At 66.0% G+C, this 56050-nt stretch carries 52 protein-coding genes (1 of these 52 cut by a window edge); 24 read left to right on the forward strand and 28 right to left on the reverse strand.

What is annotated here, in order from left to right; all coding sequences use genetic code 11:
• From AB1824_00005 to mtnP, 7 genes are all read right to left on the reverse strand, one after another.
• The coding region (locus AB1824_00005) for an FG-GAP-like repeat-containing protein (GenBank protein ID MEW5763330.1) at positions 1-6186 on the reverse strand (6186 nt) is incomplete at its 3' end.
• Positions 6187-6290: 104 nt separating this feature from the next.
• Positions 6291-8048: a response regulator gene (locus AB1824_00010; GenBank protein MEW5763331.1), complete on the reverse strand. Its 1758-nt coding sequence runs from the start codon at positions 8046-8048 to the stop codon at positions 6291-6293.
• A complete protein-coding gene (locus tag AB1824_00015) occupies positions 8045-9142 on the reverse strand; it encodes a transglutaminase domain-containing protein (GenBank protein ID MEW5763332.1) in 1098 nt (365 codons plus the stop codon). The genes AB1824_00010 and AB1824_00015 overlap by 4 nt, the downstream gene beginning before the upstream one ends.
• Entirely contained in the window at positions 9117-9521 is a 405-nt protein-coding gene (nusB, locus tag AB1824_00020) for a transcription antitermination factor NusB (protein MEW5763333.1), read from the reverse strand. Before nusB ends, AB1824_00015 begins: the two co-directional genes overlap by 26 nt.
• Positions 9521-9985: a 6,7-dimethyl-8-ribityllumazine synthase gene (gene ribE / locus AB1824_00025; GenBank protein MEW5763334.1), complete on the reverse strand. Its 465-nt coding sequence runs from the start codon at positions 9983-9985 to the stop codon at positions 9521-9523. Before ribE ends, nusB begins: the two co-directional genes overlap by 1 nt.
• Positions 9986-10151: 166 nt before the next feature.
• Positions 10152-11063 carry a PfkB family carbohydrate kinase gene (locus AB1824_00030; protein ID MEW5763335.1) on the reverse strand — a complete coding sequence of 304 codons (912 nt, stop codon included), beginning with the start codon at positions 11061-11063 and terminating at the stop codon, positions 10152-10154.
• Complete coding sequence (gene mtnP, locus AB1824_00035) at positions 11060-11944, reverse strand: S-methyl-5'-thioadenosine phosphorylase (GenBank protein ID MEW5763336.1); 885 nt, start codon at positions 11942-11944, stop codon at positions 11060-11062. The genes AB1824_00030 and mtnP overlap by 4 nt, the downstream gene beginning before the upstream one ends.
• A gap of 249 nt (positions 11945-12193) precedes the next feature.
• Between mtnP and AB1824_00040 the strand changes: the two genes are divergently transcribed.
• Positions 12194-14122: an aconitate hydratase gene (locus AB1824_00040; GenBank protein MEW5763337.1), complete on the forward strand. Its 1929-nt coding sequence runs from the start codon at positions 12194-12196 to the stop codon at positions 14120-14122.
• A gap of 164 nt (positions 14123-14286) precedes the next feature.
• Positions 14287-14940: a response regulator gene (locus AB1824_00045; GenBank protein MEW5763338.1), complete on the forward strand. Its 654-nt coding sequence runs from the start codon at positions 14287-14289 to the stop codon at positions 14938-14940.
• Between the two features lie 114 nt (positions 14941-15054).
• Here AB1824_00045 and AB1824_00050 read toward each other — a convergent pair whose 3' ends face one another.
• From AB1824_00050 to AB1824_00060, 3 genes are all read right to left on the reverse strand, one after another.
• Positions 15055-15930: a DMT family transporter gene (locus AB1824_00050; GenBank protein ID MEW5763339.1), complete on the reverse strand. Its 876-nt coding sequence runs from the start codon at positions 15928-15930 to the stop codon at positions 15055-15057.
• Positions 15931-16105: 175 nt separating this feature from the next.
• Positions 16106-17308, reverse strand: coding sequence for an ornithine--oxo-acid transaminase (rocD, locus tag AB1824_00055; GenBank protein ID MEW5763340.1), 1203 nt, complete (start codon positions 17306-17308; stop codon positions 16106-16108).
• 135 nt (positions 17309-17443) lie between these two features.
• Complete coding sequence (locus AB1824_00060) at positions 17444-18427, reverse strand: DUF523 and DUF1722 domain-containing protein (protein ID MEW5763341.1); 984 nt, start codon at positions 18425-18427, stop codon at positions 17444-17446.
• Between the two features lie 244 nt (positions 18428-18671).
• Here AB1824_00060 and AB1824_00065 point away from each other — a divergent pair, with 244 nt between their 5' ends.
• From AB1824_00065 to corA, 4 genes are all read left to right on the forward strand, one after another.
• Complete coding sequence (locus AB1824_00065) at positions 18672-18977, forward strand: hypothetical protein (GenBank protein ID MEW5763342.1); 306 nt, start codon at positions 18672-18674, stop codon at positions 18975-18977.
• A 79-nt stretch (positions 18978-19056) separates the two neighbouring features.
• A complete protein-coding gene (gene hemF / locus AB1824_00070; protein ID MEW5763343.1) occupies positions 19057-19962 on the forward strand; it encodes an oxygen-dependent coproporphyrinogen oxidase in 906 nt (301 codons plus the stop codon).
• Between the two features lie 21 nt (positions 19963-19983).
• Entirely contained in the window at positions 19984-21351 is a 1368-nt protein-coding gene (locus AB1824_00075; GenBank protein ID MEW5763344.1) for a TIGR01777 family oxidoreductase, read from the forward strand.
• Between the two features lie 104 nt (positions 21352-21455).
• A complete protein-coding gene (gene corA / locus AB1824_00080) occupies positions 21456-22610 on the forward strand; it encodes a magnesium/cobalt transporter CorA (protein ID MEW5763345.1) in 1155 nt (384 codons plus the stop codon).
• Between the two features lie 90 nt (positions 22611-22700).
• Here corA and ddlA read toward each other — a convergent pair whose 3' ends face one another.
• Positions 22701-23807 (reverse strand): D-alanine--D-alanine ligase, encoded by a 1107-nt coding sequence (gene ddlA, locus AB1824_00085; protein ID MEW5763346.1) that lies wholly within the window; start codon positions 23805-23807, stop codon positions 22701-22703.
• A 166-nt stretch (positions 23808-23973) separates the two neighbouring features.
• On the opposite strand from ddlA, the gene AB1824_00090 reads away from it, so the two are divergent.
• The gene (locus AB1824_00090) at positions 23974-25617 is read left to right on the forward strand and encodes an aspartyl protease family protein (protein MEW5763347.1); all 1644 of its coding nucleotides are present in this window, start codon (positions 23974-23976) and stop codon (positions 25615-25617) included.
• Positions 25618-25644: 27 nt separating this feature from the next.
• On the opposite strand, the gene AB1824_00095 is transcribed toward AB1824_00090, so the two are convergent.
• Positions 25645-26409: an SDR family oxidoreductase gene (locus tag AB1824_00095; protein MEW5763348.1), complete on the reverse strand. Its 765-nt coding sequence runs from the start codon at positions 26407-26409 to the stop codon at positions 25645-25647.
• Positions 26410-26569: 160 nt separating this feature from the next.
• Here AB1824_00095 and AB1824_00100 point away from each other — a divergent pair, with 160 nt between their 5' ends.
• From AB1824_00100 to AB1824_00130, 7 genes are all read left to right on the forward strand, one after another.
• Positions 26570-27229: a cytidylate kinase-like family protein gene (locus tag AB1824_00100; GenBank protein MEW5763349.1), complete on the forward strand. Its 660-nt coding sequence runs from the start codon at positions 26570-26572 to the stop codon at positions 27227-27229.
• Between the two features lie 68 nt (positions 27230-27297).
• Positions 27298-28086, forward strand: coding sequence for an SDR family oxidoreductase (locus tag AB1824_00105; protein ID MEW5763350.1), 789 nt, complete (start codon positions 27298-27300; stop codon positions 28084-28086).
• Positions 28087-28101: 15 nt separating this feature from the next.
• Positions 28102-28755 carry an O-methyltransferase gene (locus AB1824_00110; GenBank protein ID MEW5763351.1) on the forward strand — a complete coding sequence of 218 codons (654 nt, stop codon included), beginning with the start codon at positions 28102-28104 and terminating at the stop codon, positions 28753-28755.
• 24 nt (positions 28756-28779) lie between these two features.
• Complete coding sequence (locus AB1824_00115) at positions 28780-30228, forward strand: pyridoxal-dependent decarboxylase (protein ID MEW5763352.1); 1449 nt, start codon at positions 28780-28782, stop codon at positions 30226-30228.
• 102 nt (positions 30229-30330) lie between these two features.
• Positions 30331-30951, forward strand: a complete 621-nt coding sequence (locus tag AB1824_00120) for a response regulator (GenBank protein ID MEW5763353.1) — start codon at positions 30331-30333, stop codon at positions 30949-30951.
• A gap of 91 nt (positions 30952-31042) precedes the next feature.
• Positions 31043-32032 carry a bifunctional oligoribonuclease/PAP phosphatase NrnA gene (locus AB1824_00125; protein MEW5763354.1) on the forward strand — a complete coding sequence of 330 codons (990 nt, stop codon included), beginning with the start codon at positions 31043-31045 and terminating at the stop codon, positions 32030-32032.
• Entirely contained in the window at positions 32029-32652 is a 624-nt protein-coding gene (locus tag AB1824_00130; GenBank protein MEW5763355.1) for a hypothetical protein, read from the forward strand. The genes AB1824_00125 and AB1824_00130 overlap by 4 nt, the downstream gene beginning before the upstream one ends.
• A 1181-nt stretch (positions 32653-33833) precedes the next feature.
• Here AB1824_00130 and AB1824_00135 read toward each other — a convergent pair.
• The 11 genes from AB1824_00135 to AB1824_00185 all read right to left on the reverse strand — a co-directional run bounded on the left by AB1824_00135 (position 33834) and on the right by AB1824_00185 (position 41119).
• Positions 33834-34061: a hypothetical protein gene (locus AB1824_00135; protein MEW5763356.1), complete on the reverse strand. Its 228-nt coding sequence runs from the start codon at positions 34059-34061 to the stop codon at positions 33834-33836.
• A gap of 171 nt (positions 34062-34232) precedes the next feature.
• Positions 34233-34451: a zinc ribbon domain-containing protein gene (locus AB1824_00140; protein ID MEW5763357.1), complete on the reverse strand. Its 219-nt coding sequence runs from the start codon at positions 34449-34451 to the stop codon at positions 34233-34235.
• Positions 34452-34485: 34 nt separating this feature from the next.
• The gene (trxA, locus tag AB1824_00145; GenBank protein MEW5763358.1) at positions 34486-34812 is read right to left on the reverse strand and encodes a thioredoxin; all 327 of its coding nucleotides are present in this window, start codon (positions 34810-34812) and stop codon (positions 34486-34488) included.
• A gap of 150 nt (positions 34813-34962) precedes the next feature.
• Positions 34963-35148 carry a DUF2892 domain-containing protein gene (locus AB1824_00150; protein MEW5763359.1) on the reverse strand — a complete coding sequence of 62 codons (186 nt, stop codon included), beginning with the start codon at positions 35146-35148 and terminating at the stop codon, positions 34963-34965.
• A gap of 59 nt (positions 35149-35207) precedes the next feature.
• Positions 35208-36434 carry a cysteine desulfurase gene (locus AB1824_00155; protein MEW5763360.1) on the reverse strand — a complete coding sequence of 409 codons (1227 nt, stop codon included), beginning with the start codon at positions 36432-36434 and terminating at the stop codon, positions 35208-35210.
• Between the two features lie 32 nt (positions 36435-36466).
• Positions 36467-36784: a Rieske 2Fe-2S domain-containing protein gene (locus AB1824_00160; GenBank protein MEW5763361.1), complete on the reverse strand. Its 318-nt coding sequence runs from the start codon at positions 36782-36784 to the stop codon at positions 36467-36469.
• 54 nt (positions 36785-36838) lie between these two features.
• Positions 36839-37270 carry a Fe-S cluster assembly sulfur transfer protein SufU gene (gene sufU, locus AB1824_00165; GenBank protein ID MEW5763362.1) on the reverse strand — a complete coding sequence of 144 codons (432 nt, stop codon included), beginning with the start codon at positions 37268-37270 and terminating at the stop codon, positions 36839-36841.
• Positions 37267-38457: a SufD family Fe-S cluster assembly protein gene (locus tag AB1824_00170; protein MEW5763363.1), complete on the reverse strand. Its 1191-nt coding sequence runs from the start codon at positions 38455-38457 to the stop codon at positions 37267-37269. Before AB1824_00170 ends, sufU begins: the two co-directional genes overlap by 4 nt.
• On the reverse strand, positions 38454-39860 hold the full coding sequence (gene sufB, locus AB1824_00175; protein ID MEW5763364.1) for a Fe-S cluster assembly protein SufB: 1407 nt from the start codon (positions 39858-39860) through the stop codon (positions 38454-38456). The genes AB1824_00170 and sufB overlap by 4 nt, the downstream gene beginning before the upstream one ends.
• A 22-nt stretch (positions 39861-39882) precedes the next feature.
• A complete protein-coding gene (gene sufC / locus AB1824_00180; GenBank protein ID MEW5763365.1) occupies positions 39883-40671 on the reverse strand; it encodes a Fe-S cluster assembly ATPase SufC in 789 nt (262 codons plus the stop codon).
• On the reverse strand, positions 40652-41119 hold the full coding sequence (locus AB1824_00185) for an Rrf2 family transcriptional regulator (protein MEW5763366.1): 468 nt from the start codon (positions 41117-41119) through the stop codon (positions 40652-40654). The genes sufC and AB1824_00185 overlap by 20 nt, the downstream gene beginning before the upstream one ends.
• Positions 41120-41262: 143 nt before the next feature.
• Here AB1824_00185 and AB1824_00190 point away from each other — a divergent pair, with 143 nt between their 5' ends.
• On the forward strand, positions 41263-42828 hold the full coding sequence (locus AB1824_00190; GenBank protein MEW5763367.1) for a ChaN family lipoprotein: 1566 nt from the start codon (positions 41263-41265) through the stop codon (positions 42826-42828).
• On the opposite strand, the gene AB1824_00195 is transcribed toward AB1824_00190, so the two are convergent.
• From AB1824_00195 to AB1824_00205, 3 genes are read right to left on the reverse strand one after another with little or no spacing between them, the layout of a single operon-like run.
• Positions 42809-43816, reverse strand: a complete 1008-nt coding sequence (locus AB1824_00195) for a GTPase domain-containing protein (protein MEW5763368.1) — start codon at positions 43814-43816, stop codon at positions 42809-42811. The genes AB1824_00190 and AB1824_00195 overlap by 20 nt on opposite strands.
• A 21-nt stretch (positions 43817-43837) precedes the next feature.
• Positions 43838-44185, reverse strand: coding sequence for an STAS domain-containing protein (locus tag AB1824_00200; protein MEW5763369.1), 348 nt, complete (start codon positions 44183-44185; stop codon positions 43838-43840).
• A complete protein-coding gene (locus AB1824_00205; GenBank protein MEW5763370.1) occupies positions 44182-44898 on the reverse strand; it encodes a hypothetical protein in 717 nt (238 codons plus the stop codon). Before AB1824_00205 ends, AB1824_00200 begins: the two co-directional genes overlap by 4 nt.
• A 105-nt stretch (positions 44899-45003) precedes the next feature.
• On the opposite strand from AB1824_00205, the gene hflX reads away from it, so the two are divergent.
• The 8 genes from hflX (at position 45004) to AB1824_00245 (ending at position 52606) form a co-directional block, all read left to right on the forward strand.
• Complete coding sequence (gene hflX / locus AB1824_00210) at positions 45004-46263, forward strand: GTPase HflX (protein MEW5763371.1); 1260 nt, start codon at positions 45004-45006, stop codon at positions 46261-46263.
• A gap of 89 nt (positions 46264-46352) precedes the next feature.
• Complete coding sequence (locus tag AB1824_00215) at positions 46353-46970, forward strand: DUF47 domain-containing protein (GenBank protein ID MEW5763372.1); 618 nt, start codon at positions 46353-46355, stop codon at positions 46968-46970.
• The gene (locus AB1824_00220) at positions 46963-47958 is read left to right on the forward strand and encodes an inorganic phosphate transporter (GenBank protein ID MEW5763373.1); all 996 of its coding nucleotides are present in this window, start codon (positions 46963-46965) and stop codon (positions 47956-47958) included. Before AB1824_00215 ends, AB1824_00220 begins: the two co-directional genes overlap by 8 nt.
• A gap of 170 nt (positions 47959-48128) precedes the next feature.
• Positions 48129-48797 carry a phosphoribosylglycinamide formyltransferase gene (purN, locus tag AB1824_00225; GenBank protein ID MEW5763374.1) on the forward strand — a complete coding sequence of 223 codons (669 nt, stop codon included), beginning with the start codon at positions 48129-48131 and terminating at the stop codon, positions 48795-48797.
• Positions 48794-50020: a tyrosine--tRNA ligase gene (gene tyrS, locus AB1824_00230; GenBank protein MEW5763375.1), complete on the forward strand. Its 1227-nt coding sequence runs from the start codon at positions 48794-48796 to the stop codon at positions 50018-50020. The genes purN and tyrS overlap by 4 nt, the downstream gene beginning before the upstream one ends.
• A gap of 9 nt (positions 50021-50029) precedes the next feature.
• Positions 50030-50314 (forward strand): twin-arginine translocase TatA/TatE family subunit, encoded by a 285-nt coding sequence (gene tatA, locus AB1824_00235; GenBank protein ID MEW5763376.1) that lies wholly within the window; start codon positions 50030-50032, stop codon positions 50312-50314.
• A 314-nt stretch (positions 50315-50628) separates the two neighbouring features.
• The gene (locus tag AB1824_00240) at positions 50629-51603 is read left to right on the forward strand and encodes a zinc-binding dehydrogenase (protein ID MEW5763377.1); all 975 of its coding nucleotides are present in this window, start codon (positions 50629-50631) and stop codon (positions 51601-51603) included.
• A gap of 4 nt (positions 51604-51607) precedes the next feature.
• Positions 51608-52606, forward strand: a complete 999-nt coding sequence (locus AB1824_00245) for a beta-galactosidase (GenBank protein MEW5763378.1) — start codon at positions 51608-51610, stop codon at positions 52604-52606.
• Between the two features lie 33 nt (positions 52607-52639).
• Here AB1824_00245 and AB1824_00250 read toward each other — a convergent pair whose 3' ends face one another.
• A complete protein-coding gene (locus tag AB1824_00250; GenBank protein ID MEW5763379.1) occupies positions 52640-54184 on the reverse strand; it encodes a DUF4013 domain-containing protein in 1545 nt (514 codons plus the stop codon).
• 145 nt (positions 54185-54329) lie between these two features.
• Here AB1824_00250 and AB1824_00255 point away from each other — a divergent pair, with 145 nt between their 5' ends.
• A complete protein-coding gene (locus AB1824_00255) occupies positions 54330-55481 on the forward strand; it encodes a DUF1207 domain-containing protein (protein MEW5763380.1) in 1152 nt (383 codons plus the stop codon).
• Here the strand turns inward: AB1824_00255 and AB1824_00260 are convergent.
• Positions 55475-56050 carry the 3' portion of a dienelactone hydrolase family protein gene (locus AB1824_00260; GenBank protein ID MEW5763381.1) on the reverse strand. Its footprint extends 207 nt past the window's final position, so only the last 576 of its 783 coding nucleotides appear in the window; its start codon lies beyond the right edge, outside the window; it ends in the stop codon at positions 55475-55477. The genes AB1824_00255 and AB1824_00260 overlap by 7 nt on opposite strands.

A 56050-nucleotide genomic window follows, 5' to 3' on the forward strand; every position in this document is an offset into this window, starting at 1 on the left:
CGGATGGACGGGATCCGACAGGTCCAGGATGCGCAGCCCTCCATTCGCGTCGGCGAGGTAGGCGCGACCGGCGTCCAGCGCCACCATGCGCGCGCCTCCGGGCGTGTCCAGGCGGAAGACCTCGTGCGGGTCGGCCGGGTCGGAGACGTCCAGGACCACGAGGCCGTAGGTGTTGGCGCAGAAGTAGGCGAGGGTGCCTGACACGGCGCAGGAGAACCCGAAACGGTCCGTGTACGACCCGAGGAGGACGGGCGTCGCGGAAGTGCTCACGTCCACAAGGTGGAGGCCCCCGTATCGCTCGGATACGAAGGCCGTGTTCCCCGAGACCGTCACCGAGCGGAGGGACCCCCCGGGCCTTGACCAGAGTCCGAGTTGGACGGGCGCGGAGGGGTCCGAAACGTCCATGACCGCGAGGCCTTCAGAATACCTGGCCACGTAGGCGAGGCTCCCGTTGGTGTGCAGAGAGAGCGTGGACTCCTCCGAATCGTCCCGGTAGCCCAGTTCCCCCATGGCGGCGGGAGCGGACACGTCGAGAATCCGGAGCCCCCCGAAATCGTCGCCCACGAAGGCCCGGCTCCCATCGAGCCAGACATGCATGGCGACGCCGGGCGTGTCGATCTGCCCCAGGAGCGCGGGCGCCGAGGGGATGGTGACGTCCAGGGCCTTGATGCCGCCGGGACCGTCGCACAGGAAGGCCGTGGCTCCTGAAAGAACGACCCATTCGGTGTAGTTGGGCGTCACGTAGGAGCCCACTTCCACGGGAAGGGCCGGATTGGCGAGGCTGAAGACCCTCATCCCGTTGGTGGCATCGGCCACGTACAGGTATTCGCCCGATCGGGCCACGCTTTCGGGCCAATCCCCGAGATCCACGGCGGTGAGGAGCACGGGGACGGCGGGATTCGTCACGTTCATCACGACCAGCCCGTCGTAGGCGTCCACCACATAGGCGTACTTGGTGAAGGCCTTCTCATACAAAGTGAGGTCCCTGGCGTGCGAGGTGGCGAGGGTCCCGATGATGGAAGGCGAGGTGAGGGGGGAGAGGCTGACGACCCGCAGGCCCGAGGTCTGGTCCGCCGCGTAGAGCAGGCCCCCGTAGAACTCCATCCCGCCTCGAAGGCCCGCGAAGCCGCCCAGGGTTGAGACCTCGGAGGGAGTCTCCGGGTCGGCAAGGTCGTAGATCGTGAGCGTTCCGTTGGTCAGGGGAGCGAAGAGATACCCTTCCGCCACGAGCAACTCTCCTTCGTCCACTGGCGCGGGGAGGGGGAGTTCCCGGACGACGGAAGGATGGGCGGGATCGGAAACCTCCAGCACCGTCAAGTAAAGGCCGTTCCCATAATAGGCGTACGCACCGTAGACCACCGAGGAACGGACCATACCATACGGCTTCTCGGGCCAGCGCCCCACCCGGGTCAAGCACCCCGTGGTGAAGCTCCGGGGTCCGTCCGAGGAGAGAACCGCGCCGCAGGGCGTTCGGGCCTCCACGTCCCAGTAGTAGGTGGCTCCCGGCGTCAGCCCCTCGACCGAGGTTTCCGTCGCAGTCAGCCCAGAGGTGTGAAGGGGAGGCGGGCTGGTCGTGCCCAGGCGGAGATCGTAGGACGTGGCGCCGTCGCTTGGCGTCCAGTAAAAGGCCGCGCTCGTGGAGAGGCTAGCGGAGGCGTCCGGCGGGTGGAGGACGGTGAAGGCGCCCGGAGTGGGATCGCAGATCGTTGTGGAAGCGTCGGCGGAGTTGTTGGCCGCCGAAGGGTCGAACACCGAGCCCGACACCTCCGCGTGGGCGGCCGCCGTCCCCGGAGGCCCCACGGTGAAGGCCGCGGAAAGCGAATCCGTGGCGCCCGAGGCCATGGCGCCCACGGACGCCGTCAAGGTCAGGGTTCCCGCGTCCCAGGACCAGCGTGGGTCGCTGGATCCGGGGAGGAAAGTCAGGGTGGTCCCCACGGGCGAGAAGGTCTCCGTGACCGTTGCTGAGGAGGTGTCGGGGCCTCCATTGGACAGGGAGAGGGTGTAGGTCAGGGTGGTGTTCTCGGGAACGGGGTCGGGAGCATCGGTGAAGGCGGTGATGGCGAGGTCCGCGATCGGCGAAACGGTAGTCGTGGCGGAGGCCGAGTCGTTTCCCGAATCGGGATCGGTGGTGGAGGAGGAGACGGAGGCGTCGGCCTCGAGGGAGCCGGTCCCGGAAACGGTGAAGACCGCGTCGAGGGAGGTGGAGACCCCATCGGCCAGGGTTCCCAGGTCGGCGGTGAGGGTCATGGTCCCCGCATCCCAGGCCCACCGCGCGTCGCTCGAGCCAGGGACGAAGGCGACGGAGACCCCGGCGGGCGCCAGGACGAGGGAGACGATGGCGCCCTCGGCCTCATCGGGCCCGTCATTCTCGATGGTCAGGCCGTATGTGAGGTCCTGCAGGTTGTTCACGGGATCGGGAGAATCGGTGAAGGAGGCGATTCGAAGGTCCGCTTCGGCGTGAAGGCGCAGGTCCATCTCGGGCCAGCCGTTGATGGGGGGGCTGAACCAGCGTCCAGAGCCTTGGTAGGGAAGGGTCACCGGATCGAAGAGGAGCCGCGCCCGCCAGTGGTACCCGCCGGCGTCATCCAGACCGGTGATCGCGTTCTGAAGAGCCGCGCCCGAGAGGGACGAGTCGGCCCAGGCAGAAACCTGGAGCCCCGTCCCGTCGAAGGCCGCGCCGAAGGGCTTGACCTCCGTCTGAAGGCGGAGGTTGCCGCGCCCGAAGGGGGAGCGGCCCAGGGCCGCGATCCGGAAGCCGTCCCGGTCGTCGGAGAGGCCCAAGGGACCGATGGGGGCCGAATCGTCAAGGCGTCTCTGCCCGGGGGTCAGGGCAAGGCCTCCTCCCCCTCCGCCGCCGTAGAAGAAGGCCACTCGGCCTTCGTCCGATTCCCCGTTGTCGTACCCTTGGGCGCAGATCAGGAGGTCCGCTCTGCCGTCTCCGTCCACGTCCCCGGCGGAGGAAGCCGCCAGCCCGAAGAACTCGCCGGCCTGGATGCCCTCCCACGTGGTGGCGGAGGGCGTGGAGGGACCGGTGACGGAGCCATAGAAAGCCCACGCCTTGCCGCAATTGGCCCCGGCGGAGCCGTCGAAGGCGAGTGCACCGGCGGCGAAGTCGGAAAAGCCGTCGCCATTCCAGTCTCCCCCGCCTGAAAGGCCGTACCCGAACTGGGCGTCGGCCTGATCGGATTCGGCGGCCCAAGACGGCGTGGCGGCCAGGCCCGACGCCGAGCCCTGGAAGAGGCACACCCGCCCCTCGTGGATTTGACCGGAAGAGTGATTCGGGGCCCCCACGAGGAGGTCCGAGTAGCCGTCTCCGTTCACATCTCCAGCGCCCGCCGCGCGCCATCCGAAGCGTTCGGACTCGCCGTCGCTCGCGGCGGACCAGTCGAAGTTGGCGGGCGTGCCGGCATCACCGAGGCCCGAGGTGGAGCCGTACCAGACGAAGACGCGCCCCCGGTCGCCGTTGTAGGCGTATTCGGCCACAAACACGTCCGAGAATCCGTCGCCGTTCACGTCCCCCGCGGAACCCACTGAGTTTCCGAACCACGCCTCGGCCTGGTCGCTGGCGGCCGTCCAATCGGGAGAGGCGGCCAATCCGGCGGGCGACCCGTGAAACAGGTAGGCGCGTCCCGGGCAATGGCAGTCCCATAGAGTGGGCGCTCCCAGGAGGACGTCGGCGTAGCCGTCGCCGTTGACGTCTCCGGCGGAGGCCACGGGATTGCCCATCGTCCGGTAAGCGAGATTCGATTCGAAGGCCCAGTCCGGGGATCCTCCCAGACCCGATGGGGAACCCAGGAACAGGAGCGCGCGCCCCTCGCGGGTCTGGCCGTTGCTGTACCCCGCCTCCCCGATGAGGACGTCGGCGTAGCCGTCGCCGTTGACGTCTCCGGCTCCCGCCGCCGAGACGCCGAGCCAGCCATCCGGCTGGGTGCCTTCCAGGGTCCAATCGGGCGTGGCGTCGGGGCCCCCGGCGCTTCCGAAGAAGAGCTCGACCTTCCCCGCATTGGCGCCTCCTGCGGTGTCGAAGCCGTTGGAGCCTAGGAGGAAATCATCGAAGCCGTCGCCATTCACGTCGCCGGCGGAGGCGAGGGAGGTGCCCCAGTAGGCATTCGCCTGGTTCCCCTCCGTGGACCAGGAGGAGGCGGCGCCAAGGCCGTCGGGGCCCCCGTGGAAGACGTAGGCGCGTCCCTCGTCCGCCTGGCCATTGTCGTAGAGCATGGCGCCCGCGATGATATCCGCGTAGCCGTCGCCGTTCACGTCGCCTGCGGTGGCCACGGGGAAGCCCAGGCAGGCCGTGTTCTGGTCGCTCTCCGCGGTCCAGGACGCCGTGGCGGCGGGACCGCCGGACCCGCCCAGGTAAACGAAGAGTCGTCCTTCGCGGAACTGCCCGTTGGTGAAATACATAGATCCGATCAGGAGGTCGGCGTAGGTGTCTCCGTTCACGTCTCCTGCGGAGGAAACGGAGAAGCCGTAGCGGGCGTCCGCTTGGTCGGCCTGGCCGGTCCACGCCGGGGAGGCCGAAGGTCCCGAAGATCCGCCCAGGTACACGAAGGCGGCCCCTTCGTTGGATTGACCGAGGTCATAGTTGGGCGCGCCGACGACCACGTCGGCGTAACCGTCTCCGTTCACGTCTCCGGCCGTGCCGACGGAAATGCCAAATCCCGCAGACGCTTGGCCCGATGTGGCGCTCAGGGCGGGTGGGGTGAGGAGGCCCGACGCGGACCCGAGAAACACGAAGGCACCCCCATCGTCTCCAAAGGCGCCGTCGTACCCGTCGGCGCCCACGATGACGTCCGCGTATCCGTCGCCGTTCACGTCCCCGGCCGTCCCCGCGCTGGTTCCGAATCGGGCGTAGGCTTGATTGGCTTGAAGAGAGGCGGCGTAACCCGTGCTCAAGCCCGCCGGCGATCCGTGAAAAACGAAAACCACACCTTCGTCGGTTTCCCCGTCGTCGTAGTAATAGGCGCCGGATAGAACGTCCGAATACCCGTCGCCGTTCACGTCCCCGGCCGTCCCGGCGGACATGCCCAGCTGGGCCCCGGCCTGGCCGCCCTCGACCGTCCAGTCGGGCGTGGCGGACAAGCCGCCAGGGCCGCCGTGGTACACGAAGGCCGCGCCCTCCAGGGATTCTCCGTTCGTGTAACCGGACGCGCCGATGATCACGTCCGAGAAACCGTCGCCGTTCACGTCCCCGGCCGTTCCCACGACGCGCCCGAAGGAGGCATTGGCCATGTCGGACTCCGCCGTCCAGGCAGGGGACGTGGCGAGCCCCGAGGCGCTCCCGTAATACACGTACGCGCGGCCCTCGCCGGACTGCCCGTTGTCGTACCCCGGAGCCCCCACGATGACGTCCGAGTAGCCGTCGCCGTTCACGTCCCCGGCCGTCCCGGCGCCGTAGCCGAAATTGGCGTCGGCTTGATCGGCCTCGCCGGTCCAGGAGGCGGCGGTGGCCAGCGCTTCCACGGTGACGGGCCAGGCAGGGGCTTCTCCGAAGGCGACGAAGAGCCGCGAGTCGTGGCCCTTCGTTCCGACGAGTCGGACGGAAAGGCTCCGGCCCGCGGCATCGGCGGCCCTCAGCTCGCCCAACCGAAGGACGGCCGGACCGCCTCCCGGGGCACGAAAGTCAATGGCTCGTCCGTCGGAGGCGAGGGAGGGCAAAAGGCCGTCCACGCGCCGCAGAAGGGGGACCCTGGCTTCCTGCCCGTGGCCTTCCTGCGCAGAGAGGGTCCACCTGAAAAGGAGGCCCCGCGGGGAGTTCTCCACGCTCAGAACCAGCCCTGGTCGCTCAAACAGCGCAACCGCGCCGTCAACGCGGGGAAGGGGAGGGTTTGCCGCATCGGCCCCGGGAAGGCGAAGGCCCAGCTTCCAGGAGGGTTCGGAGGGTCGGCGGGGGATGATCCAGATCCCTTCCGGCACGAAGCAGGTCCGGAAGCCTTGCGCCCGATTGGGCGCCTGAAAGGCCTCCGGAATGCCGTTCAGGGAAGTCCTGGTTTGCCAGGAGATCTCGTACTCCGACGCCTCGAGCTGGCGCTGGACCGTTTCGAGCCATCCCTCTGGGGCGGGCGGCGGATCGGCGGCCTTCAGCGAAGCCGAGCCGGCCAGCCAGAGCGCCGTGGAGGCCGCGACGAGACCAAATAGGGAAGGCCACCGATGCCGCCCGAGGGCGGTTAAACGCCTTTCTGACATGGGATTCCCCCTCCCGCTGTTCAGACCGGACAAGCCAATGGAGCGTCCCGGTCAGTTTATGGCGGCCCTTCCTGCAAATCAAGGACGCCTCGGAGGAGGTAGGGTCAGTCGCCGATTTCCCGGGGGATGCTGCGCTTGAGGTTCATGATCTGCATTTCGAGGAGGGCCTTCTCCATGGCCAGGCCAGCCTGGGCCATGAAGATCTCCATGCCCGTCAAGTCGGGCAGTTCCTCGCCTCCCCGTCCGTTGTCGCCGTAGAGGAGCGCGATCACTCGCCCACGGCTCACCATGGGTATGGCCGCCAGACGGGACGGCTCGATGGCGCCGATGGCGGCGGTGAAATCGCGGTCCAAGGTCGAGAGGTCCTCCCGGGTCTTCAGGACCGTGAGGCGGTCCGTGACGGCTCCGTCCAGGAAGGATCCGGCACCGGAGGGAATCTTCAGGCGCCGCACCTTGGCCATCATGAGTTCGGGATCCCCCGTCTCGCCGAACCCCCCGAGGCCGATGTAGGCCTCCCTCCGGACCAGGAAGAGGATGGCGCGATCGAAATACTCGGCGGCCAGACGAAGGACAAGGAGCGAGATCTCGCTGGATTCTTTGGGACTGGCGAGTTCGCCCATGAGGCCCTTCAGGAGGGAGAGCTGGTCGCGGATCCGGTCCCCGGGGGCCGGGGACTCGGCGCCCAGGTCGTGGAGGAAGGTCACCACCTCTTCTTCCACGGGAGGAACGAGGCGGTCCACCTCGTCACAGAAGGTCTTGGCGAAGGATTCGATGGACTTTTCGAACTCGTCCACCCGGAGGCGGGCCAGCCCAGGCTTCTCGAGGATGGCGGAGGCTCCATGGCGACGGGCCATTCCCAGGAGCGCGTCGTCGCTCAGGTCCGTCATCAGGAGAACCTTCACCTGCGGAAAGCTCTGGACCGACTCTTGAAGGACTTCGAGGCCGCCCAGGTATCCTTCGCCGCTCCGGGTGGACATGAGCAGGTCCACCAGGGAGACGAAGGGACGCTTCTCCGCGAGGAGCCTCCTGCACGCCGCGGAATAATCCTCGAAGCTGGCCGCCGTCGCCACGTCCTCAAAGTGCTCGATGAGGCGCTTCTTGAGGAGGTGGCGGAAGGTGGACTCGTCGGCGCAAAGCAAGACCGTGAGCCGGTTTCGTGGAGGGGACACCCGGAGGGTCCGCGGCGGCGCAGGTGCCTGGTCCGAGGGGGACCGAGGGGGCTCCTTCGTGTCCTCCAACACGGGGGGAGCCGGAGCAGGCGCGGGGGGCTTCGGCCGCGGCGGGGTGGGGGGAAGGACCTCGGGGACGGACACCGGAGCGGGGGGAGGCGAGGGCGGCCTCGGAGGGACAGCCACGTCGGCCAGGGCGGAATCCGCCAGCGTCTGGGTCAGAAGCACCTGTGGAGACAGCGCTCTGGCAAGGGGGCAGAAGGGTGGAGGGGCCTCCCCGCCCACGGGGTCTTCGCTCTCCGTCAAGAAGAAGGCGAACTCGCCGCGGGTCTGTTGTGTGAGGAACTTGAGCCGGCGCGCCAGTTCCAGCCTCCGCGCCTGTTCTACGAGTTGGGGGTTGAGAGCGCCCGTGTCGAGGAGGCGCTGGAGGACCCTCGAAGGATCCCCGGCGGCGCGTCGGCGGGCCTCGGCGATCTCGCCCGCTTCCACCAGCCCCGTGGACTCAAAATAGCCGAGGAAGTTGCGTTCCTCGAAATCTCCAACAATATCGGCCAGGTTTCCCTGATGAAAATAGACGTACGACACGCCCGACTTCGGGATCGTCAGCCGAAGGACGCCCGTGCGGCGGGACACGTTGACGATCTGGAGGATGTCCAGAAGTGAGAGGTCTTCCAGGCTTCCGCCCAAGCTCATGGCGTGCTCCGCTTCCCTGGCTCTCCCAGGCTTTGACTATAGAGGACCAGGAACCGCTTGTCCATCGGTCCCAGCACCACCGAGGCTCGGAGCGGCTTGGAACCCGGCGACTCGACCACCAGGCCGTATCGGCCTGGAACGAGGTCCCGAAAGAAGAAATTGCCCTCCCACAGGTCCATGGAAACGGCCAGGCCGTCCCCCTCCAAACGGGCCCTCCCTTCGAGGGGACGGTCTCCTTCGCCGAGGAACTTGCCGTGGATCAGCCCCCCCGTGGATGCCGCCACGTTCGGGCGGGCCCAGAGCCGGCAAGGCCCCCCCTGGGGAGGCTCGAAAGCCAGACGATCTTTGGTGGAGCGAGTCACCAGCCGGCCCCCTTTGTAGGCCTGAAGGTCCCCGGGTTCGAGGGTGTCGCCCGCACGGAGGGCTACGTATCGCTGGGGCACCCATCCGACCGAAAGGAGAGGGTCGCAGTACACCGCGCCGATTCCTGGAAGGGCCACTTCCAGCCAGGCGTGGAGCCGCCCGCCCTCAAGCCGCATGAGTTCCCGGGAGGCGGGAGCGCGCAGACCGATCACGTAACGGCTCGTCAGCCCCTGGGAGTCCAGGAGAAAGCGGGCGGTTCGGGAGAACCCGATGCACGAGGCCCGCCCTTTTCGAAGAACTTCCTCTGGCGTTTCTTCAAAGCCGGCGGCCTCGTCGTATTCCAGGGCGGAGCGCATGGTCTCCAGAATCGCCACGAGGGCTTCGTCCAGGCGCTTGCTAGCCGAGAGGGAGCGCCCCAGGCGCTCCCGGAACGCCTGGGGGAGCTGGGGTGAGGGGGGAAGGGGCCGCGCGGCAAAGGGGGTGCGCACGCCGAGGGGCCCGGCGGAAACCTGGACGCGGATTTCCCATCCACCGCCCTCGGGAAGGACCTCCTGGCGGAACCCGTTCACCTCCACCGCCGGAGGCGCGGGGGCGCCGGGAGCGTCGAGCCGGTAGGCCGCCTGGGCCCAACCCGAGACCCATCCCACGCCCTCCTCCGCCCGCGAAGGCGCGGCGCCGAGAACGATGAGGAGGAGAGAGACGAGGCTACAGCGATGCGCGATGAATGGCATCCAGGACGCCGTTCAGGAACTTGCCCGACTCGTCTCCGCCATACTTTTTCCCGATTTCCACCGCTTCGTTGATGGCCACCTTGGATGGGACCTCGGGGTCGAAGACCATCTCGTAGGCGGCGAGGCGGAGGAGGCCGCGGTCCGTCCGGGTCAGACGCTCGAGCTTCCAGTGGAGGAGGTGCCGGCGGAGGAGGGCGTCGATCTCCTCCCGGTGGGTCCACACCCCTTCCACGAGGGACTTGGCGAAGTCCCTCACGCGCTTCGATCCCCGCCGTTCCCGTTCCAGTAGCGGAAGCACGGAGGCCAGATCCTCGACGCCCAGGTCGAGCTGGTAGATGTAGTCCAGCGCCAGTTCTCGCCCCTCGCGGCGGATGCCCATCACAGGGCCTTGTACAGGTTGACCATCTCGATGGCTGCCAGGGCCGCGTCGAATCCCTTGTTGCCGGCCTTGGTGCCCGAGCGCTCTATGGCCTGCTCAAGGGTGTCCGTGGTGATGACCCCGAACAGGACGGGCTTGCCCGTCTCCAGGGCCGTCACGGCCAGCCCCTTGGCCACCTCGGCGGCGATGTACTCGAAATGGGGGGTGTTCCCCCGGATCAGGGCGCCCAGGGCGATGACCGCGTCGTACTTGTTGCTCTCGGCCATTTTCTTGGCCACCAGCGGGATCTCGAAGCCGCCCGGGACCCAGGCCACCGCGATGGCCTTCTCGTCGGCGCCGTGACGGGCCAGGCAGTCCAGGGCGCCATCCAGGAGCTTGTTGGAGAAAAACTCGTTGAAGCGGCTCACCACGATCCCGAAGCGGAAGCCCTTGGCCGAAAGGGCGCCTTCTATGGTCTTGACCATGCGATCCTCCCTCCGCGACGCGCGGGCATGTCCGCCCACCATGAACAGTATACTACGGGACCGGGTGACTGAGGGACCGGGGGACCAGGGGACTGGGAGATCCGTCCGTCATCTACCGTCTCATGCTTAACGTCTCTCGTCTCCCGTCCATCGTCCAGGGCTGTTCTTACAGGTCCTCGAAGCGCGTGAGCCTCCGGAAGGCCTGGTACCGCTCGGCGATCTCGGGCCAGGAGAGGGCCGCGAGTCGGGTCATGGAGAAGTCCTCCACGTTGAAGGACGCCATCACGCTCCCCAGGATGATGGCCTGGCGGATGGCGTCGGCATCGGCGGTCCCGTTCGAGGCCAGGCGTCCCATGAAGCCGCCCGCGAAGGAGTCGCCGGCCCCCGTGGGGTCGAAGACGTTTTCCAGCGGGTAGCCGGGCGCGGCGAAGAGGGCCTCCGCCGAAACCGCCAGGACGCCGTATTCCCCCCTCTTCACGATGAGGCTTCTGGGTCCCCAGGTCAGGATCTTTCGGGCGGCCTTGAGGAGGTTCGCCTCTCCGGACAACTGCCTGGATTCGGCCTCGTTGATGACCAGGATGTCAATCCTGGGAAGCAGGGCCTGGAGATCCTCCCGGGCGTTCTCGATCCAGTAGTTCATGGTGTCCGCGGCCACGAGGCGGGGCGCTTCCACCTGATCGAGGACCTTCGCCTGGGCCTTCGGGTCCATATTGGCCAGGAATACGTACGGGACCTCGCGCCAGGCGTCGGGAACGACGGGATCGAAGGCGGTCAGGACATTCAAGTCCGTGCGAAGGGTGCGGGCCTCATTCAGGTCAAAGCCGTATTCACCCTTCCAGTGGAAGCACTTTTGTCCGGGCAACGTGGTCAGCCCGGCCAGGTCCACGCCCCTTTCCTCCAGAAGGCGGCGGTCCGCCTCCTCGAAGTCCTCGCCCACCACGGCCAGGATGCCGGCATCCGTGAAATAGGAGGCCGACGTGGCGCAGTAGGCCGCCGATCCGCCGAGGATGCGTTCGCGCGCGCCGAAGGGGGTCTTCACGCTGTCGTAGGCCACCGTACCCACGATGAGGAGATTCATGGCTTCTCTCCCTCCCCGAGAAGGCGCTGGAGAAGGGGGCGGAGCCGCTGGGCCGTGGCTTCGGGCCAGGCCTCCCGGCGGGTCACCACCGCGTTGGTGAGGGCGGTCCGGCAGAAGCACGCCTCCGAGGGGGGAGGGGAGGCGACGGCGGCGGCGAGGACGGCCCGGGCCCGCTCGCTGTTCTGACCCAGAATTCGCAGGACGTCTTCGATCTTTACGGAGGCGTGATCGGGGTGCCAGCAATCGAAGTCCGTGACCAGAGCGAGGGAGGCGTAACACATTTCGGCCTCCCGGCAGAGCTTGGCCTCCTGGGCGTTGGTCATGCCGATGACGTCCATGCCCCAGGCCCGGTACAGGAGGCTCTCGGCCCGGGTGGAAAAGAGGGGGCCCTCCATGCAGAGGTACGTTCCGCCGTCGTGAGCCTGGACTCCCAGGCTCCGGCATGAATCGAGGAGCCGGGCCCTCAGGGAGGGACAGAAGGGCTCGGCGAGGCTCGCGTGGGCCACGATGCCCTCGCCGAAGAAGGTGTCCGCCCGGTGGCGCGTGCGGTCCACGAGCTGGTCGGGCACCACCGCATGACCGGGCACGTACTTTTCCTTCAGGCTGCCTACGGCCGAGGCGGAGAGGACGGCCGATGCCCCCAGGATCTTGAAGCCGTAAACGTTGGCCCGGAAGTTGATCTCCGAGGGGAGGATCCGGTGGCCCTCCCCGTGGCGGGCGAGAAAGGCCACCCGCCGGCCGGAGAGGCGTCCCATCACGTAGGCGTCCGAGGGCTCGCCGAAAGGTGTCCTCAGACGGACCCTCGCCGACTCCTCGAAGCCGGGCATTTCGTAGAGCCCCGTCCCTCCAATGATCCCGTACTCCACCGGTTCCATGTCCATGGGTCCCTCTCCGAAGGCACATACTGTAGCACGGGCCGCCCGGATCGACGTTCCTCGACGAAACGGGCGATTCCTGCCCTGGAAAGGCCACCGGAGGGGATCTCATCGCTGGAACGGGCCCGGGGGACCGATTCCCGGAGGCCGAGGCGAAAGGGCCTCCCCGGGCCCTCTCCTTGACACCCCCGCGCCCCCTCCCTAGAATGGCCCCTCTTTTTCCGGGGGGAAACGCACACAAACGTGGAGGCGCGCATGGCCGAGAACCTGGTCCAGAAAATCCTCAAGGCCCATCTGGTGGAAGGTGACCTCTATTCGGGCGACGAGATCGCCATCCGGGTGGATCAGACGCTCACCCAGGACGCTACGGGCACCATGGCCTACCTGCAGTTCGAGACCATGGGCATACCCCGCGTGAAGACCGAGCTCTCGGTCTCCTACGTGGACCACAACACGCTTCAGGTGGGCTTTGAGAATGCGGACGACCACCGCTACCTCCAAACCGTGGCCGCCCGGTACGGCATCCATTACAGCAAGGCCGGGAACGGCATCTGCCACCAGGTTCACGTGGAGCGCTTCGGGGTTCCGGGCAAGACCCTCCTCGGCTCCGACAGCCACACCCCCACGGGAGGCGGCATCGGAATGATCGCCATCGGCGTGGGCGGGCTGGACGTGGCCGTGGCCATGGGCGGAGGCGCCTTCTACATGCCGCGGCCCAAGGTGGTGAAGGTGAACCTCACGGGCCGCTTTCAACCCTTCGTCTCCGCCAAGGACGTGATCCTGAAGCTCCTTTCGATCATGACCACCAAAGGCAACGTGGGGAAGATCGTGGAGTACGCCGGTCCTGCCCTGAAGCACCTCACCGTGCCCGAGCGCGCCACCATCACGAACATGGGAGCCGAGCTGGGCGTCACCACGTCGGTCTTTCCAAGCGACGACCAGACCCTCGCCTTCCTTAAGGCCCAGAAGCGGGAAGGGGTTTGGACCCGGTTGGAGGCCGATCCCGACGCCGTCTACGATCAAGTCATCGAGATCGACCTCTCCTCCCTGGAACCCCTGGTGGCCCAGCCCCACAGCCCCGACAACGTGGCCACCGTGGCGTCCCTCAAGGGGCAGAAGGTGCACCAGGTCTGCGTCGGATCCTGCACCAACTCCTCCCTGAGGGACCTCGCGGTGCTCGCGCACATGCTCAAGGGGAGGAAGGTCCACCCCGACGTGGAGCTGGTCGTGGCCCCCGGCTCCCGCCAGGTGGAGATGGAGGCCGCCAACCGCGGGTTCCTCACGGCTTTCCTCCAAGCCGGCGCCCGCGTGGCCGAGAGCGCCTGCGGCTTCTGTATCGGCTCGGGCCACGCCCCCGGCTCGGGCGAGGTTTCGGTCCGATCCAACAACCGCAACTTCAAGGGCCGCTCGGGAACGGCGGACGCCATGATTTTCCTCGCCAGCCCCGAGACCTGCGCCGCCTGCGCCCTGACGGGAGAGTTCACCGACCCGCGCGCCCTCGGCATCTCCCCGGTGGAGGTGGATATGCCGGCCGAGTTCGTGATCGACGACTCCATGGTCCTCGTTCCTCCCGCCGACGGCTCCCGGGTCGAAGTCGTGCGCGGCCCCAACATCGGCGCGCCGCCCAAGACCGAGGCCCTGCCCGACCGGCTGGAGAAAAGCGTCCTGCTCAAGGTGGGCGACAAGATCACCACCGACCACATCATGCCCGCCGGCCAGTACCTCAAATACCGCTCCAACATCCCCAAGTACGCCGAGGTGGTCTTCATCGGCGTGGATCCGGCCTTCGCGGCTCGGGCCAAGGAGAAGGGCGGCGGCTTCGTCGTGGGCGGCGACTCCTACGGCCAGGGCTCTTCCCGGGAACACGCCGCCATCTGCCCCTCCTTCCTTGGGGTCAAGGCCGTCTTCGCCAAGGCCATCGAGCGAATCCATCGAGCCAACCTCGTGAACTTCGGGATCCTTCCCCTCCTGTTCCTCGACCCCGCCGACTACGACCGTATCGAGCAGGGCGACGGCTTCGTGATCGAGGGCATCCACGCCGCCCTCGACGGCGACCGGATCTTCACGGTGAAGGACACCACCAGGGGATTCTCCTTTCGAGCCAAGGCCGACGTCACGCCGCGGCAGGCCGCCATCCTCAAAGACGGCGGACTCCTCAACCACATCGCGAAGGGCGGCCGGTAGTTCCCCGCTCCAAAACGGCTGACAGGAAGGCCGCCCTCGGGCGGCCTTCTTTCCATTTCCCGGTCAACGGATGGGAAAGTCGAACCGGTTTTCCGCTAATTGGGCGCGCCTTCGCCGTCCCGAAGGGCTCGTGTTACAGTAGGAATGCCGCATGGGAGGGCGCGATGAAACTCCTGATCGTGGATGATATGCGGGCGTTCCTGGACTTGGAAAAGACCTTCCTTCGTCGGGCGGATTGTCAGATCCTCACGGCCACGACGGGGCTCGAGGCCATCAAGGTGGCCCAGCAGGCCCATCCGCATCTGATTCTTCTGGACGTGGAGATGCCCGAAATGACGGGCCTCGAGGCGGCCCGCTATCTGAGCGCCACGCCTGGCCTCAAGGAGATACCGGTGGTGATCCTCTCGGGAAACGATTACCGGCAGGCGGCCCTGGAGGCGGGGGCACAGGAATTCGTGAAGAAGCCGGTGGACGAGGGGACCTTCCTGCAGATCGTGACGCGCTACGTGCCCCTCCGTGTGCGCAAGGATGCCCGGAGGCCGCTCGAAAGCCCGGGAACGCTGGTGGTGGGCCGGAGGGAGATCAAGGCCATGGTGATGGATGTCTCGGCCTCCGGGGCGTTCATCGTGAGCGACGCCCGCCTCGAAATCGGGGACCGCCTGGGCCTTCGCTTCCACATCCCGCGAAACGGTGAAAGGCGGGAAATCCGCGTGGAGGCCATGGTGGTGCGCACGGCGCCGCCTCGGGGTTTCGGCCTCGGCTTCGCGGACATCTCCGAAGGCGCCGTTCTTCTCCTCCGTGAATACGTGGGCGGGTAAGAGGCGGAGGCGGGGAGACAGGAAAGTAGGCATACAGAAACACCCGCAAGCCTGGACACCAATAACCAATTAACACGTGACAGAGATCGGCTGGAAAAGGGCGCGGGGGAAGCCTCAGCGCCCCGGTGGGGCGGCCCGCCGTTCGGCGGCGCGCGCCGCGTTTTCGGCCATCTGCCCCAGGAGCATGGCGGCGACGATGAGAGCCCCGCCGGCGAGGCCGCGCGCGCCCAGGTGCTCCCCGCCGAGGAGCACCGCGAACAGGCCCGCAAAGACAGGCTCCATCGTAAAGATGACGGCCGTCTGGATGGCGGATGTGTGGCGTTGGAAGGTCGTCTGGACGGTGTAGGCCAGGGCGGTGGCGAGGAGGGCCGTGAGGAGAATGCCCCTCAGGGCGGGGGAGGGGATGGGCCAGAGTGGGCCCGACCCGAGCGCCGAGAGAGCCCACCCGAGCACCGCCACCGTGGCCACCTGGACAAGGGTGAGGACGCCGGTGTCGTGGCGGCGGGCCATGTGGGACGTGATAAGAAGATGCACCGCGTACACGGCGGCGCAGCAGACGCTGAGCAGGTCGCCGAAATTGAAAGGCTCTCCACCTTTGGGCCAGGAGAGGAGCCCCAATCCCGCGGTGGCCAGCGCCACGGCGGCCCACGCGCCTGCGGGCGGCGACTTCCGCGTCAGAACGACCTGGAACACGGGGGTGAGGACGACGAAGAGGCCCGTGATGAACCCGCTATGGGCGGCGCTTGTGTACAGGAGGCCCAGGGTCTGAAAGGCGTAGCCCGAGAAGAGCGCGACGCCCATGAGGGCGCCCCCCCGGACGGCTTCGGGGGTCAGGGCGCGCAGGCGGCGCAGGAGGAAGGGAGAGAGGATCGCCGCCGCCAGAGTGAATCGGATGGCGAGGAAGGGGAAGACCGGGTAGACGGCCACCGATTCCTTGACCAGGAGGAAGCTCCAGCCCCAGATGGCGGTCACCGCCACGAGAGCCAGCACCGGCAAGCTCCGTCCTCCCATTGACCCGCTCACGGCGCCCCGCCCGGTCGCACCGCGGCCTTTTTCCAGAGCGGGACAGGGTACCTTTTCCTTCTCCCAGGCACCTGCCTGCCTCCATGATGGAAGGGGGCCGTCTCCGCTCGGAGACGGCCCCCCGATTCGCGGTTCGTCCGTATCAGGCGAGGACCCGGCCGATGGTCTCCACGGCCCAGTCGATCTCCTCCTTCGTGATCACGAGGGCGGGCGCGAAGCGGATGACCTGCTCGTGGGTGTCCTTGGCGAGAATTCCCTGCTCCATCATCTTCATGCAGTAGGGACGGGCGGGGCCGGCGGAGTCGCGGATGACCACGCCGATCAGGAGGCCCTTCCCTCGGACCTTCTCGATGCGGGGACTGTTCAGGGCCCGGAGGCGGTCCATGAAATAGGGGCCCAGTTCGGCCGCGCGCTTGTCCAGGGCCTCGTCCCGGAGGACTTCCAGGGCCGCCTTCGAAATGGCCGCGGCCAGGGGGTTGCCTCCGAAGGTGGACCCGTGGTCTCCCGGAGTGAACACGCCCATGACGGGTTCGTCGGCTACGATGGCGGAGACCGGGAAGAGCCCTCCCCCGAGGGCCTTGCCCAGGATCATGATGTCGGGCTTCACGGCCTCCCAGTCGCAGGCGAACCAGCGGCCCGTCCTGCAGAAGCCCGTCTGGACCTCATCCGCCAGCATGAGAACGTTGTTCTTCGAGCAGATCTCGCGGACGACCTTGAGGTAGCCCTCCGGCGGAACCACAACCCCGGCCTCCCCCTGGATGGGCTCCACGAGAAAACCGACGGTGTTGGGCGTGATGGCGGCTTCGAGGGCCCGGGCGTCCCCGTAGGGAATCATGGGGAAACCGGGGGTGTGGGGGCCGAAGCCGTCCCGGGTCTGCTTGTCGGAGGAGAAGCCCACGATGGTGGTGGTGCGGCCGTGGAAATTCTGTTCGCAGACCACGATCTCCTGCTTACCCTCGGGGACGCCCTTCACGTACTGGCCCCACTTGCGCGCCGCCTTGATGGCCGTTTCTACGGCCTCCGCGCCCGTGTTCATGGGGAGGGCCTTCTGGTAACCCGTGATTTCGCAAAGAAGCTTGAGCCAGGGGCCCATCTGGTCGTTGTGAAAGGCCCTGGAGGTGAGCGTGACGCGGTCCGCCTGCGCCTTGAGGGCCTCCACGATTCTGGGATGGCGGTGCCCCTGGTTCACGGCCGAATAGGCGGAGAGGCAGTCGAGGTACTTCCTGCCCTCCACATCCCAGACCCAGCAGCGCTCGGCGCGCTGGATGACAACGGGAAGCGGGTGGTAGTTGTGCGCGCCGTAGCGCTCGTCCACTTCGATGAACTCGTGGGTGGTGCACGTCATGGGGGACCTCCGGAAGCGCGAGGAAACCGGCGAGGCCCCGAGACGGCCGCCCCGGGAACTTCCCGCCGGCGATCAGGGGGTCATGCTAGCAGAAACGACAAGGGAATTCCAGCGGTTACGGGCCGGGGGAGCGCCTCAAACGTGGTTTCTCAGCATGAGTTCCTTGGGCGATGGCTCCAGGTAAGTCTGGCCGCGCAAATAGGCCACGTCGTGGAGGCGGACGTAATGGCGGAAGAGGGTGAGGGGCACGACGAGGGGCACGAGGCCGGCGGCGTAATCCTCGATGACGCCGTGGAGTTCGCGGCGCTCGGCGGGGGAGAGCGTTTCCCGGAAGTACCCGGCCATGTGCTGGAGCACGTTGACGTTTTTCTTGGTCGTCGCCAGGCGAGCCAGGGAGGCCATGAAGGTGCGCGCGTAGTCCCGGGATACCTCCTCGCGGGGCCTCCCCTTGGCGCCGGCCACCAGGCGTCCCAGCTGGGAGTAGCCCTTGGGGTCGTGGGCGAGGAGCAGTAGCTTTTCGGCTGTGTGAAAGGCCACCAGCTTTCCCACGGTCCAGCGTCCCGAAAAGAGGGCCTTCAGGCGGCGGTAGGCAAAGACGCGGACGAAGAAGTTGTCGCGCAGTCGCGGGTCGTTGAGGCGCCCCTCTTCTTCCACGGGAAGAAGGGGATAGGCCCGAAGAAGCTCCTCGGCGAAGAGGCCCCTCCCTTTTCGCTCCGCCATGCCGGTGGCGCCGTAGACTCGCACGCGCTCCATCCCGCAGGAGGGCGAATCCTTCTTGAGGATGTAGCCCGAGAGGTCTTCCCCCGCCAGAGCGGCCACCCGCCGGCGCGCATAGGAGGTCATGGCCTCCGTGTGGTCCGTGCCGCTCTTGGGGGCCACCAGCCGTACGGCCTCCCCGTGCCGTTCCAGGCGGATGCTCTCCCGCGGCGTTCCCATTCCCACTTCCACCTCGGGACAAACGGGAACGTAGGTGACGAAGGGGCCTACCGTGGCGGTGAGGAAAGGGTCGTGCTTGTGGCCGCCGTCGAAGCGGACGTTTCGGCCCAGAAGGCACGTGGAGATTCCCACGCGGATTTCTTCCTTCGGCGGCACCGGCTGGAGTCGGGATTCGGCGTCCACCTTCACCTCCGACGAGGCTTGGTAAGCGAGCGGGAGGGGGAACGAGCGCCGGGCGGCGCCGCACCCCCTCCCATAACCCCACCCGCGGGTCACTCTACCGCGGTTCGGGGTCCATGAAAAGCCCCGCATTGGAAGGCGTATGGTTCCGTGGAAGAATAGGGGCGCGTCCCGGATGAGGGACGGGTGCCGGAGGGGCGCCCGCCGGTCCGAGGGGACCGGAGCGTCAGGAGCCAGGGAGGTCGGCATGGCAGGGGAGACTCCGGAGGAACGCATCCTCGTGACTCTCACCGTGGGGCCCTTGGAAAAGGCGGCCCTCGCGGAGGCGGCCAAGAATCTGGGGATGGAGGAGGCGTTTCGGCGCGCCGTGGCCCCCAAGGGTAAGCGCTTTGCGGTGGCCCTCGAGGAGGAGGAGTGGGAGGAGATCGCCGGGTTGCTCTCGGTGACCTCGAACCGTGCGCGAGACCCGGAGAAGCAGAAGCTCTTGGACGCCCTCATCGAACGGATCGAGGACGCGCTTCTCGTGGACCCGGAGGACGACGAGGAAAGCTGAACCCTGGGTAAGGGAAGAGTCTCCCCGCCGGAGGGGTTCCTATCGCGGAGGGTCGAAGGTGTCCGACGCCCGCGAAGCCATGGCAACGATCGTCAGTCAGGCCCAGGAGGCTATCTGCCGGGCACTGGAGGCCCTGGACGGAGGGCGCTTCCTGCGCGAGGCCTGGGAGCGCCCCGGAGGGGGGGGAGGGGAGAGCCGCGTCCTGGAGGGTGGGGAGGTTCTCGAGAGGGCCGGCGTGAACGTATCCTCGGTCCACGGAACCCTCTCCTCCGCTTCCGCACGGTCCATGGGCGGCGGACGGGACCTGGCACAGGACGATCTCTCCTTCCGGGCCGTGGGCCTCAGCCTGGTGCTTCATCCCCGCAACCCCCACGCGCCCACGGTTCATGCCAACTACCGCTACATCGAACGCGGAGGGGATGGGGAGCCCGGCTCCTGGTGGTTCGGCGGGGGCTCGGACCTCACCCCGTTCGTGCTCTACGAGGAGGACGCGAGGCATTTCCACGGCGCGTTGAAGGGGGCTTGCGATCGCCACGACCGCGGCTTCTACCCCCGCTTCAAACGCGCCTGCGACGAGTATTTCTACCTGCCCCACCGGGGGGAAGCCCGGGGCCTGGGGGGGATTTTCTTCGACGACCTTCGGGACCGGCCCGCGGAGCGTCTGCTCGCCTTCGCGGCCGACTGCGCCGGTGCCTTTCTGGAGTCCTACCTTCCCATCCTCGAGCGCAGGTGTCGGCAACCGCATACGGAGGCGGAGCGGCTTTGGCAACTCCTACGCAGAGGCCGGTACGTGGAGTTCAATCTGCTCCACGACCGGGGCACGCGCTTCGGCCTGGAAACCGGGGGGAGAACGGAGAGCGTCCTCATGTCCCTCCCCCCTGTGGCCCGGTGGGAGACTTGGAAGGAGCCCCCGACTGAAAGCCCCGAGGGACGCCTCATGGAGGTGCTTCGCCGGCCGAGGGAATGGGCCCCCGAAGGGCCTTGAGTCAAGGGAGGGTAGGCGTTCATGGCCGTATTTGAAAAACAGACGCCCATGCCGGTCTCGCCCGAGGATCTCTTCGAATGGCACGCTCGGGAGGGCGCCTTCGAGCGCCTTGTGCCGCCCTGGCAGCGCGTACGCATCCTGTCCCGAACTGGCGGCATCGGCCCCGGAGGGCGGCTGGACCTCGCGGTCCGGAAGGGCCCCCTCTGGCTTCGCTGGCGCGCGGAACACGGCGAGTGGGAGGAAGGCCGCTACTTCACGGACCGCCAGGTAAGCGGGCCCTTTAAGCGATGGGAACATCGGCACGAATGTCTGCCGGACCCAGGCGGCGGCAGCCTCCTTCGCGATCGCCTGACCTACGACCTGCCCTTCGGGATCGCAGGCCGTCTCGCAGGAGGCCCGCTGGTGGCCAGGGACGTGGAGCGGCTCTTCGCCTTCCGCCACCGGCGGACCCGCGAGGATCTCCTCCGCCACGCGGCCTTCGCGGACCGCCCTCGCCTCTCGGTGGCCGTCACGGGCGGTTCCGGACTCGTGGGCGGCGCCCTGTGTGCCTTTCTGTCCTCGGGCGGCCACCGGGTCCTGCGTCTGGTCCGCCGTCCTGCGGGCGAAGGGGAGGCCCGGTGGGACCCGGCGAAAGGGGAGATCGACGCGCCCTCCCTGGAGGGACTCGATGCGGTGGTTCACCTGGCCGGAGAGAACATCGCCTCCGGGCGTTGGACCGCTCGCCGAAAGGCCGCCATCCGGGACAGCCGCGTCGCCGGAACCGGGCTTCTCTGCAGGACCCTCGCCGGCTTGAAGCGAAAGCCCCCGACCCTGATCTGCGCCTCCGCCATCGGCTATTACGGAGACCGCGGGGGGGAAAGCCTCGACGAAACCAGCCCCGCCGGCGAGGGCTTCCTCAGCGAGGTCTGCCGCGAGTGGGAGGCCGCCGCCGATCCCGCCCGGACGGCGGGGATCCGGGTGGTTCACGCCCGGATCGGCGTGGTCCTCAGCGCGGCGGGCGGGGCCCTTCCCAAGATCCTCCCCCCCTTCCGGGCGGGCCTGGGCGGCCCGGTGGGCTCGGGTAGGCAGTACATGAGCTGGATCGCCCTGGACGATCTCGTCGGACTCCTTCACCACCTGCTGTTCTCGGGCCTGGAAGGCCCGGTCCATGCCACGGCTCCCTTGCCCGTGACGAACCGTGACTTCGCTCGGACTCTCGGAACGGTCCTTCACAGGCCGGTCTTGCTTCCCCTGCCCGCTCCCGCCGTGAAGTTGCTCTTCGGCGAAATGGGGGAGGCCCTTCTGCTGAGCGGAGCGAAGGTCCTTCCCAAGCGGGCCGAGAAGGACGGCTTTCGGTTTCGAACCCCGGATCTGGAGACAGCCCTCCGCGAGGAGCTGGGCCTGGACTAGACGCGTCGATCCACCGGGGCTCCTCGAGCGAGAAGCTCCCGCAAGGCCGTGGCAATCCACGAGCGCTCTTCGCTAGAATGGATCCATCCGGATGTGGAGGAGCCATGTCGAAGAGGAGTCACGCAGCCCGGCGCCGCCACAAGGCCATGATTCGCCGCCAGACCCCGCCGGGAGCCCCGCCCGGCACCCTGGTGGCGGACCCGAGCGCCCCCAAACCGCTCCTTCACATCGTCGCATACGGGCCCGACGGGTTCCGCGAGGTCGAGACCGAAGACCCTGAGGCCCTGGCCGCCTACATCGGGAAGTGGCCCGCCCTCTGGGTTCATGTGGAGGGGCTGGGGGACGCCCAGGTTATCGGGCGTCTGGGCTCGCTCTTCAACCTTCACCAACTGGCCCTGGAGGACGTCCTCCACACCCACCAGCGGCCCAAGGTTGAGCAGTATCCGGACAGCGTGTACGTCGTGGTCCGGCCGCTCGTCCTCAACGACCGCCTTGAATCGGAGCAGATGAGCCTATTCCTGGGAAAGGGCTTTGTCGTCTCTTTTCAGGAAAGGCGGGGGGAAGGCCCCGACGACCCCGTGCGGGAGAGAATCCGGTTGGGCGCCGGGCGCATCCGCTCGGAAGGCACCGATTTCCTCGCCTACGCCCTCCTGGATGCCGTAATCGACGGGTGTTTTCCCATCCTCGAGCGTTACTGGGAGAAGCTCGCCGCCTTGGAAGAGAATCTCCTGGTCCAGCCGACGCCAACCCTCGTAGCGCGGATCCATGAATCCAAGAGGGACCTGTTGGCGGCCCGTCGCAGCGTCTGGCCCCTTCGCGACGCCCTCTCGATTCTTTACCGTGAACCCAGCCCCTTTCTGGGCGAAGAAGTGCGCGTCTACCTCCGGGACTGCTACGACCACGTGATTCAGATCATCGACGTGGTGGAGACCTTTCGGGAAGTGGTGCTCGGAATGACGGACCTGTACCTGTCGAGTCTGAGCAACCGGATGAACGAGATCATGAAGGTGCTGACCATCATCTCCACGATCTTCATTCCCTTGTCCTTCATAGCGGGTCTTTACGGAATGAATTTTGACAGGTCCGCCTCCCCCCTCAACATGCCGGAGCTGGGCTGGAAGTTCGGGTACCCCTTCGCCCTCGGCCTCATGGGGGTCACCGCCGTGGCGCTTCTTGTCTTCTTCCGCTGGAAGGGCTGGATGGGGGGAGGGGACAGGGGGGCACCAGCGGACAGGCCACCTAGGGGAGAAGGGGACTAGGGAGGCCGTCCACCTTCCTTACTTACTCACCTACTCACTTACTCACCTACTCACCTACTCACTTACTCACCTACTCACCTTCTGTCCCGTTTACATGCCCAGCCCCGAATCGCGGCGCAGGAGGCCTTCCTTTCGGTGGCGATCGAGGGCGAGCTGGATCAGGCGGTCCAGTAGGCGGGGATAGGGAAGGCCCGAGGCTTCCCAGAGCTTCGGGTACATGCTGATCCGCGTGAAACCGGGCAGTGTGTTGATCTCGTTGATGAGCGCGGTCCCGTCCTCCCGGAGAAAGAAGTCCACCCGGGCCATGCCCGCGCACTCGAGGACCTTGAAGGCCTCCAAGGCCAGCCCGCGGATGCGATCGGACATCCATTGAGGCACATTCGCGGGAATCACGAGGCGGGCCCCGTTCTCGTCGATGTACTTGGCCTCGTACGAGTAGAACTCGTGGGTGGGGACGATCTCTCCGAGAACGGAGGCCTCGGGCTTCTCGTTGCCGAGGACGGCGCACTCGATCTCGCGCCCCAAAACGGCCTCCTCGACGATGACCTTGGAATCGAACCCGAAGGCCTCCTCCATGGCCCTGCCCAGATCCTCGGCACGTTTCACCTTGGAGATGCCGACGGAAGAGCCGAGGTTGCAGGGCTTCACGAAGACGGGAAGTCCCAGGCTCTCCAGAATGGCGGCCCGCCGCTCGGGGGTGGCCTCGTGAGCCCGGACGGTTTCGAACCGCGGGATCGGGAGTCCCGCATCCCGAAGCAGCCGTTTCATCACATCCTTGTCCATTCCGACGGCCGAACCCAGTACGCTGGCACCGACGAAGGGCGCGTCCAGAAGGCGGAGGAGTCCCTGGAGGGAACCGTCCTCGCCGAAGGTGCCGTGCATGATGGGAAAGAAAACCTCCACCTTGGCCAGCCCCGACCCGTTCTCTCGCGAGACCAGCGCCAGTCCTCCTTCCCCCGTGTCCACGGGCAACACCGCGGGAGCGAGAGCGTTCAAGGCGATGAGCCTCGGGTTCGTGTCGTTCAGGATGAAGGCGGCATCCGATCCAAGGTGCCAGACGCCCTTCTTGTCCACCCCCAGGAGAATCGGCTCGTACTTCTCCCGGTCGAGGGCCTCGAAGATGTTCTTTGCCGATTGGATGGACACCTCGTGTTCCCCGCTCTTCCCCCCGAAGATGATCCCCACCCTCACCCGCATGTGTCCTCCAACGTGCGGCCCTCGCCGCGCTCCCAGCCATGGACCCTGGAGGGACCGTTGAGCCGACGGGACGTAAAAGCTATAGTACCTGAAGTCGGGATCTGCCGGACAGGCCGGCACACGGATCTCCGAGCCGCCCCATCTCGACACAGTCCAGGAGGCGACCATGACCGCCTGCCGTACCATCCGCCAAGGTTTCTCCGCGCTCGCGGCCTTCGCCCTCGCCGGGGGGTTATTCGCCCAGGGTCGTCCCCAGGATGAGGTGCGAATCTTGCTCGCCAAGACCCAGTATGCGGAGGCGCTGGCCCGCGCCGATGCCGCTCTCGCCTCCTCCCCAGCCGATCCGGAACTCCTGATGGGGAAGGTGGACGCCCTCCTGGGCCTCGATCGAACCCTGGAGGCCCGCCAGCTCTCGCTCTCCAACGCGGCCCTCGATGCGGGCCTGCGCTATCGGGCGGGGATTTGCTCCATGCGCTTCGGCAGGGTCCAGGAGGCGCTGGACCTCTGGAAGCCGGTCCTGGCGGACCCTCAGTGGGGGGAGGCGGCCTGCCGCGAGTCCGTCCGGGGCCTGCTGGCCTCGGGGCGGGAGGAGGAAGCCCGGCTTCTCTTCCTCGAGGGCCTCTCCAAGGCTGGAAGCGCCGGCCCGGCCCTCTTGAATCTGGGGGTCGGATTGGACCTGGGCCCCGAGGGGAACGCCGCGCTGGCTCAGAAGAGCCAGGCCGCCGCACCCGAGGGGTCGGAGAGGATCCAGGCCTGGCTCAAGCTTAGGGCCGCCGCGGGCGGAGACCTCTGTCGCACGAGCGTTCAAGGAAGCGCGCCCTTGAAGATCGCCTTGAAGGAGAAAACCGAGCGCGTGGAAGCGAACACCCTCGAATGGGGCGGAAGCGGAGGGGCGAGCCCCCTGGCGCCCGCCGCGGAGGGGAGCGTCTCCACGAGCAGCGGCCAGCAGGGATACGGCGCCGGGAGCAAGGATACGAGTTCCAAGGAAGGCGGAAGGGCGGGGACCCTCTCCTCACACCCGCGGGTCGTGGTGGACGCCCGGCTCAACGGGGAGCGGTCGGAGCCGATGGTGCTCGATTCGGGAATGGATACGGTCCTTCTCTCCAGCCGGGTGGTCAAGAAGCTGGGCCTTCAGCCCGTGGCCCCGGGGGAGTACTCGGGCACCGGTCTGGAACACCCGGTGTCCTCGAAGTGGTTCCTCCTCAAGGAAATCCAGGTCGGCCCCGTGACCTTCAAGGACGTTCCGGCCTTGATGATCGACGAGAAGACGGAGTTCTGGAAGGAAACAGGGGGGATTCTGCCCCTCTGGCTCTTCCGCGGGTATGGGATCCACTACGACCGCCGCCACGGAAAACTCGAACTCCTGGAATCGGGCACGCCGCCGGACCAGGTGCTGGGGGCCGGCGCGACGCGCCTCAACGCCCTCTGGCTGGACGGGAAGCCGTACGTTGAGACGCGCATCCAGAACAAGCCCATGCGGTATCTCCTCCTGGCCAACAACGTGATCGCCACCTACCTGGAGGAGAGGCGTCTGGACGACTTGGGCGTGACCCTCCAGACCTCGAAGTACGGCACGCAGCAGTCCAGGGGCCATTTCAGCATCATTCTCTCGGGAATCGCGGACAACGTGGCCCTCAACCTTGGATCCACGCGCATCAACCTGCCCACGGTCCACGCGGCGGACCTCTGCCCGGACTGCGGGGTGGAGTGCTCCGGCATTCTCGGCCGAAACGTCCTTGACCTTTTCGACGTGTACTTCGACTATCGGGCGGGCGTCGTGGCGCTGAAGGGGTACGAAAAAGGCCGCTAAATCGCCCTATTCTCGTGCCGCGGAAGCTTACGGTTCTCGGTGGACCAGCATGGCCGAAGACTGGGCCGTGGGCATCACGACCAGTTCCGTGATGTCCACGTGTTGCGGCCTGGAGGCCACCCAAACGACGATTTCGGCGATGTCTTCCGGCGTGAGCGGCTTGAGGCCCTGGTAGACCTTGGCGGCGCGCTCCCGATCTCCTCGAAAGCGGACCGTCGAGAAGTCCGTCTCCACCATTCCGGGGTCCACCGTGGAAACCCGCACGGGGGTGCCGAGGAGGTCCACCTTCATGGCCCTCGAAAGGGCCTTTACGGCGAACTTCGTGGCGCAGTATACGTTCCCGCCCGGGTATACCTCCCGGCCGGCCACGGATCCGATCTGGATGACGTGTCCGCCTCCCCGCGCCACCATTCCGGGGAGGATCGCGCGGGTCACGTACAAGAGCCCCTTGAGGTTGGTATCCACCATCTCGTCCCACTCGTCGGGGGAGCCCTCATGGAGTCGGTCAAGCCCCCTTCCCAGGCCGGCGTTGTTGACCAGGACGTCCACCTCCGACCACCCGGGGGGAAGGCCGCCCAGTACGGCCTGCACCCGGACTTTGTCCCGCACGTCCAGAGCGAGGGCGAGGGTGGGGGTTCCGTGCTCCCGGAGCAACTCGGCGGCGAGGTCTCGAAGGCGATCCTCGCGCCGGGCCGTCAGGATGACCCGCGCCCCCACGCGTGCGAACGCCCTCGCGCACGCCGCTCCGATGCCCGCGCTCGCGCCCGTCACCACGACGATTCGGTCCTTCATGGATCGCGCCCTCCTTCATTCCCGTCCGCGGGACGGAGGCGCAGTATAAATCCGCCTCGAGCGAATCGAAAGGCCGACGTGTCATCCGGCGCGTGGCGGACTATATTCCTCTCAGATTCCGGGGGCGCAGGAAAGGTGGAGACGCGCCGGGAGGCGGACCATGAGCGAGGCCGGTCGTTCCTATTTGGTCGTCACCCTGGCCCGCCAGATGGGGGCTGGCGGGAGCTTCGTCGGCCGAAGGTTGGCTATGCGCCTGGGCTGCCGGTACCTGGACCGGGAGATCCTCCTCGAAGCCGCGCGGCGGCTCAAGCGGGACCCGGAGGCCCTCGAGTGCTTCGACGAGCGACACCTCACGTTTTGGGAGCGCACCCGCATGGCCTATGCATTCGGGACACCCGAATCTCCTTACGCCCCGCCGCCCGTCACCCTGGACGACATGAACCTTTTTGATACGGAACGCGAGATCATGCGGGAGGCCGCCGCCCGTGGTCCGGTTGTGATCGTCGGCAGAGCCGGCTTCGCAGTTCTCAAAGGGCAGCCCGGACTGCTGACGGTCTTTCTCCACGCCCCCCTCGCCCACCGCATCCGTCGCATCCAGAAGATCTACCACCTCGCCAGCGCCGACGAGGCGCGCGATCTCATTCTGCAGTCCGACCGGGATCGAGAGCGCTTCATCCGGGCGGCGGCCGGTCTCCCGTGGCTGGACCTCACCCAGTACCACCTGTCCTTGGATACGGGACGCCTGGGCACGGGGGCGGCCATCGAAATCGTGTATCAGGCGGCCATGGAGGTGGCCAGGGGGTTGGCGCCTCCTGCCTGATCGGGCACGTCCCTTCTCGCGCTCACTTACGGACTGCGATACGATGGAGCCTCCATCCGGGAGGCGGCATGGACCTTCATAAGTACGGACCCTGGGCGGTCGTCACGGGAGCTTCGGCTGGCCTGGGCGAGCAGTTCGCGCTCCAGCTCGCCGAACAGGGAATGAACCTCTTCCTCACGGCGCGGCGAGAGGATCGCCTGGTATCCCTCGCGCGGACCCTCCGCGACTCCACGGGCGTTCAGGTCAAGATCCTCCCCCTGGACCTGGCGGCCCCTGGGGCGCCCGAGGCCCTGGACCGGGCCACCGAGGACCTGGACGTGGGGCTTCTGGTGAACAACGCGGGGTTCGGCGCCATGGGGCGATTCCTGGACCAGGACCTCGAACGCCTGACAGAGATGATCCGGCTCAACTGCCTGACCGTCACCGAACTGGCGCACCGGTTCGGCCGACGGCTCCGGGCCAGGGGCAGGGGAGGCATGATCGTGGTGGCTTCCCTGGCCGGATTCCAGGCCACGCCCTACATGGCCCTGTACGGGGCTACGAAGGGCTTCGATCTCCTGCTCGGCGAAGCCCTCCACCACGAGTGGAAGGATTCGAAGGTGGATGTCCTGGTGTTGAATCCGGGCTCCACTCGCACGGAATTTGGGTCCGTGTCCGGGTCCGCGGGCGGAGGGTATTCCATGAAGGCGCCAGGCGTTGTGGCGGCGGCCTTGCGCTCCCTGGGCCGGAAGGCCTCCATCGTCACGGGCGCCCACAACAAGGCCGTGGCCCTGCTGGGGCGTGCCCTTCCGAGGAGAACCATCGTCCGCCTCGGAGCGTGGACCCTCAAGCGGATGACTCCGCCCGAGCGGCGCTGACGGAGGACCGGCGGAATGGCCGACGACCGGTCCCGCGCGGGCGTCTCGTACCTCACGGACGAGATCCTGAATTACGTCTCGAGTTTGCACGCCCCCCACGACGAGGCCCTGGAGAGGGCCTTCTCCACTCCGGAGCGCGAAGGGCTCCCCTCCATCCATGTGGCCCCGTCGGAGGGGCGGCTGATTCATCTCCTCCTGAGGCTCGTGGGCGCCTCCAAGGTCGTGGAGGTGGGCACCCTGGCCGGCTACTCCGCCATATGGATGGCCAGAGCGCTCCCACCCGGCGGCCGCCTATGGTCTGTGGAGGTGTCCGGCCGCCACGCGCGGGCCGCCCGGGCGAACCTCGAGGCCGCCGGCCTCTCGGACCGGGTCACGGTCCTTCAGGGGGAGGCCCTGAGCGTCCTGCCCAAGCTGGAGAGCCACGGGCCCTTCGACGCCGTCTTTCTGGATGCCGACAAGGGGAACTACGCCGCCTATGGAGCCTGGGCGGCCGCGCACATCCGGCCGGGCGGGCTCCTCATCGCCGACAACGCCTTCTTCTTCGGCCGGCTGATGGAGGCCGGTGGGGAGGCGGAATCCGTTCGCCGCCTCCATGAGGAAAGCCGTCAGCGGTTTGATACCGTCTGCATCGGTACAGGGGACGGGCTCCTGGTGGGTGTTCGCCGTTGAGCCCTCTCCGGGGAAGGTTCGCTGATGAAAGAGCCAAGAGATCTTCACATGACGGCGGAAGAGTTTCGAAGGCACGGCCATGCCCTCGTGGATTGGGTGGCGGACTACTGGGACCGCGTGGAGACGCTCCCCGTCCTGTCCCAGGTTAGCCCCGGCGAGATCCGGCGGCGTCTCCCCGCCCACCCTCCTTCACTGGGTGAGGACTTCGAGTCGGTTCTCTCGGACCTGGACTCCATCATCCTTCCAGGGATCACCCACTGGCAGTCGCCGAACTTCTTCGCCTATTTCCCGGCCAACACCTCCGGGCCCTCCGTCCTCGGAGAACTGGTATCGGCTGGATTGGGCGTCCAGGGGATGCTCTGGTCCACGAGCCCTGCCTGCACCGAACTGGAAACCCATGTCTTGGACTGGATGGCCGAGATGACCGGCCTGCCCGAGACGTTCCGGTCCACCGGAGCGGGCGGGGGAGTCCTTCAGGACTCGGCCTCCAGCGCCGCCCTCTGCGCCATGGTCGCGGCTAGGGAGAAGGCCACCGGCGGCGCCTCCAATCGATCGGGGTGCGACGGCCGCCTGACGGCCTACGCGTCAACGGAGGCGCACTCGTCCCTGCACAAGGCGGCCGGGATCGCGGGCATCGGAAGGGAGAACCACCGGCTTCTTCCCACCGATGGTGCGCTGAGGCTGGATCCCTGCGCCCTTCGGGAGGCCGTACGCGCGGACCGTGCGGCCGGCCTGCGGCCCTTCTTTGTCACGGCGACGGTGGGAACCACCTCCACCAACGCCATGGATCCCCTGGCCGCCGTGGGCGAGGTGTGCCGATCGGAGGGCCTGTGGCTCCACGTGGATGGGGCCATGTCGGGATCGGCGGCCATCTGCCCCGAGTTCCGGATCCACCTCCAGGGGATCGAATACGCCGACAGTTACTGCTTCAACCCCCACAAATGGCTCTTCACGAACTTCGACTGCGACTGCTTCTTCGTCGCCGACCGGGCGGCTCTGATCCACTCGCTGTCGATCCTGCCCGAATACCTCCGCAATCAGGCCACGGAATCCGGGGCGGTCCTCGATTACCGGGACTGGCAGGTACCCCTGGGGCGCAGATTTCGGGCGCTGAAGCTATGGTTCGTCATCCGCCACTACGGTGTGGAGGGTCTGCGAACCCTGGTACGCCACCACGTGGACCTGGCCCGCCGCTTCGCCGGCTGGGTACGGGAGTCGGAGGATTTCGAGCTCGTCGTGGAGCCCCCCCTGAACCTCGTCTGCTTCCGCCACCGCGGAGGGGACGAGGCCAACCAGGCCATCCTGGATCGAGTCAACGGGGAAGGGAGTCTGTACCTGACGCACACGAAGGTGGGCGGCGCCCTCACGCTCCGCCTGAGCGTCGGGCAGACCCGCACCGAACTCCGGCACGTCGAATCGGCGTGGGCCGCCATCCGGGAGGCGGGTCGCGCCATCCGCCGGCCGCGAGGGTGAAGCGCTGGGGGCTTGCCCTGGAGGCGCCGGTGAAGTAGATTCGCATCAGCGGCAACGAGGCTCAAACCCATCGGTCCCGGGCGGGGCAAGAAAAGAGGGCCCTTGGACGACTACACCGTCAATTGCGCCACGTGCAGCAATCCCTTCAACGCCCTGGAGAGCGCCTGGTGTTCGTGCGTGGTGGCTTCCCGCTCCCTCATCTGTCCCCACTGCCTCCGGTGCTTCTGCAAAGCGCCGCGTCCCTACAAGCAGGCCTTCTGGTCCAGGGCCCCCCAGGAGCTGTGGAAACGCCGTCTCGCCGTCCTTTCCGAGGAGACGACGCCCGTCCAGAAGCCCAGGTCCGGAAACGACCTGCACCCCCTGGTACTCGTCGTGGAAGACGACCCCGAGGTCCGACGCATGGCCGTCATGGCCGTGGAGCGGCTCGGCTACAATGTCATCATGGGTCGAAACGGACTCGAGGGCCTCGAACTGGCCAAGTCCTTCAAGCCCGACCTCGTCATCACGGACGCGCTCATGCCCAAGATGGATGGCCGCGAAATGGCCCGGCGGCTCAAGGATGACCCCGAGACGCGCCACATTCGGGTGGCCGTGATGACGAGCATTTACACAGCCGCCAAGTACCGCGTGGAGGCGCTCAAGGTCTTCCACGTGGACGATTACCTGCTCAAGCCCCTCGAATTATCGGAACTGCAGGCGCTCCTGACCCGGCACATCGGTTAGCAGGCTCCTCTCATCCCGACTCTGAATGGCCCGTCCACCTTGTGAAGGAAGGAACTCTCGGGTATCCTGATGCGTCACCCGAGGAGCCCGCATGCACCGTTTCGCCGGCGAGGTCGACCTGCTCAGAAGCCACCGGAAGTTCGTCCTGACCACCCACATCTCCTCCGACGGCGACGGGGTGGGAAGCGAGCTCGCTCTCGCCCGCGGACTCTGGTCCCTGGGGTGCGACGTCGCCGTCATCAACCCGACGCCCCTCCCTGCCAATCTCCACTTTCTCCTTCGGCACCCAAAGGAGATCCGGATCCTGAAGGACCTGCGCGATCCGGAACGCTACTTTGCGGGGGCCCTCACCGTCGTGCTCGACATGGGCGCCTTCGACCGATTGGGCGGCATGCTGAACCTGGCTCGCGGGAGCGACGGAATCCTCGTCGTGGATCATCACCGGATGGAGCGCGTGGAGGGGGTTCGCTACCTCCTCGATCCGAACGCCTGCGCGACGGGGGAGGTCACGGCCAGGATCCTGGAGGACCTGGGGATACCCCTGACCCGCGACCTGGCCGAGCCTCTGTACGTGGCCATCCACACGGATACGGGGGGCTTTCGGTACCCGGGCGTGACTCCCGGAACCCATCGGCTCGTGGCGGCGCTTCTGGAGGCCGGCGTGGATCCGCAGCGCGTCTACACGGAGCTCTATGAACGGATGAGCGCCCTTCGCCTCCGCCTGACCGGGGAGATTCTCAGCACGCTACGGGTCTCGCCCAAGGGCCGCGTGGCGTGGATCCAGGTCACGCAACAAATGCTTCGGGAGACGGGCGCATCCTTCGAGGACGCGGACGACCTCGTGAACTACACCCTCCTCATCGACGGCGTCTCCGCCGGTTTCTACTTCAAGGAGCTGGGCCCCTCGTCCACCAAGGTGTCCTGCCGCTCTCGAGGGGCCTTTCCCATCGATCGATTCGTCTCCCGCTGGGGAGGGGGAGGCCACCCCAACGCCGCCGGCGTCCGCCTCGACCTCCCCTTGCAGGAGGCCGTGGACGCCCTGGTTCCGGCGGCTCTCCAGGCCCTCGAGGAGGGCGCATGAAGCGCCGCGTGGGCGTCCTTCTCGCCGGGTGCGGCGCCCTGGACGGGACCGACCCGTTCGAAACCGTCTTCGTCTTCGAGGCCATAGAGGATTTGGGTCATGAGGCCGTTCCCGTGGTGGCTGACCTGACTCAGATGCACGTGGTGGACCACACCTCCGGGGATGAACTCATGGGCCAATCCCGCAGGCTAGCCCAGGAATCCGCCCGCCTCGCGATCGGCAAGGTGTATTTCCTCAAAGACCTGGCCCCAACGCTTCTCGACGCCCTCGTGATTCCGGGCGGTCAGGGCGCCGTCAAGAACCTCCTTTCGAATTTCGGGGCTCCCGAACCCCCCCGCGTGCCCCCCGAGGTCGGCGATTTCATCCGGTCCCTCCACGCCGGAGGAGGCGCCGTAGGCGCCCTTTCCCTCGGCGAGTTCGTGCTGAACGCCCTCTTTGAGCCGGACCCCGAACGGCCCGGCTGTCTGGAACTCGAATCCGGCGCTGTCTGGTCCGATCCGGATCGCCGGCTGGCCCTCGCGCCAGGGCACCTGATCCCGTCTTCTCTCGCGGACCTTCGACGCGGCGTCCGGGCCCTGGTGGCCCTCCTCCTCCAGATGGCCGAGGCCGCCCGTCCTTGAGTGTTTCCAGGCGCCCAACCGCACAATAACATTACATTGCAGACTGTTCTAGAGCGATTCTTTACGTTCGCTCTCAAGGAAGAGTGGGGGGCGATCGGAGGTCGCCTCAGGGCCTCAAGTCGTCGGCCGGAAGGCCGGTTGGGTGCGCCCGGCCCGCGTTCTTGCCACCCCACGCCCACGGGTGGAAACCCGAGCGGCTTGGAGGAGTGACATCCAGTCTTCGTTCCGCCCTCCCAACCGGACGCGAGACGCGGCCTCAAGTGACGATTCTCCTGATTCCATAGCTCGTTTTATCGTAGCAATTCATGTGTAGGGTTGCATTCGCCTCGTTGGAAGTGGGGATCCTCCTGGATGAATCGGTCCCCGGGGAGGGTCACACTGTCGGAGTTGTAAGGTCATGTGGTGTATGAAATATGTACATGTAGTGCATTGGCATGTAATGGTATTCACGAAAGCGTGGTCCAGCCTAGCCACGGCGGCCGTCCTTTTGCCCGCCCCCCTCAAGTTCAAGGGACGACGAAGGCGTCCTGTTCACAAGATCGGCGTACGCTCCCAATACCAGGCCCGGGCCGAGGGCCGAGAGGTCGGGTGCAAGCAGTCAGGGCGGAGCTGGGCGGAGGAGAGGAGACGGCGCCGGCGAATTTGACTGGATTCCAATGGGCAGGAAAGCGGGCTAGGGGATAGGTTGGGAACGGCACTCCTCCAGGCGCAGGACGCTCGAGGCATCCTCCGAAGGATGCCGCAGGCCAAGGCCCGTGTCCGCCGGGGCGAGTTCGACACACTCCACGACGTCCGCGGCCGAGGTCGCCCCCTGCCTACGTGGCTCCAAAAAGGTCTGCACCAAGCCGGCGTGCTCTGCGGATGCTCCGTGAAGACGCAGGAATTCCCAGGCGATACAAAAAAGCAGCTCGGCACGACCCGCCTCGTCCGCGGGGAAGTCGACGCTCGCAACCATCAGGCGATCCAAAGGTTCCACCTCGCTCCCGCAACCGCACGAACGATCCGGCGGTCCCTGCTGGGCAACCGCGCGCCGGTACGCATCCAAGGACGCAGTGTGTAGGGTACTCGACGGAGGCCCGCCGTGGCAAGAATGTCTCAGTTGCTCCCAGCGGCCCTACACTCTGCGCCAATATTTAACATAATATATCTTATCAGACGTAATGACCCTCCCGGGAGCGGGTTCAGCCCTTCCCCGTGCTGGCCTCATCGTCCCGCGGCTCGGCCTCTCGGAGGGCTCCGGTGCGCGGCTCGTCGCCGGCGACGGCTTCGATCCCATCATCGATCACATCCGGAGCGCCCTGGAGGTCCGCCCACTCCTGCCATTCGTCCGTGGACCGCGGGACGGTCAAGATTCCATGGCGGCTGGCTTCCCGTGCGCCCGTCTCCTTGCGGATCGGTGTCCTGGTCATGGCTCGCCTCCTTTGTGTGCCCCGCTCTTTGGTCTTCTAGGCTCTTATATAGGGCGCGAGCCCTCCGCGGGCAAGCCGAGCGCCCCTAAAAAGCAACGAGGGAATCCGCCAGGGATTCCCTCGTTTCGTCTGCCATCCGGAGGGCGCTCACGGCGCCCGATTTCACCCTGCTCAGCGGAAGCCCCCAGCCCCGCAAGCGGCAGCCTTTCCGGGAGATCCGCAGGGCACTCCGCCGGAGGCGGCCACGCCCACGGACCCCGGCGCGGAAATGAGCTTCTCGGGTTCAGGGTTCGCGCAGCTGGGGCACGGAGGCTTCGGTGCCTCACGATTGAATACGATCTTCTCGAACGTTATTCCGCATTGCTTGCAGTGATACTCGAAGATAGGCATCGCAAGCACCTTCCTGTGTGAGAGAATCGCCTTCTCAGACGGACTTCTCCAGAAGCCCCTTCAGTGCGGCCTTGGACAGTGCGCCCACGTGCTGTTGCGCCACCTGTCCCCCTTTGAAGATCAGCAGGGACGGGATGGCCATGATCCCGTACCGTGCGGCGGTCATCTGGTTATCGTCCACGTTGAGCTTGGTGAACTTCACCTTATCCGACATTTCACGCGAGAGCTCCTCCACCACTGGAGCCACCATTCGGCAAGGGCCGCACCAGGGCGCCCAGAAATCCACCAGGACCGGCATGGCCGAATCCAGGACCTCTTGTTGAAAATTCGCATCCCCCACTTCAATCACGTTTCCGGCCATCCGCGGACCTCCTTGTTCTCTCCTGGGGACCGGACCCGGCCCCACACGATGTGGACATTCAGGTGCTTACGCCCATTTTCGGCAACAGGTAACGGTTCAGCAAGAACCACCCGCCGAGAAGGATCCCAAAAAGAAGCAGCTCTTTTCCGCTCAATTCAGCCCCGCCTTCCGAAGAACCCACACCATGGGGCACCAGTTTGTAAAGGATGATTGGAGCAGGTTGAGTCCCACGAAAGCCGTGAAGGCATAAAATCCGGGGTGGACCAGAAACCCCAGAACCACCGAAAGCACCACGAAAAACCCGCCAATTCCACGAAGTACCCGATCGACCGTCATCGCGCGTCCCCTTTCCAGGCTACAAGAGATGCGGGTTGTGGGCAAGGGTAACAAGGTGCCTAGCCGACCCGGCCGAAGAGTTTACGAATCTCACCGATGGCCTCGACGAGCCGGTCCACCTCCTCACGGGTGTTGTACAGGTACAAAGAGGCGCGGAGGGTATTGTCCATGCCGAGGAAGGCCATGAGCGGCTGGGCGCAGTGGTGGCCGGAGCGGACGGCGATGCCGTACCGGTCCAGCAGATTGGCGGCGTCGTGCGGGTGGGCCTCGGGAAGGTTGAAGGAAAAGACGGCCAGATGATTCCCCTGCCGGTGGCCGTAGAGGAGAAGGCCATCAATTTCCTGCAGGCGGGACAAGGCATAGTCTCCCAAATCTTTCTCATATGAGTAAACCTTATCCATGCCCAGAGCCGAGAGGTAGTCCACGGCGGCACCGAGGCCGACGCCCTCGGCGACGGCGCTGGTACCCGCCTCGTACTTCCAGGGAAGTTCGTTCCAGGTGGACCCTTCGGGCGTCACGGTGGCGATCATATCCCCGCCTGTCAGGAACGGGGGCATGTCGTGAAGAAGCGCCTTCCGCGCATACAAGAAGCCGATGCCCGTAGGTCCGAGCATCTTGTGGCCCGAGGCCACGAAGAAGTCGCAGTCCAGGGCCTGCACATCAATGGGCATGTGGGGTACGGACTGGGCTCCGTCCAGAAGAAACAGGGCCCCCGCTTCCCGGGCCATGGATCGGATTTCGTCCACGGGGTTGATGACGCCCAGAACGTTGCTGGCGTGAACCACGCCGACGAGGCGCGTTCTGGGCGTGATGAGGCGGCGGGCGGCTTCCAGATCCAGGACGCCTTCCGGCGTGACGGGGATGAACTTCAGTGTGACGCCCAGGCGGTCCCGCACCATCTGCCAGGGAACGATGTTGCTGTGGTGCTCCATCAGCGAGACCACCACCTCGTCCCCGGGCCGGAGTGTCCCCTGCCCCCACGCCATGGCCACCAGGTTCAAGGCCTCGGTGGCGTTCCGCACGAAGACGATCTCCCGCCAGGACTTGGCGTGAATGAAGCGGGCCACCTTCTTGTGGGCCTCTTCGTAGGCCACGGTGGACTCGTAGCCGAGGGTGTGGATCGCCCTGTGGATGTTGGCGTTGGACTCATAGAAAAAGCGCGACATGGCTTCCACGACCTGGCGCGGACGCTGGGTGGTGGCCGCGTTGTCGAAGTAGACCAGGGGCCGGTCGTGAATGCGCCGCTCCAGGATGGGAAAGTCGCGCCGCACGGCGTTCACGTTCAAGGCGTTTCCCGAGGGAAGGGCTTGGGCCGTGTTCACGGCTTACCTCCTAGGCGGACGTACACCCAACCGTCCTCTACCCGAGTGGGGAAAACGGGGACGGGATCCACGGCGGGCATGGACACCGCCTCACCCGTCCGCAGGTCGAAGCGGGCCCCGTGGTGCGGACACACCCAGGTGCCCCCTTCCCGGGCCCCCCCTTCCAGTTCCATGTCCTGATGGCTGCAGAGGTACCCGATCGCGAAGACCTGCTGGCCGTCGCGGACCAAAAGGATTTCTTCCTCTCCCGCGAGGGCGTAGCCCCCTTCCGGCGGGATTGCTTCCAACTCCATGACCTTCACCCACTCCGCCATGAAACGCTCCCTGAAATCGTGTCCGGGTTCTGAGGCGCGCCCTGGATGCGGCGCTCAATCGTCCTCGTCCTCGCTCCCCGCCGCGTGCCCGTAGACGCCCACCTTGAGGACCTTTAAAGCCAGGAGGGCGCACTTGAGGCGCATGGGACCGATGGGAATCCCGATGTTCTCCAGCATCTCTTCCCGGGTCATGGCGCGGATGCGCTCCACCGGTTCACCCTTCACCATGTCGGTCAGGATGGAGGCGGCCGCCTGGCTGATGATGCAGCCCTTGCCGTGGAACTTGATTTCTTTAACGATATCTCCCTCTATTTTCAGGGACATTTCGATCTGGTCCCCGCACGAGGGGTTCCCCTCCGAATGGGAGACCGTCGCCCCCTCCACCGTCCCGAAGTTGTGGGGATGGCGATAGTGGTCCAGGAGGACGTCCATCATGAGGGGATCCACGTCCAGTAACTCGTTGGGATTGGCCGGTTTTTCCATCATCCGAGGCCCACCCTCCTCTCCAGGATCTCGTCCAGCACTTCCCGGGCCCAGGGATAGGGACTGCGCTCAAAGAGACTCTCCAGAAAGCCCACCACGAGAATTCGGCGGGCCGCCACGGGATCCAGGCCGCGGCTCTGGAGGTAAAAGATCTGCTCTTCGTCCACCTGCCCCACGCTCGCCGCGTGGGCGGCCTTCACCTCCAGGGCCTTGATCTCGAGTCCCGGAATGGAATCGGCGTGGGCCTGGGGCGAGAGGAGAAGAACGTGGTCCGACAGGACGGCCTCCGAATGGTGGGCCTCCTTCTCCATGAGGATGTTGCCCGTGAACACCGTGCGCGAGGCTTCGGTCCCGACGGCCCGGACCGCCACGTCGCTCCGTCCGTGGTGGGAGGCGAGCCGCACCTGGCTGTCCAGGTCCAAATGCGAAACGCCCGCGCCGAAGGAGAGGTGGCTCTCGGTCCAGGAGCCGCCGGCCTCGGAAAGGTCGCTCTGGAGCCGGACCACGGTCCACTTGCCGCCCATCCAGGCGGAGAAGAACTCCACTTCGGCATTCCGCCCCACCTGGACGGAGCCCGACAGATAGTGGTGAACGTTTCCGCCTTCTTGGAGAAGGAAAACCTTCAGCCGGGCGCCCGGCCCGACGCGGCCGGCGAGGTGGCTCAGGCGGAAGGACGGCTCCCCAGAATCCGGTCTCCAGTGGACCACCAACCCCGCCTCCGCCCCCTCCTCCACGTCGAAGAGGAGAGGCTCCAGGACCAGGCCCCCCGGGTTTCCGAGGGTCAGGACAGCAGGCCCGGCCGCTCCCCCGATACGGGGAAAACGAACCAAGGCTCCCTCCTGCCATCCCGCCAGCAGCAGGTGGTCCCAGGGGCCCCTCGGGGAGGCCAGCTCGTCGAGGATCTCCGGCCGCTTACGGACGGCGTCGGCCAGGGATGCAACGCGCGGGTCTTCCTGTGCCCCCCCGACGGGAAGGGAGGCGGGCTCGAAGCGCGCGGGCCTCTGAGGAAGGGAGGCCCAGTCCAGGCGCAGGCGCGAGTACTTTCCGAAGGCCGGCAGCCCCTGGGCAAAAGCCCTGGCGTGCTCGTTCCGCCGGTCCAAGATTCCCCCGGCGGTTCCGGCGGAACCGACCAGCCTGGCCAGCGCCTCCGTTCCGCCCGCCCAATCCCCTCTCTTGGGCGCGCCGCTCATCCGACGGATCCTTCCATCTCGAGCTGGATCAGCCTGTTGAGTTCGATGGCGTACTCCATCGGGAGCTCCTTGGCGAAGGGGGCGATGAATCCCTGCACGATCATGGCCATGGCATCGGACTCGGAGAGACCCCGGGACATCAGATAGAAGATCTGGTCGTCGCTGATCTTGCCCACCGTGGCCTCGTGGGCGATGGTGACCCTATCCTCGCCGATCTCCATGGTCGGATAGGTATCCGATCGGCTTTCCTCGTTGAGCATGAGGGCGTCGCATTTCACGCTGGCCTTTACACCCACGGCGCCCTTGGCGACTTTGAGCAGGCCCCGGTAGCTCGTCCGCCCCGATCCCCGGCTGATGGATTTGCTGGTGATCGTCGAGGAGGTGTTGGGGGCCTTGTGGATGATCTTGGCGCCCGCGTCCTGGTGCTGGCCGTCGGCGGCGAAGGCCACGGAGAGGATGTTGCCGGTGGCGCCCTCTCCGACCAGGTAGATGGAGGGATACTTCATGGTGAGTTTGGAGCCCATGTTCCCGTCCACCCACTCCATGGTGGCCCCCTCGTGGGCGATGGACCGCTGGGTCACCAGGTTGTAGATATTGTGCGCCCAGTTCTGAATCGTGGTGTAGCGCATCTGCGCGTTCCGGTGCACGAAGATCTCGATGACCCCCGTGTGGAGCGACTTGGAGCTGTACTGAGGGGCGGTGCATCCCTCGATGTAGTGCAGTCGGGCCCCTTCGTCGGCGATGATGATGGTCCTCTCGAACTGGCCCATGTTCTGGGAGTTGATGCGAAAGTAGGCCTGGAGAGGCACGTCGAGTTGAACGCCCTTGGGCACGTAGATAAAGGACCCGCCGGACCAGCAGGCCGTGTTGAGCGCCGCGAACTTGTTATCCTCCGGGGGAACCAGGGTCGCGAAGTACTGTCGGAAAAGCTCCGGGTGCTCGCGAAGGCCCGACTCCGTATCCAGGAAGATCACGCCCTTCTTGGCCAAATCCTCCTGGATCGAGTGGTAGACCATCTCGGACTCGTATTGCGCGCCCACGCCGGCCAGGAACTTCTTTTCCGCTTCGGGAATCCCGAGCCGGTCGAAGGTCTTCCGGATGTTTTCCGGAACGTCCTCCCAGGCGTCCTCCCGCTTGTCGGTTGGCTTGATGTAGTAGGTGTACGCGTCGAAATCCATGTCCGACAGGTCACCGCCCCAGGCGGGCATGGGTTTCCTGAGAAACACGTCGAAGGCGTGGAGGCGGATGTCGGTCATCCACTTGGGCTCGTTCTTGTGCCGGGAGATGTCGAGGACCGTCTCCCGCGTCAGGCCCTTGGCGGACCGGTAGACCGCCACCTCCGGGTCCCGGAAATCGAAGCGCCCCTGGTCCAGATCCAGCGCGCTCTGTGCTCTTTCGTTCATCGGACCCTCCTTGAGAGGGAACTCAGTTGGCGTTGTACTCCTTGAGGATCCAGTCGTATCCCTTCTGCTCCAGTTCCCGGGCGAGTTCGATGCCCCTGGAACACAGAACCCGGCCGCCGGCCATCACGTGGACGCGGTCCGGATTCAGGTAGTCCAGAATCCGGGGATAGTGGGTGATGATGAGGGCTGAAAACTCCGGCCCCTTCATTCCATTGATGGCCTGGGCGACCACTTTCGTGGAGTCGATGTCCAGGCCCGAATCGATCTCGTCCATGATGACCATCCGCGGGTTCAGGAGCTGCATTTGGGAAATCTCCAGGCGTTTCTTCTCCCCTCCCGAGGCCCCCACGTTCAGATGGCGCTGGGCGAACTCGGGGGACATCTTCAGCCCCTCCAAGGAAGCCGTCATCCTCTTCCGGAAGGCCACCACGGCCTTCGGATCCTTCTTCGGCGGGCCGCCGTTGTTTCCGACATCCTGCTGTCTGGCCTGGTGGGCGTTCCAGAGGAAGTGGGCGAAGGTGACCCCCGGGACCTCCACGGGATGCTGGTAAGCCAGGAAAAGGCCGTTCCTGGACCGCTCGTGGACCTTCATGGTCAGGAGTGAATCCCCGAAGAGATACACCTCGCCGCCCAGAACGGTGTACCGGGGATGGCCCATGAGCGTGTGGGCCAGGGTGCTCTTTCCGCTTCCGTTGGGCCCCATGATGACGTGGACCTCCCCCTTGGGGATGGCCAGGTTGAGCCCCTTCAGAATCTCCTTGTCTTCGACCGCGGCGCGCAGGTCGCGCACCTCAAGCGCCAGCTCGGGCATATCGCCCCTCCTCTGGAGATACGGGATCGGATCCGTTCGAATGGGGGGAATCGGTGACGAGGTCGCGGAGGGTCGTCTCGACGAAAATGTCCTCCACGGCCTTTCGAAGACGCGTCCATACGGCGGCCTGGGCGCACTTCGTCAAGAAGGCGCAATCCTTGGCCCCGTCCATGCACGCCACAAGGCGCATCCGGCCTTCCATGGCCTCGTACACCATCATCAGCGTGATTTCGTTTGGAGGAAGCCGAAGACGGTACCCTCCTTCTCGGCCGAGTGTGGAGGAGACCAGGCCGGCCCGAACCAGATTGCGCATGACCTTGGCCAGGTACGAGAGGGGCACCTTCTGGCTCAGGGAGATGGCTCGTAGTTCGGCCGAGGCTCCCTCGGGAAGCCGGCCCAGGTGAACGAGGCTCCGTACGGCGTAATCGAAGCCCTTGCTCAACTGCATGGTGCCCGCCTCCTTTGTGGAGTAAATGACTCCACATTTAAGTCATAAAGGTACCACTTCACTCAAGGCCCTGTCAACTCTTCCTCCCTGGAGCAGGAAGAAGGGGTGTGGTACACTTCATGAACAACCCGGGGAGGGGTTTTATGCGTTATCAGACCTCGGGGTATCGATTCACCCGGTACCTTCTCACCTCCATCAAGCGCCGCATCCGGGAGGTGATTGGCCCGGAAGACGATGAGATCCAGGACTACTACGCCCATTACAAACGAGAGCTGAAGACCGCCCGGGCTACGCCCATCGAGCGGCAGGAATTCGTCTCCCAGGCCGGACGCCGTTGGGTAACCCTCGTGGGAGATTTCCACACGCTGGAGCACGCGCAGAAGAGCTACGTGCATCTTCTGGAAGACCTCTCCCTCCGCAAGACGCGCCCCATCCTCGCCCTGGAAATGGCCCATGCCCATCAGGACGTCCCGCTCCTGCGCTTCACGAGAGGGGCCCTCGAAGAAACGGACTTTCTAGAGAGCATCCGGTACTTCGAGAATTGGGGCTTCAATTTTCATCACTACCGCCCGATCTTCGAGCACGCCCGGAAGCACCGCCTGGCCATCCACGGGCTCAACAAGGACGGTTCCCTTTCGGAGCGGGACCGGTTCATGGCCTACCGGATCCGCCACCTTTGCGCACGCTACCCCGATCAGCCTCTGCTCGTGCTCGTGGGCGATCTGCACCTGGCCTCCCCCCACCTCCCCCGCGCCCTGGCCGCCCTGGGCATCGCGCCTCTCGTGCTCCTCCAAAACAGCGAGTCCATTTACATGCGGAGGCTGAAGCGCAACCAGGAACCCACCGGCTGGTTCTCCCTCGGCCGGGACCGGTTTCTTTTCAACAACACTCCTCCCACGGTCAAAATGCAGACGTATCTCACCTGGCTGGAGCATGGGGGGGAGGCGCTTCTCGCGTTGTACGGCTTTTGCAGCGCGGGGGTGGACCCGGACGGCGAGGTCGAACTTGCGGATACGGTTCAAAGATACATCCGAGCCCTCCACGACCTCTTCGGTTTGCGCAACAAACCCGATGATGATTATCAGGTATTCACGTTCAAGTCCCTTGAGTTCTTGAATGATTCATACTTCAGAAGGCCGCCCGGACTGTACTTCGCTCGGCTGGTCCGGGAGGGGTACTCCATCTATACCCCGAAGGGGCAGACCATCTACGTCCCCATGATGGACCTGAACCGCACCGTGGAAGAGGCGATGCACTACCTCATGCGGTGTGAACTGGCCACGGGGCAATCGCTTCGCGACTTCCTGGACCGGGTCCACTATTTCGCGTGCGGATTCCTGGCCTCGCGCCTCATCAATCCCAACCGCCACACCCCTTCCTGGGACGAGATGCGCGACCGCCTTGCCAAGATCCGGGCCGCCGCGAGCGGCAAGCAGAAGAAGAAGCTCGCAGGCCAGGAGGCGGCCTACGAATCCGCCCTGCGATTCTGGGAAATCCGGAAGCGATCGGGGCGCTGGTCTCGGGAGGAAATCGAACCGATCCTGAAATCGGATTTGGAGACGGTCTTCGCCGTATCCAGGCAGGTGGGCTACTCGGTGGGGGCCGCCCTGTACGAGGCCTACGACCGGGGGGACTTGTCCGGGGCGAACCTGCGGCGCTACGCCTTTCAGCAGCGGGACCCGTTTTTCCTCACGGACCGGGACGCCTGAGGGGCTCCAGGACCAGCCGCAGGAGGTACGCCTCCCCACCGATTTCCACAGCAAGCGTGAGAGGCTCCCCGACCACCAAACGGACGCCGGAAGGAACGCCTGGGGCCTTTTCTGGCTCGTTCTTTCCGAGAGCGGGCGGAGCCTCGAAACCCGGCGGCTCCAGGACCTCCTCCAGTTCGACCGCTTCGCCGGCGGGAGGCAGATCCCCCCAGCCCCCGTCCACGAGCGGGGAGGCCTCACCTTTCTCGTCCACGAAGAGGATCTCGGCCGAATCCTCCCGCCTCTCCGCAGGAGGAAGCGCGAGCGCCAGGGGATCCGTCGCGTCCGCTTCGGCAAGCAGCTCGGGGCTGTCGGGGAACAGCATGTCCGCCGCCGGAAGGACCTGCTGGATGTAGGACTCCATGGGGCGGGAGAACAGCCGCCTGAGCACGAGCGCGCACACCGCTTTGAAGGTGTCCTCGACGCCCACGCCCTCCTTCGCGACGGCCTCGAAAAACGGCCGGTTGTCCGGGTTCAGGTCTCGGTCCATTTCCTCCAGCGAGAGGAGGTCCTTGAGATCGCGCTTGTTGTACTGGAGGACGCAGGGCACTTCGGCGGGGTCCAGGCCGTGCGAGGCGAGGTGTTCTTCCAATTGACGCCTGGACTGGAGATTGGCCTCGGCCATGCTCCGCTGGCTGTCGGCCACGAAGACGATGCCGTCGGCGCCGCGGATGACCTTCCTGCGCGTCTCTTCGTAGAAGACCTGCCCCGGAACGGTATAGAGCTGGAGCCGGACGCGCACCTCCTTCACCTTCCCGATTTCCAGCGGGAGGAAATCGAAGAACAGAGTGCGGTCCGCTTCGCTGGGGACGCTGATGAGCCGCCCGCGGCTCCCCTCCTCCAGGTTTTCGTAGAGGTAGTTCAGGTTGGAGGTCTTGCCGCTGAGTCCCGGACCGCAATAGACGATTTTTACCGTGAGTTCACGGAGGGAAGGATCGTAGAGCGCCATCTCAGGCCCCCGGCACGACGGTCAGCTCAACGCTTCTTCCAGGGCCTGCTCTTCGGAGGCGTAGGCCTTGAAAACCTCGTTCAGGCGCGTGAGTTCAAGCAGTTTGACGATCGTCTGGCTGGGCCTCACGAGTTTGAGGCGCTTGCCCGTGTCCGCGAAACGCGTGAGATACCCCACCAGCTCCCCCAGCCCGGTGGAGTCCATGTAGTTGATGTTCTCCATGTTGAGGACCACGCACTCCACGGAGGGTTCGGCGAGCAGGCGCGCCAGTTCGTCGCTCAGGTGCTCGGCCGATTCCCCCAGGCTGATCTCCCCCGTGATGTCCAGAATGATGACGCTGTTGTCCAGCGCCTTCTTGACGATCTTCATGACCCCCCTTCCTCCCCGGGTCGTTCCAGGGCGAACGCTCCCGTCAGCGGCTGCCCGGAGGTAACGTCGTAACTGTACCACGATCCCTTCACCGATTGGCGATCCCGAGAGAGCGTCCCTTCGAGGCGGCCCATCCGACCGTACCGGGCGTCGATTCGCTCGAGGACGAGGATGTTGTTCACAAAGGTCCCCTGCACGCTTCCCGCCTGCCCGTTCTCGAAGCGGTAGTCGCCCGTGACCAGGGTCCCGTTCTGTGTGAGGATCACGTCTCCCTTGATCCCCATGGGGAGCATGGAAAGGGCCCAGCGGCCGTCCAGGACCTGCAGGTCCTCCTGAAGCTCGGCGCGTGTGCGCTCGGCTTCCTGCCTCATCAGGGCCATCTCGTTGTACCATCCCGCGATCTGCCGCAGGACCAGGTACCGCTCTCTCTCGGCCATCTCCCGCTTTTCGGCATTCTTCAGAAGCGCCTGGGCCTGATCGGCGCCCCGAGAATCGGGGTTCTGGAGGACCTGTGAATCGGCCGTCGTCCACTCCTGGATCTGCGTCTCGATCTCGGCCAGCCGGGCCCATGACTGGGTCACCAAGGCGCGCTTTTCCGCCAGGAGAATTTCCAGCGTGATGAGGCGCGCCCGCCGGGCGTCCCGCGCCGCGTCCGCGGTAAGGGCCGCGATCCAGGCAAAAGACGCCGCGACCGCCACGACCACCGAAGCCATCCGTCGGTATCTCATACGGGGAACTTACCACGCGCCGCCTTGGGGTACAAGGGCGCGGCGGCCAGGCGCTCCCTGTGCTAAGGTGGAGCGGGAGGCGGCGAGGCAATGGCCCGAGAGCGCGTGGTCCTGGTGGGGGTGGCGCTTCCGTCCGTTCCCCTGAACCGGGTGGAAGAGCACCTCGATGAACTCGCGGCCCTCGTGGACACGGCGGGCGGAACGGTCGTTCTTCGGGTCGCCCAGGATCGCGATCGCCTCGACCCGGCCACCTGCATCGGCAAGGGGAAGGTGGAGGAACTCGCCCAGCGGTGCAAGGAAGACGCTTTGGATCTCGTCGTCTTCGATGACGACCTGACGCCGGCTCAGGCCAGGAATCTGGAGAAGGCTTTGGGGACCCGGATCACGGACAGGACGGGGGTGATCCTGGACATCTTCGCCCGGCGGGCGCGCACCCGGGAGGCCATGACCCAGGTGGAGCTGGCCCAGTACACCTATCTCCTGCCCCGGCTCACCCGCGCGTGGACCCACCTGTCCCGGCAGGCCGGCGGCATCGGGACTCGGGGCGTCGGGGAGACCCAGCTCGAAACGGACCGGCGGGTCATACGAACCCGCATCCGCCACCTCAAGGGCGAGCTGGAGCGCATCGCCTCCCACCGCCGAACCCAGCGACGGCGGCGCCGGCGCTCCCTGGAAGCGGCCCTCGTCGGATACACCAACGTTGGCAAGTCCTCGCTCATGAACCGGCTCGCTTCCGCGGACGTGGTCGTGGAGAACCGCCTCTTCTCCACCCTGGATACCACGTATCGGAGCCTGCACCTGGAAGGGTTCACCCAGGAGATTCTGCTGTCCGACACGGTGGGGCTCGTTCGGAAGCTGCCCCACCATCTCGTGGCCTCCTTCCGTTCGACCCTCGAGCAGGCCGCTCAGGCGGATCTGCTCCTCCACGTTGTGGACGTGAGCCACCCCAGCTTCGAGGAGCAGGCGCGCACGGCCCTCTCCGTCCTGGCCGACTTGAACCTCGGGGAGATTCCCACCCTCACGCTGTTCAACAAGACCGACCGCGCCCCCCGCCCCGTTCTCGAGCGGGCGGCTTCCCTTTTCCCCGACTCCATCCCCGTTTCGGCCCTCACCGGCGAGGGGTTGGAAGAACTGAAGGCCCGGATGGCCCGCGCCTTCACGGAGATCCTCGGGGGGGCGGTTCTCCTGATTCCCCACGAGGCCTGGCCGGGCGCCCAGGCCGCCCTCGCGAGCGCCCGGATCCTCCGCACCACGTACCGTCCCGAGGGCGTCCAGGTGACGGTTCAGGCCTCGGAAGGGGACCTCAAGGCCCTTCAGGCGGCCCTCGGAGCCGATGTTTCGAGGGTTTGACGGCCGGGTGTCGTTCTGGTAAAATTCGGCCTTACTTACCGGTCGGGGGCCGTCTCCCGGTCACGCCGCACAGTTTGGGAAGGGGAACCATGCGATTCAGCCTCGTGCCCCGCGAAGAGCGCTTCTTCGACATGTTCGACGAGTCCGCCAAGGTCGTCCTCAAAGGCGCGCGCCAATTCCACGACCTCCTCGAGGACTACACGGACGTCGAGACCAAGACCCGGGCCATCAAGGCGGTGGAACTGGAGGGAGACCATCAGACCCACCGCATCATCGAGGCCCTGAACCGCTCCTTTGTGACCCCCATCGACCGGGAAGACATCCACGCCCTCACTTCGGGCCTCGACGACATTCTCGATTACACCGAGGCCATCGCCATCCGGCTCCAGCTCTTCAAGATCAAGGAGATCACCCCGGAAATGAAGCAGTTCGGGGAACTCATCCTGAAGGCATCGGAGCAGATCGCCGAGGCCGTTCACAACCTCCGGCGGCTGGACCACCTCTGGTCCTTCTGCAAGGAGATCAAGCGCCTGGAGAACCTGGGGGACGATATCAGCCGGAAGGCCATCAGCCGGCTCTTCGAGGACGGCATGGACCCCATCGAACTCATCAAGCTCAAGGAAATCTACGGCCGTCTGGAATCGACCATGGACCGGTGCGAGGACATCGCCAACATCATCGAAACCATCGTCGTGAAAAATGGCTAGCTCGCTCTGGCTGGTCGGCGTGGTGGTCGTCGCCGCACTGATCTTCGATTACATCAACGGGTTCCACGACACCGCAAACGCCATCGCTACGACCGTCTTGACGGGGGCCCTCTCCATTCCCCGCGCCATCCTCCTGGCGGCGGGGCTGAACTTTCTCGGGGCTCTCCTCAGCAAGTCCGTCGCCACGACCATCGGAAAAGGGATCGTAGATCCCCACGCGGTGACGACCTCGGCGGTCCTCGCCGGCCTGCTCGGCGCCATCGGGTGGAACCTGTACACGTGGTGGAAGGGGCTCCCCTCCTCCTCGTCCCACGCCCTCATCGGGGGAATCATCGGGGCCGTCGTGGCCCAGAACGGCTTCTCGGTCTTTCATCTCTCGGGCCTCAAACTGGTGGGTCTGGCGCTTCTCCTCTCCCCCCTGCTCGGGTTTGTCGTGGGAACCCTCTTCATGACCAGCCTCCTCTGGGCCTTCCGGAGGGCCCAGCCGGGGCGGCTCAACCGTTATTTCAAGGTCTTCCAGGTGGTTTCGGCCTCGTCCATGGCGCTCTCCCACGGCTCCAACGACGCGCAAAAGACCATGGGCATCATCACGATGGCCCTGGCCAGCGGGGGCCTCCTACCCGATTTCCACGTTCCCATGTGGGTGGTTCTGGCTTGCGGGGCCGCCATGGCGCTCGGCACGGCCGCGGGCGGCTGGCGCATCATCAAGACGGTGGGGCGCAAGGTCATGACCCTTCAGCCCATCCACGGGTTCGCCGCGGAGACCTCCGGCGCGGCAGTCATCTTCCTCGCCTCGGGCCTCGGAGCCCCGGTTTCCACGACCCACGTGATCTCCTCCTCCATCATGGGCGTCGGCTCGTGCCAGTCCCTTAAAGGGGTCCGCTGGAACGTGGTCAAGCAGATCGTCGGGGCCTGGCTCCTCACTCTGCCCGCCTCGGCTCTGGTCGCCGGGCTTCTCAGCCTCCTCTTCAGCCTCATCTCGGACTAAGGCCTCCTGTGGCGCGCCCGGCGCCGGACCTCCCAGGAGCCCGATGCCCCTCGGGGGCCCGGCTTCGCAACTCGCCCGATCCCCTGCCGTCTCGGAGGTGCGAAACGCGAGTGGTGCCGGGCCCCCGGCATGGTATACTCGCCCACCGGAGTGGGCGACTTGCCGGGGAGGTGCCTTTGAAGAACGTCGCGATTCTCATTTCAGGCAGGGGATCCAACATGGTCGCTCTTCTGGACGCGATGGACGGAGGAGACTTTCCCGCCCGTTGTGTCCTGGTGGTGTCCAATCTCGCGGAGGCCCGCGGGCTTGCCGTCGCGGCCGCGAGGGGCATCCCCACGGCGGTCCTTTCCCACAAGGACTACCCCAGCCGAGAGGAGCACGACGGCGCGATCCTCATGAGGCTCCTGGAGCACCAGGTGGATCTGGTCTGTCTGGCCGGATACATGCGCGTGCTCTCCCCCGTTCTGATCCACGCCTTTCGGAACCGGATCCTGAACATCCACCCCGCGCTGTTGCCGGCCTTTCCCGGCCTGCACGTCCAGAAGGCCGCCCTCGACCACGGGGTTCGGTTCTCGGGCTGCACCGTTCATTTGGTGGACGAGAAGGTGGATCACGGTCCCATCCTCCTCCAGGCCGTGGTCCCGATCCTGCCCGGCGACGATGAGGCGTCTCTGTCGAACCGCATCCTTGCCTACGAGCACCGGCTGTATCCCGCGGCTCTCCGCTTGATTTGCGAGGACAAGTGCCTCGTGGAAGGCCGGACCGTGAGACTTCTCCTCGCCGCGGACGAATACCGAACCCTCCTCAGAGATCTGGTGGACACCGGGAGCGGCCGATGAGCATGACCGTGGACCAGGCCCTCGCCTACCTTTCCAAGGGCGCCGTGGACCTCGTGGACCCGTCCCTTCTTCGCAAGAAGCTCGAGCGATCCGAGAAAACCGGACAACCCCTGGTTGTAAAGGCCGGGTTCGACCCATCGGCCCCCGACCTTCACCTGGGCCACACCGTCGTCATCCGCAAGATGAAGCACTTCCAGGACCTCGGCCATACGGTGGTCTTCGTCATTGGGGACTTCACCGGCATGATCGGCGACCCTACGGGCAAGAAGGCCACCCGGCCCCAGCTCACGCGCGAGGAAGTCGAGTCCAACGCGCAGACCTACCGGAGGCAGGTGTTCAAGATCCTGGACCGGGAACAGACCTCCATCCGATTCAACTCCGAGTGGCTCTCGCAACTGGGCGCGGAGGGTTTCATCCGCCTGGCCGGCCGGTACACGGTGGCGCGGATGCTGGAGCGGGACGACTTTAAAAAGCGGTTCAAGACCGAGCAGCCCATTCACATCCACGAGCTGCTCTACCCGCTCGCCCAGGCCTACGACTCCGTCGCCCTCAAGGCCGACGTGGAGCTCGGGGGCACGGACCAGCTCTTCAACCTGCTGGTGGGGCGCGACATCCAGCGGGAGTACGGCCAGGAAGAACAGGTGGTCCTCACCCTGCCCCTCCTGGAGGGCACCGACGGCGTGGAGAAGATGTCCAAGTCGCTCGGCAACTACATCGGCATCAACGAAAGCCCCGAGAACATTTACGGCAAGGTCATGAGCATCTCGGACGAGATGATGTGGCGCTACTACCTCCTGTGCACCGACATGGCTCCCCAGGAGGTGGAGGGCCTGAAGAAGCAGGTCGCCGCGGGAGACCTTCACCCCATGCAGGCGAAGCGGGACCTGGCGTCCACCCTGGTGGGGTACTACCACGGCCCCAAGGCCGCCGCCTTGGCGGCGGAGCACTTCACGCGGGTCTTTTCCAGGCGGGAAGCACCGGAGACCCTTCAGGAGGTCAGGGTCCCTCCTTCTCCCCAACCTGTTCCCTTTGCCCGGCTTCTGGCCGACCTGGGGATCGTCTCTTCTGCGAGCGAGGCCCGCCGCTTGATGGTTCAGGGGGGAGTCACGGTGGACGGAGAAAAGGTGACCGACCCAAAAGCCAACTTCGACGCCACACAAAAAGGGTGCTATGTTGTGAAAGTGGGGAAGCTGATCCGACGCCGCCTGATCGTCGAGGAGTGAGGAGAAGCCATGAATCCGACGTTGGCCCTGGGTCTTTTCGGAACGCTGGGTCCCACCGAACTCATTGTCATTCTTCTGATCCTCGTCCTCATTTTCGGGGCCACGAAGCTTCCCCAGCTGGGGTCCGCCCTCGGCAAGACGATCCGCGGCTTCAAGAACGAGATGAAGGAGGGCCTGGGGGAGAACGGAAAGGACGTTCAGCCCTCCTCGGACCGGTTCTGCGGTAAGTGCGGCGCCCCGGTGGAGGATGCCCAGGCGCGCTTCTGCCCCAAATGCGGGGCCGGTCTATCCTGATCGGAACGTGATCGCCGGTCGCTCGCGCGGGACTTTTCCACAGCTCATTCACAGCACTTTCACAGCTTCGCCGTGACCCGAGGCTACGGGGACCGCCTCCGAGCGACCGAAAGCTACCCACTATTTAGTGGTGGCTGTCACCTGACATACCACATACGGGAACGCTGGCCCCTCTCCCGCGCCGCGGCGTGTGTCCCCTGGGTTCATCCTGCTGGACCCCTCGGGACGCCCGTTGAACCCGGCGCCTGAGCGATCTCTTTCCATACAACGCCCTTTTTCGGTACACTTGGCCGGCTTGTCAAAGGAGGCCCCCCATGAAAGCCATCACAATCCAGAGGTTTGGCGGCCCCGATACCCTCTCCCTCGCCGATGTACCCAAGCGCGATCCCTTCGGCACACAACTCCTGATCCGGGTGGCGGCCTGCGGTCTCAACCCGGTGGACGCAAAGATCCGGGCGGGAGCGATCCCGCTCCCCTTCACTTTTCCTCTGATTCTCGGTTACGACGTTTCGGGGACCGTCGAGGCGGTAGGCCCGGGCGTCCGAGATTTCGGTCCCGGGGACGAGGTGTTCTTTGCGGGCGAACTGCTCGATCCCGGAGCTTACGCCGAATACGTGATCGTGGATGAATCGGTGGCCGCCTTCAAGCCCGTCGGACTGAGCCATGTGGAAGCCGCCTCCATACCCGTGGCGGGCATGACGGCCTGGCAGGCCCTCTTCGACCGGGCCGGCGCCGGTCCTGGAGACGTGGTGCTCGTCCACGGAGCGGCCGGAGGCGTCGGGTCCTTGGCGGTTCAACTCGCCTCCTGGGCGGGCTGCGAGGTTCTGGCCACGTGCGGGAAGTCCAACGCCGCCTACGTGGAAGACCTGGGGGCCGATCTCGTCATCGATTACAAATCACAAGACTTCGTCCAGGAGGTCCTCGAGGCCACCGCCGGCGAGGGCGCCAGCATCGTCTTGGACACGGTGGGCGGGGAGGTCATGACCCGGAGCCTGGAAGCCCTCATGCCGGGGGGCCGTCTGGTGAGCATCGTACCCGAGAACCTGGCCGGGCTATCTCTGGACTCTCTCCGGCCCGGCTTCATGCGGAACGCCGAAATCCACCTTCACTTCATGGAGCGCCACAGGGAAGCCCTGGATGCCCTGGCCCGGCTATTTGAGCGGGGATTCCTCGAACCTTCGGTGGAGGAGGTCATTCCTTTGGATCCTCAGCGGATCGGGAGTGCGCACGCCCGGATGGAAACTTCCCACGGCCGGGGCAAGATCGTGATCCAGGTAGGCAAGGAGTAGCCCCATGAGGAACCGCTCTCCCCTCCTTTCCCTGCTTTTCGTCGGAGCCTTCTCCCTCCTGGCCGTGCCCTCCATGGCCCTCTCGGACATCGAGGGGCGGACCTCCTACGTGGGCGTCAACGGGCATATCCCTTCCACCCAGGATTTCGAGCGCATGCGGGAGGCGGGGATCCACTGGGTGCGGGTGGACTTCACCTGGGATGTGGTGGAACCCAAGCCCGGCCAATACCGCTGGACCTTGCTGGACCGCGTCGTCTCGGACGCCGAGCGCAACGGCGTCAACGTGCTTGCCATCCTCGGGTACACCCCGAAATGGGCCAGCGCGGGTCCCGACCGTTACTCCCCGCCGCGGGACACGCAGGAATGGAAAACCTTCGTAGAGACGATCGTCGGGCGATACCGGGGGCGCATCCGCCACTGGAGCCTCTGGAACGAACCCAATTCCGACACCTTCTTCCACGGCACCGTGGAGCAGTTCATCCGGGAGATCCTCATCCCCGGCGCCAACGCCGCCAAGGCCGCCAATCCCGACTGCCGCATCGTGGGGCCGGACCTGGCCCACCTGTCGGGCTCCGATTGGGACAAGTGGCTGGATCGGATCTGCGCGGAGGCGGGGGGACACATCGACGTGGTTTCCCACCACGTGTACAAGGACAAGCCCAAGGACGTCCTGAGAGAACTCGACGGGCGCAAGAAGTTCTTTGAAGGCCCAACGGTGAAGGAGATTCTAAAGAAGCACCGCATGCTTTCCAAGCCTTTTTGGCTGACCGAGACGGGATGGCGGACGACGGAGGTGGGTGAGGATCGGCAGGCGGGGAACCTCATCTCCCTCCTGAAGAGTACCAGCAAAAGGCCCTGGATCTACAAGGTGTTTATCTTTGAATGGCGGGATTCGCCCCAGCTTCCCGGCTACGGGCTTCTGCGGGGCGACGATTCCCCCAAGGCCTCCTACACCGCCGTCAAGGGATACGCCGCGTACCTGAAGGCTCGACGGCGGAACTGACTCCCGCGAGGCGACGTTCGCCTCGCTCGCCAGTCAGTGCCAGCCAATCTTCTCCTCGTTCTCGTAGCAGACCCGGCCGAGAATGTAGGCGGAGACGAGGTTGAGATAAACCGTCAACGGGGCCAACGCGAGAGCCCCGGCCACGGGCACCTTCCCCAGGAAGGCCCCCGCCACTCCCCCGATCACGAGAAGGCACAGCCACAGGGTCACCGCGATGAAGTACGGTCCTCCGATCCGAAAGATGATTCGGAAAATGAGGATCGGATTGAGGGCCGGGAGGACCGTGTCGAAGACGGCGACGATGGCCATGCAAATGGGCAAGTAAATTAGGTAGAACAGGCCCACGAGGAGAACGAGCACGAAGAGAGGGCCCAGGGCGGCCACGACGGCCTCCTTGGATCCGGCGGCTCCCGCCAATCCGGCCATCACACCGATCCCCGCCCCTCCCAAGCAGAAGAGGAGGATGACCGGGATGAGGCTGATGAGAACGACCAGGATGGTCTTGAGAAAGGTGACCACCATGTCCCAGTAGTTGGTCGCGTCGGGCCATTCGGGGAGGTCGTAGGAACCGTTGGCCACCTCGCGGATCAAGTGGATGTAGAAGGTGGCCTGGACGCAGGCCAGAACGAACAGGGCGGCCATCCCCACGAGGGGCGCGAACTGGCAGGGGACCTTGAGCGCCTCCAGGAAAGCCATGAAAATGAAGTAGATCCATGCCCCGCCTTTGAAGGGCGAGGCGAAAACCTGGCCGAGGTCGCGGTAAAAGGGAATCCACTTGGCCCGACGATGGAGCGCCGCCGTCGTGCCTCCACAGGCGGAGCAAAGGAAAACGGGTTTGACGCCAGGCTGGCCCTGCAAGGGCTTGAGGCAGGCCTCGCACAAAAACCTGCCGCATCGGGCGCACACCCGCGCGGGCGGGGTGTCGGGATGCGCGTAACACCGGTCCTCATCGCCGATGGCGTCGGGTGGGGGCTCTTCCTCGGAGGAGGATCCGGACGTCCGGGCGACGAGGGACGCCAGGACGGGGATGGCGGCCACCGTGACCCAGGCGCCTCCCGATGGCTTCACGGGCTGATCTAGAGAGAGCCTTCCATTGGCCGCGAGCTCCCGCATCTCCTCGTGGGAAAAGGGGCCGAGTTCGCTATCCCCCATCTTGACCGTCCAGCTCTCGGAGACGGGAGACTTCTGCGGGGATGGAGCTTTGGCCTCCGGGCCCTCGAGGCGGACGCCCCCATCCCGGTAAAGCACGAGGCGGACGCCGCACCCTTTGCAAGGTCCCTTCGCTCCCGCTGCCGGGAGGCGCGACGGGTCCACTTCGTGGGGATGGCCGCAGGAAGGACAGCGAAACGTCAACTTGCCGGAGGGGAGGGGCGAAGCTTCCGGGGGCGCCGGCTCGGGCCCGGCGGCCGGTCGGGGCGCCTCCACGGGCGTCGCGCCCAACATCCGACCATCCGGGAACAGGGTCATGACGGCGCCGCACGCCCCGCACGGGCCCCGAAGGCCCTGAGGTGGAATCTGGTCCTCGGGCAACGCGAAGGCCCGTCCACAGGCGTCGCACCGGAAGCGAAGGCTTCCCATTCCCACCCCCTGGAGCCAGAGAATAGCACAGCGGGACCGGCTAATGGCCAGCCCCTTCCCACCGGGTCCCATCGAACGGCCCCTGCTATAATCGCCCACTGATTGCGGCCCGGGCCGCCGCGCCGACCTTTTTTCAGGAGATCGCATGCCGCGTTCCGCCCATCCAGGGCTTCTCGCCGCCACGGCGATGGCCGCCGCGCTCCTTCTCGCCTCCCCGACGGCATGGCCGGCCGCCCAGCCTCCCACGGACGAGTTTCTGAAGGGATACCTGAGCGCATTGCTCGAAGGGGACCTGGCACTCGATTCAGGGCGATATTCCCTCGAGGTCTCAGGCGGTGTGGCCCGGGTCCGGCTCCCGGGAGCCGACGAGGCCCTGGTCCGGACCGTGGAAGAGAGGCTGTCCTCGGTGCGCGGCTTGGCCGACCTGGTCGTCCTGGCGACCCCACCCGCGGCCCCCGCGGGGAAAATGCGCCGGGCCGTCTATTCCGCCCGCGAGGCCCTCGGCCTTTCCTCCGAATCGGCTCTTTTCCCCGCCGGAGACGTTTTTCAGCCCCTCCTGGCGGACGTGAAGCAGACTCAGTTCTTTGTGGGCTTCCGCAGGTTTCACGCCTTCGGCCAGACGCCCGATCCCGACCTCGACGCCTTCACGATGGCCGCGGTCTCCTATGGAGGCGCGTTCGGGCTCTACCGCCGCCTGGGCCGAAGGCCGGGAGAGGGACTGCAGATGGGCCTCGACGGCGCCCTCTTCGCCCAATTCGACATGGATGCCCCCTCCCACGATCTCCTCAACGCGGACTACACGGTGGGGCTCCCCATCACCTACCGAGAGGGGGGCTTTTCGGCGCGGCTTCGGTTGTACCACCAGAGTTCGCACCTCGGCGACGAGTTTCTGCTGCGTTATAGGCCCGACCGGATCAACCTCTCCTACGAGGCGATCCAGCTCACGATTTCGGGGGAGAAGGGCCCCTGGAGGCTCTACGGCGGGGGAGAATGGCTCCTGACCCGCGACCCTCGCGACCTGCACCGTGGCTCCCTGCAGACAGGATTAGAATTCCGAAGCGCCAGTCCCCTGCTCTGGGGTGGCCGGCCCGTGGCCGCCCTGGACGTGAAGAGTTACGGGGAGAATGGCTGGACCCCCAGCTTCAGCGTTCGGGCGGGCCTCGAGTTCGGCCCCGCGGACCCGGCCCGCCGCCACCTCAGGCTCCTCGCCGAAGGCTACCGAGGTTTCGCGCCTTACGGCCAGTTTTACCGGGAGAAGGTGGAGTACCTGGGGATGGCCGTCACCTTCAACTACTGACCGAAGATCTCCAAGAGGAAGTCCCGCATGGCCTCCCAGGACCTCCTGTCCGCCCGGGGATCGTAGGCTGCCCCCTTCGACGCGTCCGTCCCGGCTCCGGGGTCCGTGAAGGCGTGTACGGCGCCTCCATAGGCCGTGACCTGCCAATCCGCGCCCGCCCTGCGCATTTCCTCCTCGAAGGCGGCCACCTGCGCCGGAGGGACCCACGGGTCGTCCCCGCCGTGGAGGACAAGGACCGAGGCCCGGATCGTTCCCGGAAGCGAGGGCGAGGGCGTATCCAGGCCGCCGTGGAAGGAAACCACGCCCCTGAGGTCCGCCCCGCTCCGGGCCAGCTCCAGGACACCGGTCCCCCCGAAGCAGTAGCCGACGGCCGCGAGCCGGGTGCCGTCCACCGCAGGATCGCTCCGGAGTCGCTCGAGCGCGGCCGTCAGGCGTTTGCGATAGAGAGTTCTGTCCTTCTTGTACGCACCGGCCAAGGTTCCCGCCTCTTTCGGGTTCGAGGCGCGAACGCCCTTTCCGTACACGTCGGCGCACAGAACGACGTAGCCGAGGCGCGCGAGGGCCTCGGC

This window comes from Acidobacteriota bacterium, assembly GCA_040752915.1.
Classification (GTDB): Bacteria; Acidobacteriota; UBA4820; order UBA4820; family DSQY01; genus JBFLVU01.

Excerpts from the sequence above, each read along its gene's own strand:
- AB1824_00010 (MEW5763331.1), bottom strand. The coding sequence starts at position 8,048 with ATGAGCTTGGGCGGAAGCCTGGAAGACCTCTCACTTCTGGACATCCTC.
- AB1824_00015 (MEW5763332.1), bottom strand. The coding sequence starts at position 9,142 with ATGCCATTCATCGCGCATCGCTGTAGCCTCGTCTCTCTCCTCCTCATC.
- nusB (MEW5763333.1), bottom strand. The coding sequence starts at position 9,521 with ATGGGCATCCGCCGCGAGGGGCGAGAACTGGCGCTGGACTACATCTAC.
- ribE (MEW5763334.1), bottom strand. The coding sequence starts at position 9,985 with ATGGTCAAGACCATAGAAGGCGCCCTTTCGGCCAAGGGCTTCCGCTTC.
- AB1824_00030 (MEW5763335.1), bottom strand. The coding sequence starts at position 11,063 with ATGAATCTCCTCATCGTGGGTACGGTGGCCTACGACAGCGTGAAGACC.
- mtnP (MEW5763336.1), bottom strand. The coding sequence starts at position 11,944 with ATGGACATGGAACCGGTGGAGTACGGGATCATTGGAGGGACGGGGCTC.
- AB1824_00040 (MEW5763337.1), top strand. The coding sequence starts at position 12,194 with ATGGCCGAGAACCTGGTCCAGAAAATCCTCAAGGCCCATCTGGTGGAA.
- AB1824_00045 (MEW5763338.1), top strand. The coding sequence starts at position 14,287 with ATGAAACTCCTGATCGTGGATGATATGCGGGCGTTCCTGGACTTGGAA.
- rocD (MEW5763340.1), bottom strand. The coding sequence starts at position 17,308 with ATGACGTGCACCACCCACGAGTTCATCGAAGTGGACGAGCGCTACGGC.
- AB1824_00065 (MEW5763342.1), top strand. The coding sequence starts at position 18,672 with ATGGCAGGGGAGACTCCGGAGGAACGCATCCTCGTGACTCTCACCGTG.
- hemF (MEW5763343.1), top strand. The coding sequence starts at position 19,057 with ATGGCAACGATCGTCAGTCAGGCCCAGGAGGCTATCTGCCGGGCACTG.
- AB1824_00075 (MEW5763344.1), top strand. The coding sequence starts at position 19,984 with ATGGCCGTATTTGAAAAACAGACGCCCATGCCGGTCTCGCCCGAGGAT.
- corA (MEW5763345.1), top strand. The coding sequence starts at position 21,456 with ATGTCGAAGAGGAGTCACGCAGCCCGGCGCCGCCACAAGGCCATGATT.
- ddlA (MEW5763346.1), bottom strand. The coding sequence starts at position 23,807 with ATGCGGGTGAGGGTGGGGATCATCTTCGGGGGGAAGAGCGGGGAACAC.
- AB1824_00090 (MEW5763347.1), top strand. The coding sequence starts at position 23,974 with ATGACCGCCTGCCGTACCATCCGCCAAGGTTTCTCCGCGCTCGCGGCC.
- AB1824_00095 (MEW5763348.1), bottom strand. The coding sequence starts at position 26,409 with ATGAAGGACCGAATCGTCGTGGTGACGGGCGCGAGCGCGGGCATCGGA.
- AB1824_00100 (MEW5763349.1), top strand. The coding sequence starts at position 26,570 with ATGAGCGAGGCCGGTCGTTCCTATTTGGTCGTCACCCTGGCCCGCCAG.
- AB1824_00105 (MEW5763350.1), top strand. The coding sequence starts at position 27,298 with ATGGACCTTCATAAGTACGGACCCTGGGCGGTCGTCACGGGAGCTTCG.
- AB1824_00110 (MEW5763351.1), top strand. The coding sequence starts at position 28,102 with ATGGCCGACGACCGGTCCCGCGCGGGCGTCTCGTACCTCACGGACGAG.
- AB1824_00115 (MEW5763352.1), top strand. The coding sequence starts at position 28,780 with ATGAAAGAGCCAAGAGATCTTCACATGACGGCGGAAGAGTTTCGAAGG.
- AB1824_00125 (MEW5763354.1), top strand. The coding sequence starts at position 31,043 with ATGCACCGTTTCGCCGGCGAGGTCGACCTGCTCAGAAGCCACCGGAAG.
- AB1824_00130 (MEW5763355.1), top strand. The coding sequence starts at position 32,029 with ATGAAGCGCCGCGTGGGCGTCCTTCTCGCCGGGTGCGGCGCCCTGGAC.
- AB1824_00135 (MEW5763356.1), bottom strand. The coding sequence starts at position 34,061 with ATGACCAGGACACCGATCCGCAAGGAGACGGGCGCACGGGAAGCCAGC.
- AB1824_00140 (MEW5763357.1), bottom strand. The coding sequence starts at position 34,451 with ATGCCTATCTTCGAGTATCACTGCAAGCAATGCGGAATAACGTTCGAG.
- trxA (MEW5763358.1), bottom strand. The coding sequence starts at position 34,812 with ATGGCCGGAAACGTGATTGAAGTGGGGGATGCGAATTTTCAACAAGAG.
- AB1824_00150 (MEW5763359.1), bottom strand. The coding sequence starts at position 35,148 with ATGACGGTCGATCGGGTACTTCGTGGAATTGGCGGGTTTTTCGTGGTG.
- AB1824_00160 (MEW5763361.1), bottom strand. The coding sequence starts at position 36,784 with ATGGCGGAGTGGGTGAAGGTCATGGAGTTGGAAGCAATCCCGCCGGAA.
- sufU (MEW5763362.1), bottom strand. The coding sequence starts at position 37,270 with ATGATGGAAAAACCGGCCAATCCCAACGAGTTACTGGACGTGGATCCC.
- AB1824_00170 (MEW5763363.1), bottom strand. The coding sequence starts at position 38,457 with ATGAGCGGCGCGCCCAAGAGAGGGGATTGGGCGGGCGGAACGGAGGCG.
- sufB (MEW5763364.1), bottom strand. The coding sequence starts at position 39,860 with ATGAACGAAAGAGCACAGAGCGCGCTGGATCTGGACCAGGGGCGCTTC.
- sufC (MEW5763365.1), bottom strand. The coding sequence starts at position 40,671 with ATGCCCGAGCTGGCGCTTGAGGTGCGCGACCTGCGCGCCGCGGTCGAA.
- AB1824_00185 (MEW5763366.1), bottom strand. The coding sequence starts at position 41,119 with ATGCAGTTGAGCAAGGGCTTCGATTACGCCGTACGGAGCCTCGTTCAC.
- AB1824_00190 (MEW5763367.1), top strand. The coding sequence starts at position 41,263 with ATGCGTTATCAGACCTCGGGGTATCGATTCACCCGGTACCTTCTCACC.
- AB1824_00195 (MEW5763368.1), bottom strand. The coding sequence starts at position 43,816 with ATGGCGCTCTACGATCCTTCCCTCCGTGAACTCACGGTAAAAATCGTC.
- AB1824_00200 (MEW5763369.1), bottom strand. The coding sequence starts at position 44,185 with ATGAAGATCGTCAAGAAGGCGCTGGACAACAGCGTCATCATTCTGGAC.
- AB1824_00205 (MEW5763370.1), bottom strand. The coding sequence starts at position 44,898 with ATGGCTTCGGTGGTCGTGGCGGTCGCGGCGTCTTTTGCCTGGATCGCG.
- hflX (MEW5763371.1), top strand. The coding sequence starts at position 45,004 with ATGGCCCGAGAGCGCGTGGTCCTGGTGGGGGTGGCGCTTCCGTCCGTT.
- AB1824_00215 (MEW5763372.1), top strand. The coding sequence starts at position 46,353 with ATGCGATTCAGCCTCGTGCCCCGCGAAGAGCGCTTCTTCGACATGTTC.
- AB1824_00220 (MEW5763373.1), top strand. The coding sequence starts at position 46,963 with ATGGCTAGCTCGCTCTGGCTGGTCGGCGTGGTGGTCGTCGCCGCACTG.
- tyrS (MEW5763375.1), top strand. The coding sequence starts at position 48,794 with ATGAGCATGACCGTGGACCAGGCCCTCGCCTACCTTTCCAAGGGCGCC.
- tatA (MEW5763376.1), top strand. The coding sequence starts at position 50,030 with ATGAATCCGACGTTGGCCCTGGGTCTTTTCGGAACGCTGGGTCCCACC.
- AB1824_00240 (MEW5763377.1), top strand. The coding sequence starts at position 50,629 with ATGAAAGCCATCACAATCCAGAGGTTTGGCGGCCCCGATACCCTCTCC.
- AB1824_00245 (MEW5763378.1), top strand. The coding sequence starts at position 51,608 with ATGAGGAACCGCTCTCCCCTCCTTTCCCTGCTTTTCGTCGGAGCCTTC.
- AB1824_00250 (MEW5763379.1), bottom strand. The coding sequence starts at position 54,184 with ATGGGAAGCCTTCGCTTCCGGTGCGACGCCTGTGGACGGGCCTTCGCG.
- AB1824_00255 (MEW5763380.1), top strand. The coding sequence starts at position 54,330 with ATGCCGCGTTCCGCCCATCCAGGGCTTCTCGCCGCCACGGCGATGGCC.